Consider the following 55,312-nt stretch of genomic DNA (forward strand, 5'->3'; position numbering starts at 1 on the left):
TCGCCGGGCTGGACAGCGACGAGCTCGAGGGCCTCGCGGACTGGGCGACCGGGCGGCTGCGCCCGGACCTGACCGTGCTGCTGGACGCCGCCCCGAACGGCGCACCGCGCGACAAGTCGACCGCCATGAACGACCAGTGGCGCGTCCAGCACCTGCTCACCGAGATGGCCGCGGCCGACCCGGAGCGGTACGTCGTGATCGACGCCGACGGCACCGACGCCGAGGTCGCCGAGCGGATCCGCACCGCGCTGCGCGCCGTGTTCGTCGGCCGGCTGTCCGCGCTCGCGCCGACGACCGAGAAGCCGGTGACCATGCCGCTGGACATGGACGAAACCCTGCCCGCCGAAATCCCGGAAGAGCCTCGCGTGGAGGCGAAGTGACGACGACTGAACGCATCGGCGTCTGGAATCAGGTGGTCGGCCAGGAAGCCGCGGTCGAAACGCTGACCGCGGCCGCGTCTGCCGCCGCGAAGATCGTGGCCGGCGAGCCCGCCCCGCCCGGGGCGATGACGCACGCGTGGCTGCTCACCGGCCCGCCCGGATCCGGCCGTTCGGTGGCCGCGCGGACGTTCGCCGCGGCCCTGCAGTGCAGCACCGGCACCGGCTGCGACGCCTGCCCCGGCTGCCACACGACGATGGCGGGCACACACGCCGACGTCCGGCTCGTGGTGCCCGAAGGCCTGTCGATCTCGGTCGCCGAGATGCGGGCGCTGGTGCAGGCCGCCGCGCGCCGCCCGACCACCGGCAACTGGCAGGTCGTCATCATCGAGGACGCCGACCGGCTCACCGAAGGCGCGTCGAACGCTTTGCTGAAGGCCGTCGAAGAGCCGCCGGACCGCACGGTCTTCCTGCTCTGCGCGCCGTCCGACCACCCCGAGGACGTCTCGGTGACGATCCGCTCGCGCTGCCGCCTGGTGACGCTGCGGACGCCGCCGCCGGAGGCGATCGCCGACGTGCTGGTGCGCCGGGACCACGTCGACCCGGAGCGGGCGCACTGGGCCGCTTCGGTGTGCGGCGGCCACGTCGGCCGCGCGCGCCGGCTCGCCACCGACGAGGCCGCGCGGCAGCGCCGGGCCACCGTGCTGCGGATCCCGCTGGGCCTGCGCCGCCCCAGTGACGTTTTCACCTGTGCCGACCAGCTGATCAGCGCGGCCGAGGCGGACGCGGGCGAGGCGAGCAAGGGCCGCGACGAGGACGAACGCAACGAGCTGCGGACGGCGATGGGCGGCGACGGCGTCGGCAAGGGCGTCGCCGGGGCCAAGCGGGCCGCCGAAGCCGCGGTCAAGCAGCTCGAGAAGAAGCAGAAGTCCCGCGCCACCCGGACCCAGCGCGACACGCTCGACCTGGCGCTGGTCGACCTCGCCGGGTTCTACCGCGACGTCCTGGTCACCGTCACCCGTTCCGGCGCGACGCTCAACCACCCGGACCACGCGGACCAGATCCGCGAAGCGGCTTCGGCGTGGACGCCGGAATCGACGCTCCGCCGGCTCGAAGCGGTGCTGGAGTGCCGCGAGGCGATCGACCTGAACGTCAAGCCGCGCATCGCCGTCGAGGCGATGGTCACGACGCTTCGCCAGGGCTGAAACGCGAAGAACCCCGCCGGGAAAGCTCCCGGCAGGGTTCCTTCACTGCCTTCGCGTCACTCGCGCGGCCGCGGCGACGGCTTGAACGGCTTCTCCTCGACGGCGACGGCCAGCGGGCGACGGCGGCCACCCGGCATCGCGGCCACCATCACGACGCCCAGCAGCAGCATCGCGGTGCCCCACCAGAACAGCGGCACGGTGTCGTACGCGCCCCCGGTGTAGGCGAGGTTCTTCACCGGCCCCTTCGGCGCCTGGCCGCCCGCGGGCGGCGTCGACGTCGTCCCGCAGACGACACCGCCGGTCGGCGCGTAGGCCCGCGCGATCTGCTCGCCGAGCGACAGCTGGGCCAGCGACGACGGCAGGTTCTTGGCCTGCTCGTCCGGCAGCAGGCTCTTGAGCTTGGTCGTCGGCAGCAGCTGCAGGTCGAACATCCGCGCCGACGCGCCCAGCTGGAAGCCCTTGAACGGCGTGGTCATGTTCGCGGACTTCTGGTCCAGCCCGGCGATGCTCAGCCGCAGCACGCCGAGGTCGAGGACGGTGCCCGCGGTGCTGCCGACCTGCTGGACGCCCTTGGTGAGCGTGGAGACCAGCCCGCCGACGACCGGGATGTCGTTCAGCTGCCCGAACTGGTCGCTCAGGCCCTTCAGCGGCAGCCCGATCGGGATGTCCTTGGTCGGGTGCGCGGCGTCCAGGGTGTACAGCGTCTTGCCGCCCGCCGCGATGGTCAGCACCGGCGCGGTGTAGTCCACTTTGGACGTCTTGGCGTCGCCGGTGGAGGTCACCTTGAGCGTCGGCTGGCTGGCCACCTTGATGCTCAGCGCCAGTGGCGTTCCCTTGAGGATCTCGATGTCCGCGCCCTGCAGCGTCGACGTCGACTGCACGGCCTTGTTCTTCGAGCCCGGGATGTCGACCAGCTTGACCTGCGAGCGCGACGACAGCGTGTTCGGCAGGCTCAGCAGCGAGCCGGTGCCGTTGGCCGAGGTCTGCCCGCCGCCCTGCAACAGGCCGCCGAGGCTCTGCAGGCCCTTGGTCAGGTCGAACCCGCTCGCCAGCGAACCCGGGTCGAGCTTCGGCTTCAGCGCGTCCAGCCCCAGGTTCGGCATCGACGGGATGACGTTCAGCAGCGACAGGCTCGCCACCGACGTGCTGGCGTCGGCGATGGTGTCGACGCACGGCCCCAGCGTCGGGCTCCACCGCGCGTGCGCGCTCCCGTTGAGCAACCCGATGTTGAGCAGCGGGTTCGCCGGCCCGTTGAGCCCGCCGCTGATCGGCTGCGGGTTGTCCGGCAACGCGGTCTGCACGACGCTGCCCGGCGTCTGCGGCGCGTTCCCGCCCACCGACAACCCGAACGGCGACGCCTGCGCGATCGCCTTCTCGTAGCTCAGGTAGGCGTCCGAGTTCGCCGACGCGCTCGAGAGGCCCATGCCCGCCTCGAGCGCCGACTGCTTCGGCAACGTGTCGCCGAACCCGGGCAGGATCGTCTTCGTCGGCACGGCGTTGGGCAGCAACCGGATGATCCCGAGCGCGGTCCCGGCATCCCCGACGGCCTGCCCCAGCGGCTGCGGCCCGATCGGCGCCGAGATCGGCGCCTGCCCAGAACTCGCCGGCTGCGGGATCGGCGTCGTCGGATAGGTGGGATCGGCATTCGCCGGCGCCGCGCTGAACAGCAACAACGCCGCGGCCGCCGGCAGGGCCACCGAACGGGGCAGTCTTCGCCGCATGTGCCAGAGCCTCCAGATAGGTCGACCGGTGAGTGAGACCGGCGTCATAGGGCCCTAACGACGGTCCCCCCGGAAAGTGACGGCACGAGCTTCCGCTACACTTGCTGTCGTCGCCAGCGCGAGCCGGAGACATGCCGCCTTAGCTCAGTCGGCCAGAGCGATTCACTCGTAATGAATAGGTCGGGGGTTCGATTCCCCCAGGCGGCTCGACAAGGTTGATGGCCCCTGCCCCTCGAGGGCAGGGGCCATTTCTTGTCTCGCGTATCTTGCGGGGCTCCGCCCCGCGCCCCGCCCGGCGGGCTCCGCCCCCGGCCCCCCGTCGTGGTTGCGTGAGAAGGCCGGCGGCGGAAATTGTTTGCGGGAACCACCCTTCCGGGTCAAGTTGGAGATGGCGAAGGCCCCCGGCTTGTGGCTGGGGGCCTTCGGAAGGACGGGGCTCTACTTAGGCGGGGCCAGCTTCACGACCGTTGCCTTGGCGTCGCCGCGGGGGGTTCGGTAGGTGATCTCGTCGCCTGCTTTGGCGCCGACCAGGGCCAGGCCCAGCGGGCTGTCCGAGGTGATCGCGTCGGCGTCCTCGCCGGGGACCGTGACGACCTGGAAGGTCTCTTCGTCGCCGTCCGAGAAGCGGAGGGTCACCGTTGTGCCGTCGGGCAGCTGGGCGTTGCCGTAGCCGCCGTGTTCCATCTTCGCGGCCAGGTCGGCGATCTGGCGGTCGAGCCGGGCGGCCGCTTCGGCGCGGTCGATCACGTCCGCCTGGTCCGCCGCGTCGCCGGTGCGCTCCTGCTCGCCGGGTTGCGGCGCGAGGGCCTGCCGTTGCGCGCGCAAGTTCGCGATTTCCTTCTCCAGCTGGCTGCGCGCAGCCGGGCTGAGCCCCTTGTCCCCTGAGATCACCATGCGCGCATTGTCCGCTGCGCGGACCGGGGTGGCCAATCCGGTTTTTCACCCGAAGGTCATCCGCGGGACGTCTGCCCTAGGATTCGGGCCTGTCGTCCGGAAAGAAGGTAACGAGAATCACCGTGAGCGCAGTCCCCGGTCGCAGCGACCGGCTCTCTCCCAACCAGCTGGCCAAGCAGGAACAGATCGTCGAAGCCGCGCGCGTGGTGCTCGCCCGCGACGGCCTCGCCGGGTGCACCGTCCGGGCGATCGCCGACGCCGGACCGCTCACCAAGAGCGCGATCCACTACTACTTCGCCGACATCGACGTCCTCATCGACCGCGCGATGGCCGCGCACATCACCGCCTTCGCGGCGGGGCTGCGCGAGGTGGCCGCGAAGCACGACGAACCCCGCGAGCGGCTCTTCGCCGTGCTCGAGGAGTACCTGCGCGTCTTCGCCGCCAACCCGAACGCGGCTTTCCTCTGGTTCGAGTACTGGATCGCCGCCGGACGGGCGCAGCACCCGCAGGCCATCGACGTCATGCTCACTTCGCTCGCGGAGCTGTTCGCCGAGCTCCTCGCCCCGCTCGACGTCGACGACCCGCGGGCGCGGGCCCGGGCGCTGCTGTCGTACCTGCTGGGCACGGTCGTCCAGCAGCGGGTCCGGCCGCGGCCGTTCGCCACCCTGCGTGCCGACATCGAGGCGCTCTGCTTCGCGAACTACGGCCAGTAACACCCAATAGATCCGTACTGGTACGGATTGTGCGTTACGTCCGGCTCCGGCCAAGGTCGAGAGATCCCCGAGAGCAGGAGACGTGATGCGCACACGAACGTGCATGGCAGCGGCCGCGGCCGTTCTCTTGGTGCTCACCGCCGGCGGCCAGGCCGGTGCCGCCCAGCCGGACGGACCGCAGGTCTACGAAGTGACCGGCACCGGCACCGCCCAGCAGCGCACCGAGGTCGCGCGGACCGGCGCGGACATCCTCGACGTCGAAGGCGCGACGACGACGATCATCGCCAACCCCGGCGAGGCGGCTCAGCTGCGCGCGCTCGGCTTCGGCGTCAAGGCGCTCGGGAAGGTGAACCGGCCGCCGGGCACCGAGACCGTCGAAGACTTCCCGGCCGGCTACACGGGCTACCACACGTACGCCGAGACGCAGACGGAGCTGCAGAAGGCCGTCGCGAACTACCCCACGCTCGCGAAGCTCGGCAGCGTCGGCAACTCCTACGAGGGCCGCGCGCTGTCGGTGCTCAAGATCAGCGACAACGCCGGGACCGACGAGAACGAGCCCGAGGTCCTCTTCACCTGCAACCAGCACGCGCGCGAGCACCTCACCACCGAGATGTGCCTCCGCATCGTGCAGCGGCTGACCAGCGGGTACGCCACCGACCCGGCGATCAAGCGGCTCGTCGACAGCGCCGAGATCTGGGTGGTCCCGAGCGTCAACCCGGACGGCTCCGAGTACGACATCTCCGGCGGCACGTTCCACAGCTGGCGCAAGAACCGCCAGGGCCCCGGCACCGACGCCAACCGCAACTGGGGTTACATGTGGGGCTGCTGCGGCGGCTCGTCGGGCTCGACGTCCAGCGAGACCTACCGCGGCACGGCGGCGTTCTCCGCGCCCGAGACCCGCGCCCTCTCGAACTGGGTGAACTCTCGCGTGGTCGGCGGCGTCCAGCAGATCAAGACGCACATCGACTTCCACACCTACTCCGAGCTGGTGCTCTGGCCGTTCGGCTACACCTACGCCGACACCGCGCCGGGCCTGACCGCGGCCGACGCGCAGAAGTTCCAGTCGCTCGGCAGGCAGATGGCCGCGACCAACGGCTACACGCCGCAGCAGTCCAGCGACCTCTACATCACCGACGGCAGCGTCAACGACTGGATGTGGGCGCAGCACAAGATCTGGAGCTTCACCTTCGAGATGTACCCGAAGGGCAGCAGCCCGGGCTTCTACCCGCGCGACACCCAGATCGGGCCGCAGACGACCCGCAACGACCAGGCCGTGGACATCATCATCAACGCCGCGATCACCGGCTGACCCCCAGCAGCCGGCGCGGCTCGCGAATGGCCTCCTTCCCCGTCAGCCGGGGAAGGAGGCCCTCGCGGTTTAGGGTGCGGGGCATGCCTCTGTTCTCGTTCGAAGGGCTCAGCCCGCAGGTCCACCCGGACGCCTGGATCGCCCCCACCGCCACCCTCATCGGCGACGTCGTCGTCGAGAAGGACGCCTCGGTCTGGTACGGCGCGGTGATCCGGGCCGACTTCGGCCGGATCGTCATCCGCGAGGGCGCCAACATCCAGGACAACTCGGTGATCCACGTCAACGACGGCGTCTGCGAGGTCGGCAAGAACGTCACCGTCGGCCACCAGTGCCTGGTGCACGACTGCACGATCGGGGAGCAGGCGCTGATCGGCAACGGCTCGACGGTGCTCGACAAGGCGAAGATCGGCGCGCGGGCGCTGGTCGCGGCCGGGGCCACGGTCACGCCGTCGACCGAGGTGCCGGAAGAGGTGATCGCGATGGGCAGCCCGGCGAAGAAGTTCGTGCCGCTGACCGACTCCGCGCGCATGTGGGTCGAGCACAACGCGGCGATCTACCAGGAGTTGGCCCGCCGGCACCGCGCGGGGACAAAACCGGTTTGACCCTCCAGTAACTGGAGACTCTAGCTTCGGGGCATGGCTCCGAAGAAACTCACCCACCAGGTCACCCTCGAGCTCACCGCGGGCAACGCCCCGGTCGTCGACCTCGGCAAGATGCTGGGGCAGACCGGGGTCAACCTCGTCGAGATCAAGAAGGTGTACGACTCTTCGACGGCGGCGCAGCGCGGTGACATCGTGCCGGTCGTCGTCTCGGTGTTCGAGGACCGCTCGTTCGCGCTGCGGCTCAAGACGCCGCCGACGTCGTTCCTCATCAAGAAGGCGCTGGGGGACAAGGGTTCCGCCCGGCCGGGGCACGAGGTCGCCGGCAAGCTCACGACGGAGCAGCTGCGGGAGATCGCCACGCGCAAGCTGCCGGACCTCAACACCTCCGACGTCGAAGCGGCGATGCGCACGATCGCGGGCACGGCGCGCTCCATGGGCGTCGTGGTCGTGGACTGACGTGCGCAAGCACGCGGTGGTGCCGCCGTTCCAGCGCTCGACCCCGAGCTCGGGGTCGCGGAACGGCTGCTGCGCCAGGGAAATCCGCAGCTGAGCGGGATCGTCGCCCGGCTGCCCGACGAATCCGCGGCCGCGCGCCGCCTCAACTCCGTGCTGGCGGAGGCGGGCGCGCGGCCGCGGCTCGTCGCGACCGGGACGGCGTGGCGGATCGTCTACGTGACGCCGTACGCCGGCACCGGCGAGCTGGCCGCGGGGGCGGCCGGGCTCGCCGAACTCGTCACGGTCGGCGGCTGGCGGCGGGTGAAGCGCTGCGCCACGTGCGCGAAGCCGTTCTGCGACCGGACTTCGGGGTGCACCCGCAAGTGGTGCGCCGAGCACCGCCGGAGCACTGGCGGGGTGGACTAGGCTCTTCTCCGCAGCAGCGACTGGCGCCATCGAGGTGGAGCACCACCGGGAAGCGACGACGAGGCCGGCACCGCGCGCCTGGGTGAAGGCCACTCCAGAGCCGGAGTACGCCATGACACACCAGCCAGCACTGAACGCGCTGACCGCCGCCGACCCGCAGATCGCCGGGCTGGTCGAGGACGAAGCGAAGCGCCAGCACGACAAGATCCGCCTGATCGCTTCGGAGAACTACGTCTCGCAGGCCGTCCTCGAAGCGACGGGCAGCGTGCTCACCAACAAGTACTCCGAGGGCTACGCGGGCAAGCGGTACTACGAGGGCCAGCAGTTCATCGACCAGATCGAGCAGCTCGCCATCGACCGGGCGAAGGCCGTGTTCGGCGCGGACCACGCGAACGTCCAGCCGTACTCCGGCTCGCCGGCGAACCTCGCGGTCTACCTCGCGTTCGCCGAGCCCGGCGACACCGTGCTGGGCATGAGCCTGCCGGACGGCGGCCACCTCACCCACGGCTGGGGCGTTTCCGCGACCGGCAAGTGGTTCACGCCGGTGCGCTACGGCGTCGCCAAGGAGACCGGCCGCGTCGACCTCGACCAGGTCCGCGACCTGGCCCGCGAGCACCGGCCGAAGCTGATCTTCTGCGGTGGCACGGCGATCCCGCGCACGATCGACTTCCCGGCGTTCGCCGAGATCGCCGCGGAGGTCGGCGCGGTGCTCGTCGCCGACATCGCGCACATCGCCGGTCTCGTCGCGGGCGGCGCGCACCCGTCGCCGGTCGGGCACGCGCAGGTCATCACGACGACCACGCACAAGACGCTGCGCGGCCCGCGCGGCGCGATGATCCTGTCCGACGCCGAGCACGCCAAAGCCGTCGACAAGGCGGTGTTCCCCGGCCTGCAGGGCGGCCCGCACGACCACACGACGGCGGCCATCGCGGTCGCGCTCGGGGAGGCGCAGCAACCGTCGTTCCGCGAGTACGCGCACACGATCGTCGCCAACGCCCGCGCGCTGGCGGACGCGTTGCTGGCGAAGGGGTACGACCTGGTTTCCGGCGGCACGGACAACCACCTGCTGCTGATCGACCTGACGAACAAGGCGGTCGCGGGCAAGCCGGCGGCGAAGGCCCTCGATCGCGCGGGCATCGAGCTGAACTACAACACCGTCCCGTTCGACCCGCGCAAGCCGTTCGACCCGTCCGGCATCCGGCTCGGCACGTCCGCGATCACCACCCGCGGCCTGAAGCCGGAGCACCAGCCCCAGGTAGCCGACTGGATCGACCGCACGATCACCGCCGCGGCCGCTTCCGACGACTCCTCCCTGGACGCGATCGCCGCGGAGATCCGCGAGTTCCTGACCCCGTTCCCCATCCCGGGCTACTCCGCCTGACTCCCACCCCGAAGGCGGCACTTTCCCTATGAAAGTGCCGCCTTCGGCATGTCCGGAGGCGGGAGACCGGGGTCACACGAATATTTGGTTGCACGATACAAGCTCTCTGGGAATACTTGGTCGAGACAAGTAGTTGAGGGGTACAAGCAACTACGTGACCGAGGGAGACCACCATGAGCGACACCACCACGGCGGAAGGAGCGTCCGTCACGACCGGCAAACTGACCCACCGCCAGATCCTCACCGTCCTGTCCGGCCTGATGCTCGGCATGTTCCTGGCCGCGCTCGACCAGACCATCGTTTCCTCGTCGATGCGGACCATCGCCGACGAGCTGCACGGCCTGTCCCTGCAGGCCTGGGCCACCACCGCCTACCTGATCACCGCGACGCTCTCCACGCCGCTGTACGGCAAGCTGTCCGACCTCTACGGCCGCAAGCCCATGTACCTGACGGCGATTTCGCTGTTCCTGGTCGGCTCGCTCGCCAGCGGCATGGCGACGTCGATGTACGAGCTCGCCGCGTTCCGCGCGTTCCAGGGCCTCGGTGCCGGTGGCCTGATGTCACTGGCGCTGGCGATCATCACCGACATCACCGCGCCGCGTGAGCGCAGCAAGTACCAGGGCTACTTCATGGCGGTGTTCGGCATCTCGAGCGTCGCCGGGCCGGTCGTCGGCGGCTTCTTCGCCGGCATCGACACCTTCGCGGGCATCACCGGCTGGCGCTGGGTCTTCCTCGTCAACGTCCCGATCGCGCTGGCCGCGCTGGTCGTCGTCACCAAGGTGCTGAACCTCCCGCACACCCGCGTGGACCAGAAGGTCGACTACTGGGGTGCCGTCGCGCTGGCCACCGGCCTGGTGCCGCTGCTGATCGTCGCCGAGCAGGGCCGTGAGTGGGGCTGGGGCTCCGCCGCCTCGATCGCGATGTACGTCGTCGGCGGGCTGGGCGTGGCCGCGTTCGTCTGGATCGAACGCCGGATGGGCGACGCCGCCCTGCTGCCGCTGCGCCTGTTCAAGCGGCCGGTGTTCCGGATGTCGACGCTGGTCACCGTCGTGCAGGGCGCCGGGATGTTCGGCGCGATGATGTCGCTGCCGCTGTACCTGCAGATCGTCAAGGGCGCGACGCCGACCCAGGCCGGCCTGCAGATGCTGCCGCTGACGCTGGGCATCATGTCCGCGAGCATGACCAGCGGCCGGATCATCTCGAAGACCGGGCGCTACAAGATGTTCGCGGTGGCCGGGATCGGCCTGATGGCGGCGGCGCTGTTCGCGCTCTCGACCATCACCGTCGACAGCTCGCTGGCCCTGGTCATGGTGATCGCCTTCGTGATCGGCCTCGGCCTCGGCGCCTCGATGCAGACGCTGGTGCTGGCCGCGACCAACGACGTCCGCCCGCAGGACATCGGCGTCGCCACCTCGGCGGCGACGTTCTTCCGGCAGATCGGCGGCACGGCGGGCACCGCGGTGTTCCTGTCGATCCTGTTCGGCACGGTCGGCGACCGGATCGCGAACGCCGTCCGCTCGGCGCTGACCAGCCCGGCCTACGTGTCGGCGCTGGCCCAGAACCCCGCGTTCGCGCAGCAGCTCAAGAGCGGCGCGCTGGACGTCAACGACACGTCGTTCCTGTCCTCGCTCGACCCGACGCTGGCCCGGCCGATCCTGCAGGGCTTCGCCGAGTCGATGAGCACGGTGTTCCTGGTCGGCGGGATCGTGCTGACCGTCGGCTTCGCCCTGGTGTGGTTCCTCAAGGAGAAGCCGCTCTCGGACAAGTCGGCGATGGAGCAGCGCGCCGAAGCCGAGGCGGACGCCCCCGCCCTCGCCCTGGCGCACTGACCCCCTGAAACGCCGTGAAGGCCTCCTTACCGGGCAAAAATGCCGGTAAGGAGGCCTTCACGGCTTTGGGCAGCTAGTGGGACGCGCCGCCGTTGGCCTCTTCCTTGGCCAGGCGGTCGGTCTCGCGCTCGTACGAGCGCGCGATCTCGCTTTCGGCCTCGGAGCGGCCGACCCAGGACGAGCCTTCGACGCTCTTGCCGGGCTCGAGGTCCTTGTAGACCTCGAAGAAGTGCTGGATCTCCAGCTTGTGGAACTCGTTCAGGTGGTGGATGTCGCGCAGGTGCTCGAGGCGCGGGTCGTTCGTCGGGACGGCGAGGACCTTGTCGTCCGGGCCCTTCTCGTCGGTCATCCGGAACATGCCGATCGCGCGGCAGCGGATCAGGCAGCCCGGGAACGTCGGCTCCTGGACGAGGACGAGCACGTCCAGCGGGTCGCCGTCCTGGCCGAGGGTGTCGTCGATGAAGCCGTAGTCGGCCGGGTACTGCGTGGCCGTGAACAGGGTCCGGTCCAGCTTGATGCGGCCGGTCTTGTGGTCGACCTCGTACTTGTTGCGCTCCCCTTTGGGGATTTCGATCGTGACGTCGAACTCCACGGCGTCCTCGCTGCTTCTTTATAGATCCGGGCGTGCCCGCCCGACGCGGGCGGCAACCTTCATGACTGTCTTGACGTCTCCTAGTGTGGACTACGGCCTGCCGCGGGTCCGCATCGATGTCGGCCACGCGGCATGTGACCTTGGCCCCTTCCGGGGCAGGTGAGAAGGAGTGGTGGGTGCCGGAAAACGACCAGCCGATGTGGCCTTCGTCGGACGAAGACCGCTCGTCGTCGGGCGCGCGGAAGACCACTCCGATGTCCCTGCCCGACCCGCCGGAGCGCGCTCCGGGCGAGGCCGGCGTGCCCAAGGTCACAGGCAGCGAAGCCCCGAAGGGGTCCTGGTTCGCGCCGAACGTCGCGCCGGAGCCGGTCCCCGGGCTCAACGCGCCGGCCGAGGAGCCGCCGCCCCCGCCGCCGCCGGCCAAGCAGGACCTCGCCGACCGGCTCGGCAGCCGGGAGCCGAAGCGGCCGGCGGAAGCGGGCACCGAGTACATCCGGGCCGAGCCGCCGGTCGCGGAGAGCACGCAGTTCATCGAGGTCAAGCAGCCCGAGCAGGCGCCCGTGGTGCCGGTCGAGCGCAACGTCTGGCCCGCTGAGCAGCAGGAACGCCGTGAGGAGCCGCAGCAGCAGTGGCGTGAGGAACTGCAGCTGTGGCGGGAGGAGCAGCAGCGCCGCGAAGAGCAGCTGAAGCGCCTCGACACCCAGCGCCGGGACGAGCCGCAGCGCGCGGAAGAACCCCAGCAACCCTCGGCCCAGCGTCGTGAGGAGCCGCAGCGGCCGGACGAGCCCCAGCAGCCTTGGGCTCAGCGCCGTGACGAGCCGCAGCGCCCGGAAGAACCCCAGCAGCCTTGGGCCCAGCGCATCGAACTGCGGGAGAACCGCGGCGGCGACCGCCCGGCCGAACCGGGTGAGCGGCGGCCCGGCCTGCCGCCGGAGCCACCCCGCGGCGTCGTGCCGTCGGCGTCGGCCGGCTCGCTCGCCCGGCCGCAGCGGATCGAGCCGGACGGGCAGCGGTTCGACGCCGAGGCGACCGTCGGGATCGAGCGGCCCACCCAGTTCCCCGCCGCCTTCCAGCAGCAGCCGCAGCCGCGCAACGAGCCGCCGCGGCCGGAGTCGCAGCCGCCGTCCGCGCCGCCGCCGTCCGCCGAAGCGCCGTCGGCCGAGGAGCCGCCGAAGAAGCGGCGCAAGGGCAAGCTGATCGCGCTCGTCGTGGTCGTCCTGCTGGTGCTGGCCGGGGGCGGGGTCGCGGCGGCGATGCCGAAGGTGTCGAACCGGCTGGGCCTGCCGTGGGCGCCGAACGCGCCGAAGGGCGACAGCCCCGAGCCGGCCGCCGCCACGCGCCAGCTGCAGGGCCCCGACAGCGCCGGGAAGGCGCCGACCGCGAACGGCGTCAAGTCCGTGCTGGCCTCGGCGGCCGGCAACAGCGCGCTCGGCCAGCTCACCGGCAGCGTGATCGACCCGGTGACCGGCACCGTGCTGTGGGACCGCGGCTCGTCGACGCCGGTGACCCCCGCGTCGACGACGAAGGTGCTCACGTCGGCGGCCGCCCTGCTCTCGCTGGACCACAACCTCAGGCTGTCGACCAAGATCGTCCAGGGCGCCGACCCGGGCACGGTCGTCCTGGTCGGCGGCGGCGACACGACGATCACCAACCTGCCGCTCGGCACGGATTCGCCGCTGTACCCGGGTGGCGCGCACGTCGACGACCTCGTCGCGCAGGTCAAGAAGGCGGCGCCCGGCGTCAAGAAGGTGCAGGTCGACCTGACCCTGTTCAAGGGCGCCACGACCGCGCCGGGCTGGGAAGCGGGCGACGCGCCGTCGACGTACGCGACGCAGATGTCCCCGGTGATGGCCGACGGCGGCCGGATCAGCCCCAAGGACAACAACTCGCAGCGCACGGCGAACGCGGGCAGCGCGCTGGCCTCGTCCATCGCGTCGAAGCTGGGCGCGTCGGCCGGCGGCCAGGCGACCGCGGCCAAGGACGCGAAGGTGCTCGGCGAGGTCAAGTCGGCCCCGCTGACCGAGCTGGTGTCCGACCTGATGGTGCTGTCCGACGACGTCCTCGCCGAGGCGATCGCCCGGCAGGTGGCGCTGGCCAACGGCGAGGAAGCGAGCTACGCCGGCGGCGCGCGGGCGACGATCAAGGTGCTGAAGGACCACGGGTTCGACGTCTCGGGCGTCGAGCTGTCCGACGGCAGCGGGATCTCCTCGCTCAACCGCATCCCGGCCCGCCTGCTGACCCAGCTCCTGGCGGCCGCGGCGGCGCCCGAGGGCAAGAACCCGGGCACCGGCAAGCTGCGCCCGGTGCTGGCCGGCCTCCCGGTCGCGGGCGGCTCCGGCACCCTCGCCGACAAGCGGTTCGACACCCCGGCGTCCCAGGCGGGCCGCGGCTGGGTGCGGGCGAAGACGGGCACGCTGACCGGGGTCAACACCCTGGCAGGCCTGGTCCTCGACCAGGACGGCCGGGTGCTGGTGTTCGCGTTCATGTCCAACGGCTCGGACACCGACCCCGGCCGGGACGCCATCGACGTGCTGGCCACCAGCCTCCGCAAGTGCGGGTGCGCGTAGCGGGGGTACCTCTCCGTGTGCGAACCGTACGAAGATCGTGGCCGGAAACCCCCACCGGCCAGGTAGCGTCGGAAGGGTGAGTCAGGAAACCGAGACCCGGCCCATGGTCGACTGGGCGATCGCCGCGCAGACCGGCGCGCTGCTCGTGCGCGGCGGCCCGCAGGTCCCGCGCGAAGAGGCCGAAGCGGCCGTCACCGACCTGCGTGAGCTGACGATGGAGGCCGAGGGGCACGTCCGCGAGCTGACGAACCTGGGCCTCGACCTGCCGCTGCTGCCCGGCGAGGTCGTCGACCGGCCCGGCTGGGTGCGGTCCGCCGCCGCCGGGCTCGACGCGCTGACCGGGCGCGCGCTGCCGCAGCAGGGCGGGGCGCTCGGGCCGATCCTCGCCGGGGGCGCCGGCGTCCAGACCGGGCTCGTCCTCGCGTTCCTCGCCAGCCGCGTGCTGGGCCAGTACGACCCCTTCGGCGGGCCGGAGCGGGAAGGGCAGCTGCTGCTCGTCGCGCCGAACGTCGTCGCCGCCGAACAGGCGATGAACGTGCCGGGCCACGACTTCCGGCTCTGGGTCTGCCTGCACGAATGCACCCACCGGCTGCAGTTCACCGCGGTCCGGTGGCTGCGCGACTACTTCGCCGACGAAGTCGAGCGGCTCGTCTCCGGCCTCGCCGGCGGCGGCAGCGACAGCCTGTCCGACCTGTTCGGCAGGCTGCCCGAGGCGATCAAGCAGGGGCCGAAGCTGAACCTCGCGGAGCTGCTCCAGTCGCCGAAGGAACGCGCGGTGTTCGACCGGCTCCTGGCGCTCTCGACGCTGCTCGAAGGCCACGCCGACTACGTGATGGACGCGGTCGGGCCGCGGGTCGTCCCGAGCGTCGACACGATCCGCGCGCGGTTCACCGCCCGGCGCAAGGGCGGTGGCGTCTTCGACCGGCTGCTCCGCGCGCTGCTCGGCGTCGACGCGAAGATCCGCCAGTACGAAGAAGGCGCGAAGTTCACGAAGCACGTCGTCGACGCCGTCGGCATGGACGGCTTCAACGCCGTCTGGCGCTCGCCGAACACCCTGCCGTCGCGCGCCGAGATCGCCGATCCGGCTGCGTGGGTCCGGCGCCTGCACGGATGACCGGGCCGGCGGTCGCGGCCGTCCGCCGGGCCGTCCGCGCCTTCCTGGACAGCGTCGAAGCGCCGCCCGAACTGTGCGTCGCGGTCTCCGGCGGCGCCGATTCCCTCGCGCTGGCCGAGGCCACGGCGTACGTCGGGCACCACCGCGGGCACGTCGTCCGCGCGCTGGTCGTCGACCACGGCCTGCAGGAGGGCTCGGCGAAGATCGCGCTCGACGCCGCCGCGGCCGCGAAGGCACTCGGCGTCGACGAGGCCGAGGTGCGCCGGACCGACGTCACCGGCCCCGGCGGCCCGGAAGCCGCCGCGCGCAAGGCCCGCTACCGGACGCTGGCCGGGCACGACCTCGTCCTGCTCGGCCACACCCTCGACGACCAGGCCGAAACCGTCCTGCTCGGCCTGGGCCGCGGCTCGGGCGCGCGCAGCGTCGCCGGGATGCGGCCGCACGACCCGCCTTGGGGACGGCCGCTGCTCGCCGTCTCGCGCGCCACCACCCGGGCCGCCTGCGCCGAACTGGGCGTCGAGCCGTGGGAAGACCCGCACAACGCCGAGCCGCGCTTCACTCGCGTCCGGTTGCGCACCGAAGTTCTGCCGCTCCTGGAAGACGTCCTCAACGGCGGGGTGGCGGGCGCGCTCGCCCGCACGGCCGCGCAGCTGCGCGAGGACAACGAGGCGTTGGACACAGTGGCGGACACGATCTTCACCCGCGCGGGCGGCCCCGAAGGGCTGGATGTCGGAGTGCTCGCGGGCGAGCCGCCGGCACTGCGGCGGCGGGTTCTCCGCAGGTGGCTGCTGGCCTCGGGCGTGCGCGAACTCACCGACGCGCACCTCCGCGCGGTCGACGGACTGGTCGCCCGGTGGCGTGGTCAGGGCGGTGTCTGGTTGCCCGGCAACTTGGAGGCGAGCCGGGCGCATGGCAGGCTCTGCCTCACCTCCCAACCCACCACACGAGGGGAATGACCCGTGTACGAGGGCGAAATCGCCTCCGTGCTCGTCACCGAGCAGCAGATCAAGGACAAGATCGCGGAGTTGTCGGAGCAGATCGCCGCCGACTACCCGGCCAACGGGCAGGGCGAACTCCTGCTGGTGGGCGTCCTGAAGGGCGCGGTCATGTTCATGACCGACTTCGCCCGTGCGCTGCCGCTGCCGACGCAGCTGGAATTCATGGCCGTCTCCTCGTACGGCTCGGCGACGTCGTCGTCCGGCGTCGTGCGGATCCTCAAGGACCTCGACCGCGACATCGCGGGCCGGGACGTCCTGATCGTCGAAGACATCGTCGACTCCGGCCTCACGCTGTCGTGGCTGCTGAAGAACCTCGCCAGCCGCAACCCGGCGTCGCTCGAGGTCGTTTCGCTGCTGCGCAAGCCCGAAGCCGTGAAGGTGGACGTGCCGGTGAAGTACATCGGCTTCGACATCCCGAACGAGTTCGTCGTCGGCTACGGCCTCGACTACGCCGAGCGCTACCGGGACCTGCCGTACATCGGGACGCTGGACCCGAAGGTGTACACCGCGTAGTTCACCGACCGTTCACCGCAACTACCGGATTTGCGGAACCCGGGCGCGCCCATTCGCGTCATACGCTCTGATCACGTGCGTTAACCTATGCGAAGACCATTCGTGCCCGCGGTGACCGGGTCGGGGGAACGGGAGAGAGCTCAGATGGGGAACAGCAGCGCTGCCGACGCGAACGCCTTCAAGGCCGCGGCCGCGGCGGGTCAGGTCGGGATCGACCCGGACGCCGCGCAGACCGTGCTGAACAAGATCCGCACCGGCAAGGACGCCGTCGAAGCGCTGCTCGCCGGCGCGGGCACGCTCGCCCAGCCGCCGAAGCTCGGCGACAACCCGGTCGGCAACGCGATGGCCGCGAAGTTCGTGCAGCGCGCCGACGGCGGCGGGGACTCCTACGCCGCCGCGCTGCAGAACCTGCTCGACCAGTACTCGGCCGCGGAGGAGGGCATCGTCACGGCGATGTCCCGCTACCACGAGATCGACAACGCCGCCGCCGACCCGTTCCGCAACGCCTGAGTCCTGAGGGGATTTCGCAGTCATGGCTCCGAACCACAGCGACCAGCCTTCGTCCACCGACCCGGGTTCGCTCGTCCCGCTCGGTGACAACTCGGCGGCGCAGAACATCGTCGACAACGCCCGCGGTAGCGCCGGCGGCTTCGACATGGGCAGCGACCGCGCGATCGCGAACCCGCCGAACTGGAACGCGCAGGAAAGCCAGCAGCTCTACGCCGGCGCGGTCAACAACAACGACCCCGGCACGGCCGAGGCGACCGGGCACGCCTGGGCGCACCACGGCACCGAGCTGAAGCAGGCGTCCGACCACCTGTACAACGCGATCGCCGAGCTCGGCAACGCGTGGGTCGGCCAGGGTGCCGGCGGTGCGCAGGGCGCGCTGGTGGCCATCGCCAACTCCGGTTCGCAGGCCTCCGATGCCGCGCACACGATGTCCGACCGGCTCGCCCGGCAGGCCGCGGCGGCCGCCGAGGTCAAGAAGATGCCGGCCCCCAAGGACTACGACCCCAAGCAGTCCATGGCGGCGGCGCTGGCCGGCGGCCCGGCGGCGCTGATCGCGGACCAGAAGGCGCAGGCGGACGCGGCCAACGACGTCAAGGCGCAGCAGGTCGCGTTCTTCAACGCCTACACCAAGGCGATGAGCGAGGTCGACAGCTCGACCCCGAGCTTCGGCCCGGAGTCGCTCGGCATGAAGCCGACGGGCTCGCACAACTCCATCTCGTTCAACTCGGTCCACTCCGTCGGCAGCACCGGTCCGGTCCAAGGGCTCCCCGGTGGCGCGGGCGACGCGATCTTCGCCTCCAGCGGATCCGGTTTCGGCAGCGGCGGAGCGTTCGGCGCGCAGCACGCGGCCGGCGTGGCCGGTGCGGGTCACGCGGTGCCCGCCGGCTTCGGGGCCGACGCGGCCTCGCTCGGCAGCGACGCGCCCGGCGGCTCGGTCCCGGGCACCGGTGCCGGTTCCGTGACCGGGTCCGGCCAGGTCGCCCCGGGCGGCACGGCGGCCGGTGGCAGCAGCCCGCTGGGCAAGATCGGCATGGGGCTCGGCATCGGCGGCGTCGCCGGCGGCCTCGGCGCGCTGGCGTCGCGGGCGCTCGGCGCGGGCAGCAAGTCCGGCTCGAAGGCCGAGAACGACACGACCCTGGCTTCGGCCGAGGGCCAGAGCGCCGCTTCGCAGCAGGCGCCGCAGCAGGGCGTCGTCTCGCCCACCGGCACGATCGGCGGGCAGCAGGCCCCGCCGCCGATGAACCCGGGCGGCATGGGCGGCATGGCCCCGCACGGTGCCCAGGGCGAGCAGGACGAGGAGCACACGCACGCGTCCTTCCTCATCGAGGCGGACCCGGACGAGGCCTTCGGCGCCAACCAGGCGACCCCGCCGCCGGTCATCGGCGCGTGGTCCGGGGACGACGAAGACCGCTGATCCTTTTCGGGCCGGGCACACCGAGGGTGTGCCCGGCCCGGTTTCTCTTGGGGGTGGCTCGATGCCGAACGCTGAGCTGCTCACCCCGGTCGAGGTGGACTTCCTGTGGGAGTCCGCCGGGCTGGGCGAGCTGCCGTACCCGCTGCGCATCCGCTCGCACGGCGAGACCGTCGACGAGCGGGCGGTGCTGCGCCGCCGCACGTTGGAGGGCCTCGTCGCGCGCGGCCTCGCCGACGGCCGGGGGCGGCCCGAACCGCACGTCGAGGACTACTTCGGCGTGCTCGCGGGCGCCGAGCTGAGCCTGGACGCCGTCCAGCTGATCGCGCCGGACGCCGAGCCGCTGCTCGCGATCGCCGGCGTCCTGGGCGGCCAGGGGCTCTTGGCCGTGCAGGACCGCCGCGGCCTGCACCTGAACCCGTGTCCGACCGACGGCCTGGCCAGCGCGATCGTCTCGCTGCTGCCGGGTGCGCCGCGTGGCACCGAGAAGTCGATCACGGTCCCGCTGGAGCAGCTGGTCGGCGCGCACGGCGTCGACTTCCTGCAGCGGCGGGGCAACGGCGACGACCGTTCGTCGGCGGACGAGGACCGCAAGGCGCTGGCCCGGCTGCACGCCCAGCCCCGCCTGCGCGGCGGCCAGATCGCGGCCAACGCCCGCTCCCGCGTCGGCGGCCGCACCCGGACGCCGGTGCTGAGCTGGTTCGACACCGAGACGGGCCGCTACTTCACCCAGGCGACCCGTGGCCACGACGGCCGCGACTGGATCACCATCGCCCCGGCGGACGCGGCGACGCTGCGCCACCGCCTCGGCGAGATGCTGGCGACGGCGGCGAGTTCGACCGCGCCGGTCTGATCCTGGGGGCCGACGTCATGAACGAGTCGTTCACGACATCACGGCCGGGGTCCCGGCAAAGTCGCGCGGCCAGGCCGCTCCGCCGCCGGTAACCCGCTCGCCCAGTGTCTTGAATGAGTCATTCAGGTCTTCGGACGTCCTGAATGACTCATTCAAGACGCCGGCGCACCGCTGCGGACCGCACCGACCCGACTTTGCCGGGGTCCTGTCGTCAGATGCGGTGAAAGGGTCGTTCATGACGTCCGGTTCCGGGAGCAGGGCGACGTGCCTCGACCTCGGCTCGGGGCCCGCTCGCGCCAAGAAGGTGGCCCCTCATGGCCTAACCCGTCAGCTCTGCCAAGATCGGGCTCCGGCTTCTCCTAGTGTGCTCGGCCGGCGCTCACTTTTTGTCGGTGGTGCGGGCTACGCTGAGCAAGAGTCCGATCCGGGAGAGTAATGATGCAAGAGTTCTTCTCGCCACTGGCGTTCGACTTCCTCTGGGAGTCGGCGCAGGTCGGGGAGCTGCCGTACCCGCTGCGCGTCCGGTCGCACGGCGCGACCGAGGACGAGCGCGTTTCGCTGCGCCACCGCGTCGACGTCGAGCTGAAGGCGCGCGGCATCCGCGAGCAGCGCGGCACGCTGGCGCCCCCGATCGAAGACGCGCTGCACCTGCTGGCCTTCGCCCCGCTGACCATCGACGCGCTGCACATCCCGCAGTTCGAGGCGCAGACCGTCGGCGTGCTCGCGGCGGCCGACGACAGCAAGGGCGTGCTCGCGGTCCAGGACGCCGACGGCATCTGGCTGCGGGACCTCCCGCCGGACGCGCTGGTGTCCGCGGTCGTCGACGTGCTGCCCGCCGGCCCGCGCGGCAGCGAGGCGTCGGTCACGCTCCCGCTGGACGACGCCCTGCGCACGGCCCCGATCCGGGTGCCCGTGTCGCTGCCGTCGTCGCCGGGTGAGGAAGAAGACAAACGCCGGGGCAAGGCCCGCCGGACCCCGCTGAGCGAGCGCGTCACGGCCGATCCGCGGGAGGCGTACGGCCGCCTCGCGGGGCAGCCGCGGCAGCGGGGCGGTCAGCTGGCAGCGAACAGCCGTTCGCAGGTCGGGGCCAAGCAGCGGTCCCGCGTCCTGGCCTGGTTCGACACCGCGACCGGCCGCTACCTGAGCCTCTCCCGCGCAGGTACGGACGGTCGGGAGTGGGTCACGGTGGCCCCGGCCGACCCGGCGACGCTGCGGACCCGGCTGGGCGAGATGGTGAGCAGTGTGTCCGACGGCACGCGATAGCGTGACCACTGCGGACGCCGGGCGGGAACCCGGGCGCGGTATCGCCCGTTGACCTGCGAGAGGCTCACAGGGGATGAACGCGGCAGCGGACGGTACCCTGATGGGACGGCAGCCCGGGCACCACGGGTTGTCAAGATCGTGATGGCGGGTATCACAGGAGCCGCCCAACCAGGGAGGGTCGAGGCCACCAGGGCCGAGTCGTATGAACCGGAAGAGCGTGCTCAGGAACCCACTGCTGTGGATCGTCGCGGGGTTGCTGGCGTTGTTCGCGTACAACACGATCTTCGACAGTGATCGTGGGTACACCCAGGCACCCATCTCGGTGGCGAACTCCCAGATCTCCTCGAACAACGTCAAGGAAGCCAGCCTCGAGGACAAGGAACAGCAGCTCAAGCTGCTGCTTTCCAAGCCCATCGACGTGGACGGGCAGCAGGTCACCCAGATCATTTCGCAGTACCCCTCGGACGCCACCCGCCCGATCTACGACTCGTTGATCGCGGCGAAGAACGGCGGCCAGCCGATCAAGTTCACCACCAAGGTGACCCAGCAGGGCGTGCTGACGCAGATCCTCATCTTCGCCATCCCGCTGGCCCTCGTCCTGGGCCTGCTGATGTGGATGATGAACAACGCACAGGGTGGCGGCAACCGCGTCCTCAACTTCGGCAAGTCCAAGGCCAAGCAGCTGAACAAGGACATGCCCAAGACGACCTTCGGGGACGTCGCGGGTGCCGACGAGGCCGTCGAAGAGCTGTACGAGATCAAGGACTTCCTGCAGAACCCGGCGCGCTACCAAGCGCTCGGCGCGAAGATCCCGAAGGGCGTGCTGCTCTACGGGCCGCCGGGTACCGGCAAGACGCTGCTCGCGCGAGCCGTCGCCGGTGAAGCGGGCGTGCCGTTCTACACGATCTCCGGCTCGGACTTCGTCGAGATGTTCGTCGGTGTCGGCGCGTCGCGAGTGCGTGACCTGTTCGAACAGGCCAAGCAGAACGCGCCGTGCATCATCTTCGTCGACGAGATCGACGCGGTCGGCCGCCAGCGCGGCGCCGGCCTCGGCGGCGGGCACGACGAGCGCGAGCAGACCCTGAACCAGCTGCTCGTCGAGATGGACGGCTTCGACGCCCGCGGCGGCATCATCCTGATCGCGGCCACCAACCGGCCCGACATCCTCGACCCGGCGCTGCTGCGCCCCGGCCGGTTCGACCGGCAGATCCCGGTGTCCGCGCCCGACCTGCGCGGCCGCAAGGCGATCCTCGAGGTCCACGCCAAGGGCAAGCCGATCGCGCAGGGCACCGACCTGGGCAGCCTGGCCAAGCGGACCGTCGGCATGTCCGGCGCGGACCTGGCCAACGTGCTGAACGAGGCCGCGCTGCTCACCGCCCGCCAGAACGGGCACGTGATCACCGACGTCGCGCTGGAGGAGTCGGTCGACCGCGTCGTCGGCGGCCCCGCCCGCAAGAGCCGGATCATCTCCGAGAAGGAGAAGAAGATCACGGCCTACCACGAGGGCGGGCACGCGCTCGCCGCGTGGGCGATGCCGGACATCGAACCGGTCTACAAGCTGACCATCCTCCCGCGCGGCCGCACCGGCGGGCACGCCTTGATCGTCCCGGAGGACGACAAGGAGTTGATGACCCGCTCGGAGATGATCGGCCGGCTGGTCTTCGCGATGGGTGGCCGCACGGCGGAGGAGCTCGTCTTCCACGAGCCCACCACCGGCGCGTCCGCGGACATCGAGCAGGCGACGAAGATCGCCCGCGCGATGGTGATGGAGTACGGCATGAGCGCCCGCCTCGGCGCGGTCAAGTACGGCCAGGAGCAGGGCGACCCGTTCCTCGGCCGGTCGGCCGGGCGGCAGGCGGACTACTCGCTCGAGGTGGCGCACGAGATCGACGAGGAGGTGCGCAAGCTCATCGAGACGGCGCACACCGAGGCGTGGCACGTGCTGAACACCTACCGCGACGTCCTCGACGAGCTGGTCATCGAGCTCCTGGAGAAGGAGACGCTGCAGCGCAAGGACCTCGAGCGGATCTTCGCGACCGTCGAGAAGCGCCCGCACATCACCGTCTTCAACGAGTTCGGCGAGCGGACCCCGTCGGACAAGCCGCCGATCAAGACCCCGGGCGAGCTGGCGATGGAGCGCGGCGAGCCGTGGCCGCCGCCGGAGAAGGAGCCGAAGCCGGCCCTCAAGCCGGAGCCGACCCCGGTCGGCACGGCCCAGGGCGCGGGCGACCTGCCCGGCGGCCCGCCGTACCCGGCCCCGACGCCGGCGGACCCGAACGCCAACCCGTACGCCCCGCCGCAGCCGGGCGCCTACCCGAACGGCGGCCGTCCCTACGGCGGTCCGAACGGCGGCCCCAACGGCACGGCGCACTGGCCGCAGTCCTACGGCGGCGGCCAGCAGCCCGGCGGCTACCCGGGCGGCCCGGCCGGCGGCCAGAGCGGCCCGCCGAACTACGGTGCCCCTCCGGGCTGGACCCCCGCGACCTCCCCCGGCGGTCAGCCGGGCCAGTCGTGGCGGCCCGGTGGTGAAGAACGCCCTCGTGAGCACGGCTGGTTCGCCGATCAGGCGGGCAACCAGCAGAACGAGGGAGAACGACGTGACGTGGATGGACCAGACAAGCCCCAGTGACGCCGGCCGCCCGGTCTTCGACCAGGACCGGGCGGAGAAGGCGATTCGCGAGCTTCTCCTGGCGTGCGGTGAAGACCCGGAGCGGGACGGTCTCAAGGAGACCCCCGCCCGGGTGGCCCGCGCGTACCACGAGATGTTCGCCGGCTTGTACACCGAGCCCGACTCGGTGCTGGACCGCACGTTCGACGAGTCCCACGAAGAGCTGGTGCTGGTCACGGACATCCCGATGTTCAGCCAGTGTGAACACCACCTGGTCCCCTTCCACGGCGTCGCGCACGTCGGGTACATCCCGAACGCCGCCGGGAAGGTGACCGGGCTGTCGAAGCTGGCCCGGCTCGTCGACCTCTACGCGAAGCGCCCGCAGGTGCAGGAGCGCCTCACGTCGCAGGTCGCCGACGCCATCGTGCGGAAGCTGGAGCCGCGCGGGGTGATCGTCGTGATCGAGGCCGAGCACCTCTGCATGGCCATGCGCGGCATCCGCAAGCCGGGCGCGCGCACCACCACCTCGGCGGTGCGCGGGCAGCTGAAGAATTCGCCGTCGTCGCGGGCGGAGGCGCTCGACCTGATCAAGGCGCGCCGGTGAGCGTGGGGCTTCCCGCTCCCGGCCGGTGCGTCGTGATGGGCGTACTGAACGTGACGCCCGATTCCTTTTCGGACGGTGGCCGCTACCTCGGGCTCGACCAGGCCTTGGAGCACGCGCGCGAGATGTGGGCGCGCGGCGCCGACCTGATCGACGTCGGCGGCGAGTCGACGCGGCCGGGCGCGGCCCGGGTGGACGCCGAGACCGAGCTGGCGCGCATCCTGCCGGTGATCCGGACGCTCGCCGGCGAAGGCGTGGCGCTGTCGGTCGACACCACGCGCGCGGCTGTCGCCGCCGCGGCGCTCGAAGCCGGCGCGCACGTGATCAACGACGTCTCGGGTGGCCTGGCCGATCCGGACATGGCGCGGGTCGCGGCCGAAACCGGCGTGCCGTGGGTGCTGATGCACTGGCGCGGGCACAGCAAGGACATGCAGGCGCTCGCGTCCTACACCGACGTTGTCGCCGATGTCCGGTCCGAGCTGCTGTCCCGGGTGGACGAAGCACTGGCGGCGGGCGTAGCCGAGAGCGCGATCGTGCTGGACCCCGGGCTCGGGTTCGCGAAGAACGCCGAGCACGACTGGGCGTTGCTGCGCGGGCTGGACTCGTTGCTGTCATTGGGTTTCCCGGTGCTCGTCGGCGCCTCGCGCAAGCGGTTCCTCGGCCGCCTGCTGTCCGAAAAGGACGGCACACCCCGCCCACCGGACGGCCGCGAGGACGCGACGGCGGCGATTTCCGCCCTCGCCGCCGCGGCCGGCGCGTGGGGCGTGCGGGTGCACGAGGTCGGAGCGTCGCTGGACGCGGTCGCGGTGGCCGCGGCGTGGTGGAAGGGTTCCCCGGATGTCTGACCGGATCACGCTGACCGGCCTGCGCGTGTTCGGCCGCCACGGTGTGTTCGAGCACGAGAAGCGCGACGGCCAGGAGTTCGTCGTCGACATCACGGCGTGGCTCGACCTCGGGCCCGCCGCCGCGTCGGACGACCTGACCAAGACCCTGCACTACGGCGAGCTGGCCGAGCTGGCGGCGGGCATCGTCGCGGGCGAACCGTACGACCTGATCGAGAGCGTCGCGGGCAAGATCGCCGACGAGGTCATGCGCGACGAGCGCCTGAGCGCGATCGAGGTGACGGTCCACAAGCCGTCGGCCCCGATCCCGCTGACGTTCGACGACGTCGCGGTGACGGTCCGGCGCGACCGATGACCCGCGCGGTCCTCTCCCTGGGCTCGAACCTGGGCGATCGCCTCGGCTACCTGAAGCTGGCCCTGGACGCGGTCCGCCCGGCGCTGGTCGCGGTGTCGAGCGTGTACGAGACCAAGGCCTGGGGCGTCGAAGACCAGCCGGACTTCTTGAACGCGGTCTGCGTGGTCGACGACCCGGCCCGCGACCACTGGGCGTGGCTGCGCACGGGCCAGTCGGCCGAACAGGCGGCCGGCCGCGTCCGCGAGCTCCGCTGGGGCCCGCGCACCCTGGACGTCGACGTGGTCGCGGTGGACGGCGTGACGTCCGACGACCCCGAGCTGCTCCTCCCGCACCCGGGAACCCCGGACCGAGCCAGCGTGCTGGTGCCGTGGGCGGAGATCGAGCCGGAAGCGGTGCTGCCGGGCCACGGCTCGATCGCGGCCCTGCTGGCGGCCCGCCCGGCGGACGAAGTGGCGACCGTCCGCCGGACGAACCTCGATCTCAGCTGAGCCGGTCAGCGAATCCGCCCGGCCAAGTCAACCCCCGCCGGGCCACCGATCGCCGAGCAGCGCTCCGCGGTCGGTGACAGACATCCGCCGTCACCCGCGCAGGGCGTCGACCATGAACCGGACCGCGGGCTGGGCCGTCGGGACCGGGGGCCAGCCGTTGATCGTCGCCAGCAGCTGCCAGTAGCGCTCCGCACGGGGGTCGCCGCTCGTCTCGAAGCGGTCCGCCATCTCCGCGCGGAACTCCGGTGATGCCGGGTCCTGGTCGGGGCGGGCCGTCGCCGCCGCGATGTCGGCCGCAAGCGTTTGCCCCGCTTCCGACGTGGGCGAATCGCCCGCCGCCACCGCCGCTTCCGCGCGGGACACCCAGCCCGGCCAGTTCTGCTGCCACGCGTCCGACGGCTGCTGGAACTCGCCCGCCTTGATCTGCTGGGACTGCTGCTCGCTCATGCCGCGGATCAGCGCGCGGAACGACGGCTCCTGCACCAGCTCCGCGAACTCGATCCACGCTTCCAGCTGCTCCGGCGTCGGGTCGTCCGGCAGCTCCGGCTTACCCGCGCGCATCCGCTGGTAGAACTCCTGGTCCACGTCGAGCCCGGCGACCATCTCGTCCCAGAACTCGTCCACCAGCCGCTTGCGCTCCTCGTCCGACATCGACGCGAGACGGTTCATCAGGTTCACTTCCTCCAACTCGGAATTGCGTTTGGCCACCGCGCGCAGCACCGCCCGGCGCAGCCGCAGCCGCCGGATCTGCTCGTCCAGGGCCTCGACGTGCCGGGCCGCCAGCTCGCCGACCGTCGCCGGCTGCGCCAACGCCGCCGAGACGTCGGCCAGGCCCAGGCCCAGCTCCCGCAGTGTGCGGACCAGCTCCAGGCGGGCCATCGCCGCCGCGTCGTAGAGGCGGTAGCCGGCGTCCGTCCGCTCGGTCGGGGGCAGCAGGCCCTCGTCCGAGTAGAAGCGGATGGTCTTGACCGGCAGGCCGGTCCGCCGGGCCAGCTCGCCGATGGTGAATGTCGCGGTGGTGCCCACTAGACGCATGGTGAACTCTCCAGTCGGGGGAGAGTCAAGGTTCTCACGGTACGGTTGTCGTATGCACTTCACGCGGCCCCGTGACCTGGTCGTCGCCGGGCTGCTCGGCCTGGCGATCGGCTACCTGCTGTTCCAGCTCGCCTACGGCTCGCTGCCCCAGCTGCCGCTGCTCGCCGGCATCACCTTGGCCGTCCTGGCGGTGATCGAGGCCGTGCTCGCGTTCTCCATCCGCTCGCGGATCAAGAACGGCCGCGTCGTCGCCGCGATCGGGATCGCCCGATCGGTGGCCTTGGCGAAAGCGTCGTCACTCGCCGGAGCGTTCATGGCGGGCGCCTGGCTGGCCGCGCTGGCCTACCTTTTCCCGAGACGTGACGAACTCGTCGCCGCGGTGCTCGACACCCGCGCGGCGGTCGTCGGCGTCGCGTCCGCCGCGGCCCTGGTAGCAGCGGGTTTGTGGCTCGAACACTGCTGCCGGACCCCGCACGACCAAGATCGTGAGCACACCCGCGGGACGACCGGTTAGCGCTGGAATCCCACCGCTCGCTGGACCGAGTAGGTCTCGTTCGGATTACGAGCAGGTACGGTGTCAGTCATGACCGGCGTGGGTGACGACTCGCGCGGCCGCCTCTTGGGCAGGCCGTGGCTCGTCGTCGGATTCGTCCTCGCCATCGGAGCCACCCTCGCACTGGTGCTCAGCGACGATCTCCGCTATCTCCGGCTGGGGATCGTCGCGGCCCTCTGGGCTGCCCTGATCGGCGCTTTCCTCGCCGTGAAGTACCGCAAGCACGCGGCACAGAGCGAGGACGCGGTCGCCGAGGCGCAGGCTGTGTACGAGTTGGAGCTGGAACGCGAGATCGCGGCCCGGCGTGAGTACGAGCTGGAGATGGAGGCGGACAACCGCAGTGCCGCCGACTCCCGCGGGCGCGAGGAGCTGGAGGCGCTGCGCGCCGAGGTGTCCGCGCTGCGGGACAGCCTCCAGTCGCTGTTCGGCGGCGAGGTGCTGCTCGAACGCGTCGCGCTGACCGCGCAGGCGACCCGGATGCGCAAGCTGTCCGACGAGAACCGGATGATCCCCGACGCCGCGCCGAAGAAGAAGCCGGCGCAGCTGATGGCCGGGAAGAAGCCCGCCGAGCAGGGCGACCGGCCGACCGAGCTGATCGACCGCGTCCTCGACGAGCGCCGCCGCAAGGCGTCGAACGGCAAGCCCGCGAACGGCAAGGGGCTCGGCAAGGGCTTCGGCGGCAAGGCCGTCCCGAAGGCCCCGGCGAACGTCTCGGTGCAGAGCACCCAGCAGATGGCCCGGCCGAAGCCGCTGAGCGAACGCCGTCCGCCGGTGCCGGCGGTCGACCCGGCGCTGAACGCCGCGCAGCGCGAGCTGAAGGCCGCCGAGCTGCGGGCCGAGGCGGCGCGCCGCCAGGCCGAGTCGCAGCCGATGCGGCTGCCGAAGCCGGACGAGGTCGCGAAGCAGCCCGAGCGCCGTCCGGAAGCCGCCGCCGAGCCGACGCGGCAGGTGCCGCGGCCCGAGCCCAAGACCGAGATCCGGCGTGCGCCGGAGCCGAAGACGGAGATCCGCCGTCCCGAGCCGCCGCCCGCGCGCCGCGCGGAGCTGTCGCGCCCGGCGATGCGGCCCGCCGAGGTGTCCCGGTCGGACATTCCGCGGGTGGAGATGTCGCGTCCGGACATTCCGCGGGTGGAGATGTCGCGTCCGGACATTCCGCGGGTGGAGATGTCGCGTCCGGACATCCCGCGGGTCGAGATGTCCCGTCCGGACATTCCCCGGGTGGAGATGTCGCGTCCGGACATCCCGCGGGTGGAAATGTCGCGGCCGGACCTGCCGCGCGTCGGCCCGAAGCCGAACGGCGCGCGCCCCGAGCCGCGCAAGGCGCCCGAGCCGCCGCGTGCCGCGCCGGGACGTCCGGCGGCCAGCGTGCCGCCGCCGAAGCCGTCGGAGATGTCGCGGTCGGACATCCGGCCGGTCAAGGACCTCAGCGCGGCCTTCCAGAACCGCGACGACTTCGCCGAGCGGCAGCGTCCGCACCGGCCGAAGCCGCCGGAGCCGAAGCCGGCCCCGCCGATGCCGCGGGACGCCACGGCGTCGCGCAACGACATCCCGCCGGTCGTCCCGCCGACGACGCCGGTGCCGAGCAAGAGCCCGTCGCCGCGGCAGCCGTCGCGGACGGACCTGCCGCCGGTGGTCCCGCCGACCACGCCGGTCCCGGCCGCCGACGGCCGCCGTCCGTCGCGGCTGGAGCAGTTCTCGCGGGCCGACATGTCGCCGATCCTCGACGAGCCGTCGTCCCGGCACAGCGGTTCGCACCGCGCGCCGGCGGAGGGCGCCCACGAGGCGCCGATGGCGAACCCGACGCTTCCGGAGTCGGTCCGCAACTTCCAGGGCCGTTCCGGCGGCCGCCGCCGCAAGCCGGACGAGTCGCAGCAGATGCCGCCGGTCCCCGCGCCGGAGCCGACGGGAGGCGGCCGCCGCCGTCGCCCGGACGGCGAGCCCCCGGCGTGGGAGGGCATGATCGCCGAGCGCGCCTCGATGTCCCGGCGCAACATGGCCCCGGTCGACCCGGCGGACGTCGAGCAGAACGGCAACGGCCACAACGGCCACCGTTCGGCCGAGCCGCCCCCGGGCAGCGGGTCGCACGCGGCGGGCCGCTCGGTGAGCGAGCTCCTGGCGGCGAACGGCGGAACCGGCGCGACCCCGCGCCGCCGCCGACGCGCGGAGGACTGAGACGCAGGCCCCAAGCACCCCAATGTGGCGTTCGGTGCGTCCAGCGCACCGAACGCCACATTGGGGTGCTTGCCGACACCCCTGGGGCTGGCACGGGCGGCACGCCGAGGGGCGAGGTGGCGTTCCGTCTCCTGTCCGGTCTGCGTAGGGTGACCGCCTGTGAGCGGAACCCTCTCGCCCGCGACGGGACTCGACCGTGGCCGGCGGCCTCGCCGGATCACCGTGCTGCTGCCGGTGTTCGGGCTGATCGTGGTGGCCCTGTGCGGCCTGTTCCTGTTCGGGCTGGCCACCGCGCGGGTCGGGCCGCTCGCCGTCACCATCGGGGTGCTGGCCGCGCTCGTGCCGGTCGCCGGCGTGGTCGCCGGGTTCCTCTGGGTCGACCGGTGGGAGCCCGAGCCCGCCAAGTTCCTGCTCCTCGCCTTCGCCTGGGGCGCCTGCATCGCCACCATCACCGCGCTGCTCATCAACACCACCGCCGAGGCCGTTGGCGAAGAGCTGCTCGGGACCGGCAACGGCAACACGCTCGCCGCGCTCGTCTCGGCTCCCGTGGTCGAGGAGGCGGCGAAGGCGCTGTTCGTCGTGCTCATCGCGTGGCGCCGCTCCAGCGAGTTCGACGGCGTCGTGGACGGGGTCGTCTACGCCGGGTTCAGCGCCGCCGGGTTCGCCTTCACCGAGAACATCTACTACTTCGGGCGCGCGTTCGCCGACTACGGCTTCGGCGACGGCCACAGCCAGGGCGTCATCACGGCGTTCTTCCTGCGTGGCGTGCTCGCGCCGTTCACGCACCCGCTGTTCGCGGTGCTGACCGGCATCGGGATCGGCATCGCCGCGCGGACGACCACCAAGGCGCTCAAGTTCGTCGCGCCGATCGCCGGCTACCTGGCCGCCGTCTGCCTGCACGCGCTGTGGAACAGCGCCGCGCTGCTCGGCGGGTCGAAGTTCCTGACCGTCTACTTCCTGATCATGGTTCCGTTGTTCCTCGGCGTCGTCTACCTGGTCATCCTGCAGCGGCGGCGGGAGCAGCGGATCATCGCCGCCGCGCTGCCGCACATGGCGTCGGCGCGCTGGATCGCGCCGTCGGAGGTCGAGCTGCTGGCCAGCCTGCCCGGGCGGCGGGCGTGGCGTAGGCAGGCGAAGCGGCAGTCCGGCAAGCAGGCCGCGAAGGCCGTCGCCCTCTACCAGGCGAGCGTGACGGAGCTCGCGTTCCTCGACCGGCACCAGCTCACCAGCGACACCGACCGGCAGCGCCAGCAGGAGCTGCTGCGCACGTTGAAGGCCGCTCGCGCGGAGGCGACGCGCCTCGCCGACGAGGCCGCCCGAGGGTGACCCGGTCCGGGTGAAGCTGGTCACCCGGGTTCAACACCTCGCGCTTAATCGAGTTAGTCTCGCGCCGTTCGTCCGGTACCCGGAGCGGGACTGGAACGAGAGCAGAGGGAGTCTGCCACCATGAGCGTCCACAGGCGCACGCCATGATGAGGCCCGCCCGCCTCGCGGTCGGCGTCGTGTCCGCCGGCCGGGTGGGCAGTGTGCTCGGCGCCGCGCTGGCCCGGGCGGGACACACCGTCGTCGCCGCGTCCGGCCTCTCCGCGGCGTCGCTGGCCCGAGCCGAACGCCTCCTCCCCGACGTGCCCCTCCTGCCGCCCGACGAAACCGTCGGCCGGGCGGACCTGGTGCTGCTCGCCCTCCCCGACGACGCGCTGGCCGGGATGGTCCGCGGGCTCGTCGCCACGGGGTCGCTGCGGCCGGGGCAGATCGTCGTGCACACCTCCGGCGCGCAGGGCATCGACGTGCTGGCCCCCGCGGCCGAAGCGGGGGCGCTGCCGCTCGCGCTGCACCCGGTGATGACGTTCACCGGCCGCGAGGAGGACCTCGAGCGGCTGGCGGCGTGCAGCATCGGCGTCACCGCGGCCGAGGACGACGAAGCGGCTTGGAACGTCGGCGAGGCGCTCGCGGTCGAGATGGGTGCCGAGCCGGTGCGCATCCCCGACTCCGCGCGAGCGCTCTACCACGCTGCGTTGACCCACGGCGCGAACCACCTGATGACACTGGTCGCCGACTGCACGGAAGTCTTGCGGGAAGCGGGAATCGGGCATTCCGAACGCCTGGTCGCACCGCTGCTTTCGGCGGCGTTGGATAATGTGCTGCGACATGGCGACCGCGCGCTCACCGGCCCGGTCGCCCGTGGCGATCTCGGCACCGTCCGCAAGCACCTCGCGGTGCTCACGGACCGGGCGCCGGACGTGGCGCCGGCCTACCGGGCGCTGGCCAAGCGCACGGTGGCGCGTTCCCTGGCAGCAGGAGTGCTGCAGGACACCGCGGCCGCGAAAGACCTCACCGAACTCCTCGACGATCCCGCCGAAGGGCAGCAAGACCAGTGACCACACCGAAATTCACCCGCGGCACGCTGAACGCGTTCGCGCCGCCCGAGCACGTCAGCCAGGTCAGCCGCGCGCTGCACGGCGTCGGGCGCAAGGTCGCCCTCGTGCCCACCATGGGCGCGCTGCACGCCGGGCACCGCGAGCTGATCCGCCGCGCGAAGCGGCTGCCGAACACCGTCGTGGCCACCTCGATCTTCGTCAACCCGCTGCAGTTCGGCGAGGGCGAGGACTTCGAGGCGTACCCGCGGCCCCTGGAAGCCGACCTGGCCGTGCTGCGCGAGGACGGCGTCGAAATCGCGTTCACCCCGACCGCCGACGCCCTGTACGCCGACGGCGCCGCGGTGACCGTGCACCCGGGCCCGCTCGGCGACGAGCTCGAGGGCGTCGTCCGGCCCGGCCACTTCGCCGGCGTGCTGACCGTCGTGGCGAAGCTGTTCAACCTGGTGCGCCCGGACTACGCGTTCTTCGGCGAAAAGGACTACCAGCAGCTGGTGCTGATCAAGCGGATGGTGCGGGACCTGAACATCGACACGCGCGTCATCGGCGTGCCGACCGTGCGGGAACGCGACGGGCTGGCGCTGTCGTCGCGCAACGTCTACCTGACGCCCGAGCAGCGCGAAGACGCTGTCGTCCTGTCGGCCGCCCTCACCGCGGGGGCGTTCGTCGGCCGGGACGGGGCCGACGCGGTCCTCGAGGCCGCGTGGAAGACCCTCGCCGCCCGGCCGGCGGTCGAGGTGGATTACCTCGAGTTGCGGGGAACCGACCTCGGGCCCGCGCCCGTCGACGGTGAGGCACGACTGTTGATCGCGGCCCGGGTGGGGAGTACCCGGCTGATCGACAACGCCCCGGTGCTGCTCGGCAAGGCCGTCGAGCACCCGGAGCGGCTGGACGCAGGGGAATAGGAGTCCACGATGTACCGCACGATGCTCAAGTCGAAGATCCACCGGGTCACGGTGACCCAGGCCGACCTGCACTACGTCGGATCGGTGACGGTCGACGAAGACCTGATGGAGGCCGCGGACCTCCTGCCCGGGGAACAGGTGTCCATTGTGGACGTCACCAACGGCGCCCGGCTGGAGACCTACGTCATCAAGGGCGAACGCGGCAGCGGCGTCCTCGGCATCAACGGCGCGGCGGCGCACCTGGTGCACCCGGGTGACCTGGTCATCCTCATTTCGTACGGCCAGATGGAGGACGCCGAGGCCGCGACGTACGAACCGCGCGTGGTGTTCGTCGACGCGGACAACCGGATCGTCCACCGGCACAGCGACCCCGGCCACGCGCCGGAGGGTTCGGGCCTGCTGAGCGGCACCGTGACGCTGCCGGACGACGAGACGGCGGTCTTCCCGGTCGCGGAGACGGCGGACGCCCGCCGCCTCGACGCGTTGCTGCACGCGGAAAGCTGACCCGCTTGCTGCTCACCGTCGACGTCGGCAACACGAACATCGTCCTGGGACTCTGGTCCGGTCAGTCACTCGTGGGTGACTGGCGCATGCGCACGGACGCGCGCATGACGGCCGACGAGCTGGCGTTGACGGTGCGCGGCCTGCTGGGCCCGCACGCGGATTCGGTGACGGGCATCAGCGCGCTGTCGACCGTGCCCGCGGTGCTGCGCGAACTGCGCGTGATGCTTTCGCGGTACTACGCGGACGTGCCGAAGATCGTGGTGGAACCGGGTGTCCGCACGGGTGTGCCGCTGTTGGTGGACAACCCGAAGGAGGTGGGCGCGGACCGGCTGGCGAACACGCTGGCCGCGCACCACCTCCACAGCGGCACGGCGTGCGTGGTGGTCGACTTCGGGACGTCCACGAACGTGGACGCGATTTCCGCTCGCGGGGAGTTCCTGGGTGGCGCGTTCGCACCGGGCATCGAGATTTCGGTGGACGCACTGGCGTTGCGCGCGGCGGCGCTGCGGAAGGTCGAGCTGGTGCCGCCGCGGTCGGTGATCGGGAAGAACACCGTGGAGTGCCTGCAGTCGGGGATCCTGTACGGGTTCGCCGGGCAGGTCGACGGGCTCGTGAAGCGGATCGTGCGGGAGCTTTCGCCGAGTGGTACGGAACCGGTCGCGGTGCTGGCGACCGGTGGGCTGGCGCCGTTGGTGCTCGAGGAGTCGGAGACGATCACCGAGCATGTGCCGGATTTGACGTTGCTCGGGTTGCGGTTGGTGTACGAGCGGAACATTCGTTCCTGACGGTCGTCTTCCGGCTCGTCGTTGGTCAGCCGCGGGCCAGCCTGCGCCGCTCCAGCACGTACCCGAGCGCCGTCACCGCCAGCGCCGGGAAGGCCACCTTCGCCTGCGGAAACCGCGCCTCCCCCGGGGGATCGACCGCGCGCGACCCCGGATAAGCCAGCGCCGAAATCTGCGTCACCCAGTACAACGACGCCAGCACGGCACCCGCGTCAAGACCCGTTCGCCCCGAAAACGGCCGCCACAGCTGCCACAAGCTGGTGGCGCCCAGTGCCAGTCCCAGGCTCATCGTCTGGCCGTTGTGGAACTTCGCGTGCGGTGGCCACGCGGGGTTGTACACGTGGGTCTCGTTCCAGTCGGCGCGGTACGGGCCCGCCGCCGTCAAGAGGGAAGTCAGCGAGATCAGCGCTCGCCCCAAGGGTTTCCGGCTCATCCCGTCAGTATCGAACCTCGACCTTGATCGAGGTCAATGCAGCAGTTTGAGCCCCACGACACCCGCCACGATCAGCGCCAGGCAGGTGATTCGCGCGGCCGTCGCGGGGTCGCCGAGGACCAGCATCCCGTACGCAGCCGTGCCGATCGTGCCGATGCCGACCCAGATCGCGTAACCGGTGCCGAGCGGGATTTCGCGGAGTGCGTACGCCAGCCCGGCCATGCTCAGCGCGAGCGCGAGCACGAACGTCACCGTGGGAACCGGGCGGGAGAACCCCTTGGACGCGCCGAGCGCGGCCGCCCAGATCGTTTCGAACACTCCGGACAGGACGAGGACGAGCCAGGACATGACGAGCCTTTCGCAGTGTGTGGAACCACTGCGCCGTCTTGTCCTGACCGGGTACGACGCGCTCGTCCGGGGCAGCCGCGGACGCGGAGCCACTTCCGAAGCTAGCACGCGAAAGCTACCGGCGGCGGGCGCGCAGCCCCCAGGTGATCAACGGGAGGTCGAACTCACCATTCGCCGTGGCCGGATTGGCCGCGAGAAACTCGCGAAGGCGCGTCAAGAGCGCGGACGACTCCTCCGGGGACGAGACGATCACGAGGGAATAGGTCGCGATCGTTTCCAGCAGGGTCTCCGCGGTGCGCCGTTGCGCATGGTGAAACCGTTCCTCGTCGAACGGCTCGAACGCCGGGTGCGCCACCTCGCGCAAATCGTCGGTCGACGCCGGCTTGCGGGCGCCGTCGCGGCCCAGTTCGGTGAACTCGGCCACCCAGGGCACCGATTCGTCTTCGTAGTTCCACATCGGCACCAGCACGCCGCCGGGACGCAGCACGCGGGCGATCTCCGTCATCGCCGCCGGCACGTCGAACCAATGGAACGCCTGGCCGACGAATACCGCGTCGACCGCGGCGTCGGGCACCGGGATCCGTTCCGCCCGGCCGGGCAGCGCCGTCGCCGCCGGCACGCGGCGCGCCAGTTCCGCGCGCATTTCCGGGTCGGGTTCGACGGCGGTGACGTCGAGGCCGAGGCCGGTGAGGCCGAGGGTCAGCTTGCCCGTTCCGGCGCCGAGGTCGAGCACCCGCCGCGGGGTTCCGGTGGCCCCGGAAAGCCCCCACTCGATCGCTGTCCGCGGGTAATCGGGCCGGTGCTCGGCGTACGCGGCCGCGCGGCTGCCGAAGGAAGAAGCGCGGCGGGCGTGTGTGGGATCACTCACCGGGCCAGGTTAATGGAAGGAAAGTAAAGGTAATCCGGTTGGCGTAGCGCGCGGCGGGGTTCGTACCCTATGGGCCATGACCGAAAACCCCGCTTCCACCAGCGAGCCCGCCGAAGACGAACTGCCCGAGCAGATGCGGGTGCGCCGGGAGAAGCGCGACCGGATCCTCGCCGAGGGCATCGATCCCTACCCGGTCGAGGTGCCGCGCACGCACTCGCTCGCCGAAGTGCGGGCGGCGCACGAAGGGCTGCCCACCGACACCGCCACCGGCGAGACGGTCGGCGTCACGGGCCGGGTCATGTTCCTGCGCAACACCGGCAAACTGTGCTTCGCCAGCCTGCGCGAGGGCGACGGCACCGAGCTGCAGGCGATGATCAGCCTGGCGAAGGTCGGCGAAGACGCGCTGGCGGCGTGGAAGGCCGACGTCGACCTCGGCGACCACGTGTTCGTGCAGGGCGAGGTCATCACGTCCAAGCGCGGCGAGCTGTCGGTGATGGCCGACGCCTGGCGCCTCACGTCGAAGGCGCTGCGCCCGCTGCCCAACGCGCACAAGGAACTCGCCGAGGAAACGCGGATCCGCCAGCGCTACGTCGACCTCATCATGCGCCCGCGCGCGCGGGACGTCGTGCGCACCCGCGCCGGCGTGGCCCGGTCGCTGCGGGAGTCGTTCCACCGCCGGGGGTTCACCGAGGTCGAGACGCCGATGCTGCAGACGCTGCACGGCGGCGCCGCGGCCCGCCCGTTCGTCACGCACTCGAACGCGTTCGACATGGAGCTGTTCCTGCGGATCGCACCGGAGCTGTACCTCAAGCGCTGCGTCGTCGGCGGCATCGAGAAGGTCTTCGAGATCAACCGCAATTTCCGGAACGAGGGCAGCGACTCGTCGCACTCGCCGGAGTTCGCGATGGTCGAGTACTACGAAGCGTATGCGACGTACGAGACCAATGCGGTGATGACGCGGGAGCTGATCCAGGAGGCCGCGCAGTCGGTGCTGGACACCCAGGTGGTCACCCTGCCCGACGGTTCGGAGTACGACCTGTCCGGCGAATGGACCACGCTCGGAATGTACGAGTCGTTGTCCGATTCACTCGGTGAAGAGGTGACGCCGGAGACGCCCGCCCCCAAACTGCACGGATTCGCGCAGGCCAGGGGCCTCGAAGTGGATCCGAAGCTCGGGCACGGCAAGCTGGTCGAGGAACTGTGGGAACACCTCGTCGGAGATCACCTGCACGCCCCCACCTTTGTGCGTGATTTTCCGCTGGAGACGTCACCATTGACGAGGCAGCACCGCTCGCGGCCGGGCGTGGCCGAGAAGTGGGACCTCTACGTGCGCGGATTCGAACTCGCCACCGGTTACTCCGAGCTGGTCGATCCGGCCGTCCAACGGGAACGGCTCACCGAACAGTCGCTGCTGGCCGCGCAGGGTGATAGCGAAGCCATGCGGCTGGACGAGGATTTCCTCCGGGCCCTGGAGTACGGAATGCCGCCGAGCGGCGGCGTCGGAATGGGGATCGACCGGCTGCTCATGGCGCTGACCGGTCTCGGTATCCGGGAGACGATCCTCTTCCCGCTGGTACGTCCGGAATAACCCGCCCGTGTGAGGATAGCGGGCGGTTATCGCATAGAGATTTGCGCTGCACTCCCGGAGCGGGTACTAATGTTCTAGACAAAGTCTTCTGTCCCCGGGGCTCGCCCCGTCACCAGATCATTGAGTAAGCCCCGCAGGAGGAAACAGATGGCGCAGAAGGTGCTCGTCTCGCTGGTGGACGACCTGGACGGCAGCGAGGCCGAAGAGACCGTCGAGTTCGGTTTGGACGGCGTCAGCTACCAGATCGATCTCTCCTCGGAAAACGCCGAGGAGCTGCGGGACGCCCTCGCCCAGTATGTCGAGCACGCGCGGCGCGCGGGTGGCCGCAAGCGCGCTTCCGTGCGTCCGGTCTCGGGCAAGGGATCGGCCCGCCCGGCCGCGGTGGACCGTGAGCAGAACCAGGCCATTCGCGCTTGGGCGCGCAAGAACGGTTACGCGGTTTCGGACCGGGGCCGCATCCCCTCCGAGGTCGTCGAGGCCTACCACAAGAAGAACTGAGGACCGTTCACGAGGTGCTGGTGGCCGCCGGGCGAATTCGCCCGGCGGCTTTCTTCATGTCCGATCTCTGTCCGGTTCGGCCGCGAGAGCCGTTCGGGCGTACTCGGCAGGCGACTGGCCGGTCACCGTCCGGAAATCGCGGATGAAGTGCGACTGGTCGCTATAGCCCAGTCGAACCGCCAGTCCGGCGTAATCCGGCTGGCCTTCCGTGACCAACCGCTGCGCAGCGTCGTTGAGGCGGTATATCCGGATCGCCCACTTGGGCGGGCAGCCGACGTGTTCGGCGAACAACCGCTGGATGGACCGGGTGGTTAGTCCAGTATCCGCGCACAGTTGCGCCACCCGGGTAATTCCCGGATCACGCGCGATTGATTCCACCGCCGCGGCGGCGTGGCGCGCGGCCGGGGTGAGCCGTACCGGATTTGCGATCAGCAAGTTGTCGATCGCACCGACCATTTGCGCGTCGCCGGCCGCGGTCCGCACCGATTCCGCGGCCCGGATCGCCGCCGGCCCGAAAACATCCGTGAGCGGGACGGATCGGTCGGCGATGTCACGCACCGGGCGGCCGAGGAACGCGCGGAAGCAGCCGGGCCGGAAACGCACGCCCAAGCCGTGCACGCGGCCGGTCAGGCGGTGCGAAAAGACGTCGTGCGACGGGCCGTACACGCCGGACGCGCCGGGGAAGAACGTCGCGTGCACCGAGAGGTTCGGCAACACCCGCTGCTCGTGGGCCGGTTCGCCGCGCCGGTCCCAGCGCAGGACCCAGTGGTATTCGACGAAATCCGCCAGCTCGGGGGCGGGCGGGTGCCTCGTCAGCGTGAACATCGTGCGCGCGGTGGCCTCGGCCACGATGCCGCGCGGGATCCGGTGCGCCACGCCGCACACGGTAGCTGTCGCGTTTGTCCAAGACGGGCCGCCGGACACCGGCTTGGCTCTCCGGCATGACTGCCGAGCTGCTGCGGCCCGCCGCAAGCGAATTCCTCCGGGTCGCCACCGCCGTGACCGAGCTGACCGCGCCGACGCCGTGCGCCGGCTACGACGTCCGCGGGCTGCTGAACCACCTCTTGTACTGGGGACCGTGGCTGCTGGCCGCGGGACGGCGCGAGGAACCGCCGCCCGCGGGGGCCGAGGCGGAGGCGGCGCTGGTCGGCGACGACTGGCGTGCGGCCCTGGAGAAGCAGACGGAGACGCTCGTGGACGTCTTCGGGACGCCGTCGGCGTGGACGGGCGCGACGGCGCTGGGCACGGCGCGGCTGCCCGCCTCGGTGGTCGGCGCCATGGTGCTGGGCGAGTTCGTGCTGCACGGCTGGGACCTGGCCCGGGCGAGCGGCCAGGAGCTCACCTGCGCCCCCGGAGCGGCGACGGCGGTGTACGAGTCCGCGGTGCTCATGGGCGAGCAGGCGCGCTCGATGGGCGTCTACGGGCCCGAGGTGGCCGTACCCGCCGATGCGCCGGCGCTGGACCGGGCGCTCGGCGCGTCCGGGCGCGACCCGTCCTGGCCGTCCTGAGCCCGCGGCGAGCAGGTGCGCGGGCAGCCGTCGCACTCCGACTCGGCCGGGAGCAGGTAGGAGAAGCAGCAGCTCTCGCGGCGCCGCGTCCACTCGCGGTGGCCGTCGGGACCCTCCACCAGGCGCAACGTCGACGCCGACGTCAGCGGCGGGTAGCGCGCGTCGAGGACCAGCGCCGCGTCGGCGACGCCCGCGCCCTCCGCCTCCGGCGTGCCGCCCTGGCGGCCGGCCCACCACAGCGAGTTCTCCAGCGCGTCGGTCGCCGCCGCCCAGAGCATCCGGCGGCCGAGCCCGCCGACCGGCGCGTACGCGCGGACGAACTGGGCCGCGTGGGCCAGGTAGCGGGCCCGCAGGACCGCCGCCAGGGCGCGCTCGTCGCGCACCACGGTGGCCTCCGGGCGGGCCGAGCCCGGATCCGTCGGCAGGCAGTGGAACGCGTCACCCAGCACGGCCATGCCGTCGGGGTGCGGGCGGTCGTCGGCCAGCCGGAACGCCAGCTCCGCCGGCTTCAGCGACGGCACCCGGCGCTCGTGGTGCAGCAGCAGCGCGCCGACGTACGCCGGGACGTGCAGGTACCAGGTCATCACCCAGCTGGCCGTGGTCCGGGACGGCGTCGCGTCGTGCTCGCGCAGCAGCCAGTCGCCGAGGAGGCCGCGCCACTCGTCGAAGTACGCGGGCGTCTCCAGCAGCTCCGAGCAGCGGATCCAGCCCGCCGGGACGTCGCGCCGCAGCTCGGTGCGCTCCTGGCGGCCGGAGACCCGCCGCAACGACGACGCGAGGCCGTCTCCGACCTCGCGCGCGTCTCGGAAGGACCGCTGCTGGTTCAACCGCGGCCCTCCTTCGCAGCCGTAGTGGATTAGGCGTGCCTAACCTTACAGGCAGACGGCTACTGCGCCAATCGGGTGGCACCGTGATCCGGCACTCCCAGGTTGCGGACTGTTCGCGGTGAGCGGACACCGCGCGGATGGCGGAATCCGGGCGGCTCTCCGCACGTTGGGCTTGACGTAAAGGTGCAGGGCAACATGAAGATGGGAGCACCCGGGAGATGGCACGTCCGGGTGCGGAAAAGGCCACTGTCGGCCGTAGTGGTACGCCAGCGCGACCACTTGGCTACTAGAGTGGTCTCACGGTGCTGAATCCATCGCGGTGAAAGCACGATGGAAACGGGCCGCCGGCGCAGCAGTCGAGGGAGTGCACATGTTTGAGAGGTTCACCGACCGCGCGAGGCGGGTGGTCGTCCTGGCTCAAGAAGAGGCCAGGATGCTCAACCACAACTACATCGGCACCGAGCACATCCTCCTGGGTCTGATCCACGAGGGTGAGGGTGTCGCCGCCAAGGCGCTGGAGTCGCTGGGCATCGCCCTGGAGGGCGTGCGCCAGCAGGTCGAAGAGATCATCGGCCAGGGCCAGCAGGCGCCGAGCGGGCACATCCCGTTCACGCCGCGCGCCAAGAAGGTGCTGGAGCTGTCACTGCGCGAAGCGCTGCAGCTCGGCCACAACTACATCGGCACCGAGCACATCCTGCTGGGCCTGATCCGCGAGGGCGAGGGCGTCGCCGCGCAGGTGCTGGTCAAGCTGGGTGCGGACCTCAACCGGGTCCGCCAGCAGGTGCTGCAGCTGCTCTCGGGCTACCAGGGCGGCAAGGAGTCCACCGAAACCGGTTCCGGCCGCGGTGAGGGCACCCCGTCGTCGTCGCTGGTCCTGGACCAGTTCGGCCGCAACATGACCGTGCTCGCCCGCGAGGGCAAGCTCGACCCGGTCATCGGGCGCGGCAAGGAGATCGAGCGGGTCATGCAGGTGCTGTCCCGCCGGACCAAGAACAACCCGGTGCTCATCGGCGAGCCCGGCGTCGGCAAGACCGCCGTCGTCGAGGGCCTCGCGCAGAGCATCGTCAAGGGCGAGGTGCCCGAGACGCTCAAGGACAAGCAGCTCTACACGCTGGACCTGGGCTCCCTGGTCGCCGGCTCCCGCTACCGCGGTGACTTCGAAGAGCGCCTGAAGAAGGTGCTCAAGGAGATCAAGACCCGCGGCGACATCATCCTGTTCATCGACGAGCTGCACACGCTGGTCGGGGCGGGTGCCGCCGAGGGCGCGATCGACGCGGCTTCGATCCTGAAGCCGATGCTCGCCCGCGGTGAGCTGCAGACGATCGGCGCGACCACGCTCGAGGAGTACCGCAAGTACATCGAGAAGGACGCCGCCCTCGAGCGCCGGTTCCAGCCGATCCAGGTCGGCGAGCCGTCGCTGGAGCACACGATCGAGATCCTCAAGGGCCTGCGCGACCGGTACGAGGCGCACCACCGCGTCTCGATCACCGACTCGGCGCTGGTCGCCGCCGCGACCCTGGCGGACCGGTACATCAACGACCGGTTCCTCCCGGACAAGGCGATCGACCTGATCGACGAGGCCGGCGCCCGGATGCGCATCCGCCGGATGACCGCGCCGCCGGACCTGCGCGAGTTCGACGAGAAGATCGCGAACGTCCGCCGCGACAAGGAGTCCGCGATCGACGCGCAGGACTTCGAGCGGGCCGCCCGCCTGCGTGACGAGGAGAAGACCCTCCTCGGCCAGAAGGGCGAGCGGGAGAAGCAGTGGAAGGACGGCGACCTCGACGTCGTCGCCGAGGTCGACGACGAGCAGATCGCGGAGGTGCTGGCCAACTGGACCGGCATCCCGGTGTTCAAGCTGACCGAGGAGGAGACCACCCGGCTGCTGCGCATGGAGGACGAGCTCCACAAGCGCATCATCGGCCAGGAGGACGCGGTCAAGGCCGTCTCGCAGGCGATCCGCCGTACGCGTGCGGGCCTGAAGGACCCGAAGCGCCCGTCGGGCTCGTTCATCTTCGCCGGCCCGTCCGGTGTCGGTAAGACCGAGCTGTCCAAGGCGCTGGCCTCGTTCCTGTTCGGCGAGGACGACGCGCTCATCCAGATCGACATGGGCGAGTTCCACGACCGCTACACCGCTTCGCGGCTCTTCGGTGCCCCTCCGGGCTACGTGGGCTACGAAGAGGGCGGCCAGCTGACGGAGAAGGTGCGTCGCAAGCCGTTCTCGGTGGTCCTGTTCGACGAGATCGAGAAGGCGCACCAGGAGATCTACAACACGCTCCTGCAGGTGCTGGAGGACGGCCGCCTGACCGACGGTCAGGGCCGCACGGTCGACTTCAAGAACACGGTCCTCATCTTCACGTCCAACCTGGGCACGTCGGACATCTCGAAGTCCGTCTCCCTCGGGTTCGCCGGTGCCAACGACACCACGAACCGGTACGAGAAGATGAAGCAGAAGGTCAACGAGGAAATGAAGAAGCATTTCCGCCCGGAGTTCCTGAACCGGATCGATGACATCATCGTGTTCCACCAGCTGACGCAGGAACAGATCATCATGATGGTCGACCTGATGATCGGCCGCGTGGAGACCCAGCTGCGCGCCAAGGACATGGAGCTGGAGCTGACCGAGAAGGCCAAGTCCCTCCTGGCCAAGCGCGGCTTCGACCCGGTGCTGGGCGCCCGCCCGCTGCGCCGGACGATCCAGCGCGAGATCGAAGACCAGCTGTCGGAGAAGATCCTGTTCGGCGAGGTCGAGCCGGGTCAGATCATCCTGGTCGACGTCGAAGGCTGGAGCGGCAACCCGGAGGACAAGGACGACCAGGCGAAGTTCACCTTCCGCGGTGAGCGCAAGCCGTCGTCGGTCCCGGACGCCCCGCCGGTGAGCATCGGCGCGGGCCACGAGGAGCAGGGCGGCGAAGCCGAAGGCGAGTGATCGGCTGAGCAGTGCGTGAGAAGGGCGGTTTCCCCGGTTTCGGGGGAGCCGCCCTTTCTCGTGTCTGGCGCAATCTCGCCATAACGTCTACATTATAGTTGCTGGATGGAGTGGGAGATCGAACTGCACGACGAGGTCGACCAGTGGTTCGTGGACCTGTGCCGGGCGGACCCGGTCTCCGCGGATCGGGTCGAAGAGGCGATCGACATGCTCGCTCGAGAAGGTCCCGGCCTCGGGCGGCCGCTCGTCGATCGGGTGCACGGTTCGAGGCTGCACAACCTGAAAGAACTGCGACCTGCTTCCGCGGGCAGCAGCGAGATCAGGATCCTTTTCGCCTTCGACCCCGTCCGGCGAGCGTTGCTCCTTGTCGCCGGCGACAAGGCCGGGAACTGGAAGGGCTGGTACGACCGGAACGTCCCGGTCGCCGAGCAGCGGTTCCGAGAACACCTGAGGCACGGAGAGGAGCGCGGGGCGCGATGAGCCGGTCCTGGAAGGACGTGAAGGCGGACAAGGCTGCCCTCGATCGGGGCGCCGGCCGGGACGTAGAGGGTGCCCGTGCCGCTGCTCGCGAAGCCACCGAGGCCTACGTGCTCGGGTTCCGCCTCGCTCAGCTCCGCGAGGACGCCGGCCTCAGCCAGACCGAACTCGCCCGGCGCATGGGGGTGAGCCAGCCGAGGATCAGTCAGCTCGAGCAAGGGGATCCCGGGCAGATGGAACTGGACACGCTCCGGCGCTACATCACGGCTCTCGGCGGCCGGCTGCGGGTGGTCGCGGACTTCGACGACCACGACGTCACGGTCTCAACCGCCGAGCGCGGGGGCGCCTGCGCCTGAGCACGGCCGCTCCCGTCACGCGTGAGACGATGCCCGCGGGCCTTGGGAGGGGAATCCGCGTGGATGTGCTGGCGATCGACTTCGGGACTTCCAGCACCGTGGGTGTGCTCTCCGCCGCCGGGCACGCGCCACGTGCCGTCGAGGTCGATGGGTCGGTCACCATGGCCTCCGCCGTCTTCCTCAACGACGATGGCCTGCTCGTCGTCGGCCAGGAGGCGGAGCGGCGGGCCCGGATCGATCCCAGCCGGTTCGAACCCAATCCCAAGCGCCGGATCGGCGAAGGCACCCTGCGGCTCGGGGACACCGATGTCCCGGTCACCGACGCCTTCGCCGCCGTGTTGCGGCGGATGCGGGAGGAAGCCGAACGGCAGTCGCAGCGGCCCGCTGGGCAGACGCGGATCTCGCACCCCGCCGGGTGGGGTGCCGCGCGGCAGGAGGCGATCCGGACCGCCGCCGCCAAGGCCGGGCTGCCCGATGTGCGGCTGATCCCCGAGCCAGTGGCCGCCGCCGCGCACTACGCGAGTCTCGGGAACTCCGGGGGCGGGCCGATCGGGGTTTACGACCTCGGGGCCGGGACCTTCGACTGCGCCGTCGTCGGGGTGAGCCGGCAGGGGTTCGCCGTGCTCGCCGAGAGCGGGCTGCCGGATCTCGGGAGCCTCGACATCGACCAGGCGCTGCTCGTGCACATCGGGCGCGCGGTGTCGCACGCCGATCCCGCGCAGTGGCAACGGCTGCTGCGCCCGCAGACCACCGCCGACCGGCGGACGCGGCGAGCGCTCCTCCAAGATGTCCGTGACGCCAAGGAAAGCCTCTCCCGGCACGCGCAGACCCACGTCCCCATGCCCGAGCCGTTCGGGGACGTCCTCGTCAGCCGGGACGAGCTCGAAGCGCTTGTGCGGCCGAGCCTGCTGCGCAGCGCCGAACTGCTCGGGACGACGATCCGCCGCGCCGGGCTGGTGCCCGCGCAGCTCGCCGGGATCCACCTCGTCGGCGGGCCGAGCCGGATGCCGTTGCTGGCGGCGCTGCTCGGGCGGCAGCTCGGGGTCGCGCCGACAACGCAGGACCAGCCCGAGACGGCGGTCGCGTTCGGGCTGCACCACGTGCCGCTCGACACCTCGGACCTCACCGTGCCCGCGTTCGCGCCGGTCCGGCCGCCGGTGCCGCCGCCGCGGCCGCAGCCGTGGCAGCAGCAAGCCGTGCGGCCGCCGTACGCGCCGCCGGAACCGCCGCGCAAGCGGTGGTGGTCGCGGTGACCGCTCACCAAGCCTGCTCGAACCGCATGCCCTTGCCGTAGTAGTCGTCGTCCGGCACGGGCCCGGCCGGCGGCGGCGCGGCCGGCGCGTCCGAAGACCGGTCCTTGAGCACCTTTCCGTCGTCCGCGCGGGGAACGACGGCCGGCGGCGCGACCGGAACCGGCTCCGGCTCGAACTGGACCCGCCAGCGCAGCCGGTCCATCAGGTACCCGCCACTTCCCAACGGCGCCAGCAGCTGCCCCGTCCGCTTCGCCGACTCGCGTTGCGCGGCAACGTACGTCCGCAGCACGGCGTCCGCGATCTCGGTGGGCGACATCCCCGAGACGGCGTCGGTGAGCCGCAGCCGGGTCAGCACGCCGTCGGTGTTGACCGACAGCGAAACCGCGCCGTCGTCGGACGTCGCCGTCGCCGACAGCGCGGAAAGCTCGGCCAGCAGGGCCTCGCGGTCCGGCTGGTCAGCCATCCAGCCTCCCGGCGTGCGTCGCGCCGCTGGACAGCCGGCCGTCGGGCGCGATGTCGACGTTCGCGTCGCGGACGTTCTTCTCGGTCCGCCGCGAAGTGTGGTCGGTCTCGAAGTTCGACGGGTCGAAGCTCGACCCCGGGCTGACGTCCGGCGCGTCCGGGATCTTCGGCAGGTCGACGGACTCGTCGCCGATGCGGTCCGCCAGCGTCTGTGCCGCGTCCTCGGCGCCACTGCGGATCTTGCCCGCGCTCTCGGCGAAGCTCTGGTACAGGTCGAAAGCGTTGTCGCCCTTGATCTCCGCCTGGTTGGCCACGACGGCGGTGATCGCACCGCCGGCCGCGTTCCCGGCGATCAGCGCGCCGTTGGCGGCCGTGAAGACCGACGCGCCCGCGACCGCACCCGCGCCCGCGGTCGCCACCGTGAGCAGCCCGGTGACCGCGCCCGCGAACGTCGCCGCCAGCACCTTCGACATGGCCGCTTCGCGCTGGCGCTCCTGCGCCTTCTGGTAGTCCTCGGCCGTCTGCTTGAACGTCGAACCGAGGTTGTTCAGGTCTTGCCGGGCGGACGCGATCGCTTCGCGCGCCGCGACGATGTCGCTCTCCAGCACCGTGATCTTGGTTTCGACCTCGGTGAAGGCGTCGGCGAGCTCGTTCAGGTAGGCCTTGACGGCGTTCGCCGCGGAGCCGCGCCAGACGTCGAGGAACTGCCGCGCGTCGTCGAGCTTCGGCTTCGAGTCGCGCTGCAGCGCCTTCCAGACGGCGTCGTGCTTCATGATCAGGTGCTGCAGGCCGTCGGCCGACTCGTGGTCGATGTCGGCGTCGGAGAACTCGCGGTAGACGCCGGCGGTGTCGTCCTGCATCTTCTTGAACCCGGCTTCGTCGCTGCCCATGCCGAAGATCCAGTCGGTCACCCGCAGGATTTCGAGGGCGTCGAGCGCGTCGTTCGCCCCTTCCTGCAGGTCCTCGGAGATGCCTTCGAGCAGTTCCGCGCGGCGGTCGTCACCGCTGGACATCGGCTGGGCGTCGAGCCCGGAGTCGAAGTAGCCGTCCACGTCAGTTCCCCTCCAGGCCGGCGGCCGCGCGGTTGACGCGCTGCTTCGAGTCCTCGTCGGCCTTCTCGTACAGCTCCGCGATCCGCATCAGCGCGTGGCTGGTGTCGGCGGTCGTCTGGTGCAGCTGCGCGACCAGCTTCTGGATCTTCGCCAGGTGGTCGTTGTAGGCCTTCGCGACGGCGGGCATGCCGAGGGTGCGGCCGAAGGCGTTGGCCACGGGGATCATCCCCGCGATGCCGCCGAAGATGCCGTCACCGCCGGAGGAGACGGGGACGTCGGTGCCACGCAGGCCGTTCGACGCGGCTTCCGCGGCGTCGGCCGCGCCCTGCAGCGCACCGGCCGAATCCCGCAGGTCCTGCAGGTCGGTCTCGAATCCGATCATCCGCACATGAAAACACCGTTCGATCGCCCGACAGGGGGATTCCACAATGGTGTGCCTCAGATCACGAACGGGGTCGCCGTACCGCCGAACGGGGGAATCTCGTCCGTGCGCGGGGTGCTCGGCGCTCTTACCTGCATGAGTACCGCGACCAAGCCCCGGCCGCCGACCGTGCGGAGGCAGCTGCGCGAGGCGAAACGCTTTTCCTGGACCGGGTTCGCCGTCACCGTCGCGGCGTCGCTGCTCGGCACGCTCGTCCCGGCCGCGATCGGCGCCGGCCCCAGCGCGACGCTGATTTCGACGCTGGTGGTCACCGTGCTGGCGGCCGGCGGGTTCACCGCCAAGGACGGCGCCGCCCGCGGCATCAAGGCCATCGCGATCGTGCTGCTGGCCGCCGGCGCGCTGGTGCTGACGGTGACCGGGGTGACCGTGCTGGACCTCGTGCGCGGGAAGCCGGCGACGTTCCCGGGGGTGCCGGAGACGGCCGCGGAGGCCAAAGTCGTCGTCCCGGAGTCGGTCGCCTGCGGCACGACCCCGGTGCACACGACGACGACCTGCACGGTGGCGGTCCGCAGCGTCGGCGCGAGCGTGCTGCGCGTGAGCGGGATCGAGCTGGACAGCACGGACTTCGCGGTGGACGCGCGCGGCTGCGTGAACCAGGACATCGCCCCGGGCCGCCGGTGCACGCTGGTGGTCAGCTTCACGCCGGGGTGGAGCGGCGACCGGGTCGCGGACCTGACGGTGCACCACAACGTCCCGGGCCCGGCGGCGTTCGTGGAGCTCACCGGCCGCGGCGGTTAGTGCTCCGCGCCCGCGCTGATCACCAGGTCGTCGGTCGTCTTCAATGCCGTGTCCGCCAGGACTTCCAGCGCGTCGGCGATCCGGTCCACCCCGAGCGAGGGTGCCTGCTTGCCCGAGGCCGCGACCTGCTCCGGGCTGAACGGCACGTGCACGAACCCGCCGCGCACGCCCGGGAATTCCGTGGCCAGCAAGTGCATCAGGCCGTAGAAGACCTGGTTGCACACGTAGGTCCCGGCGGTGTGGGACACCGACGCGGGCACGCCCGCCGCGCGGATCGCCGCCACGCAGGCCTTCACCGGCAGCGTCGAGAAGTAGGCCGCCGGGCCGTCCGGGACCACGGGGACGTCGATCGGCCGCGCGCCCGCGTTGTCCGCGATGCGGGCGTCGACGAGGTTGATCGCGACGCGCTCCGGCGTGACGTCGGACCGCCCGCCGGCCTGGCCGACGCACACGACGAGCGACGGCCGGTGCTCCTCGACCGCGGCGCGCAGCGCGGGCAGCGACGCCCCGAACTCGCAGGGCAGCTCGACCGCGGCGACGTCGTCCCGGCGCGCGCCGAGCCGCGAAACCGCCTGCCACGACGGGTTCACCGGCTCACCGCCGAACGGCGCGAACCCCGTCATCAGCACCTTGGCCATGCCACCTCCGAAAGCCGTGAATGCCACATTTAGAGACCTTAAGTCCCTCGATGTGGCATTCACGGACTACGGGTCAGGCGGCGGGCTTGAGGCCGCCCGGGTACAGGTACTGGTCGGCGGGCTTGCCGGTGCCGTACACCCACGCGTCGAAGAACCCCTGGAGGTTCTTGTGCGAGACGGCTTCGGTGTACCGCTGGAACTGCTGCATGCTCGCGTTCCCGTCGCGGTGCAGCGACGGCCAGGTCTTCAGGACCCGGGAGAACGCCTGCTCGCCGACGTAGTTGCGCAGCGCGTGCAGCATCATCGGGCCCTTCGAGTACACGTACGTGAACTCGTTGCCCTGCCCCATGTCGTAGAGCTTGCCGTTCCAGAACGTCGTCGTGGCCTTCTTGACGTCGTCCGCGTACTGCTTGTCCAGGTCGACGCCTTCCTTGCCCTCGTCCCACAACCACGTGGCGTAGGAGGCGAAGCACTCGTTGAGGCAGACGTCCTTCCAGTGCTCGACCGCCACCGAGTCGCCGTACCACTGGTGGGCGTTCTCGTGGACGATCGTCGGCACCGTGCCGGCCCAGCCCGCGGAGTAGATCGGCCGGCTCATCGTCTCCAGCGAGAAGCCGATCTGCTCGTTGAGGAAGATGCCGCCGGCGGCGTCGATCGGGTACTTGCCGAACTTCGACTCGAGGAAGTCGAGGATCTCCGGCAGCCGCGCTTCGGCCTGCTTCGTCGAGTCGGGCACACCGGGGGCGAACGCGCTGACGATCGGCGTTCCGTCCTTGCGGGTCTGCCGGTCGAACGTCCACTTGTCGATCGCGACCGTCGTCAGGTACGGCACGATCGGCGTTTCCTCGGCCCAGACGTGCGTGGTGCCGCCCGGTGCCTTGAAGGACGGCTTCTCGCGGCCGTTGGCGATCACGCCCCACTCGTCGGGCACGGTGATCGCCAGGTGGAACGTGGCCTTGTCGAGCGGGGTGTCGTTGACCGGGTACCAGGTGGTCGCCGACCGCGGCTCGCCGGCGGCGAACGCGCCGCCCGCCTGGGCGAACTGCCAGCCGTTGTTGCCGAGCGCCGGATCGTTGATCGGTGCGGGCACCCCGTGGTAGGCGATCTCGACCTTGAAGTTCCGGCCGCGCCACAGCGCCCGCGAGGGCGTGACGACCAGCTCGTGGTCGCCGGTCCGGGCGAACTTCGCGGCCCGGCCGTCGACCTTCACCGAGTCGACGGTCAGGCCCTTGAAGTCCAGGTCGAACGAGCTGAGCGACTGGGTCGCCCGCGCGGAGATGTCCTGTTTCCCGGTGAGCTGGTGCGACGCCGGGTCGTAGGTGACCTTGAGGTTGTAGTCGGCGACGTCGTAGCCGCCGTTGCCGTCCTGCGGGTAGTAGCTGTCCCCGGCGCCGTCGCTGCCGGGCTGCGCGCCCCAGCCGTCGCCCGCCGCGGCGACGCCGGTGCCCAGGCAGAGGCTGGCGACCACGGCGGCCGCGACGACGACCGGTTTCTGTCCCCTCATGAACGCTCCTGTCCTATCGGGTGACCTCGGTCGCAAGGTAGTGCCAAGATCACGTACGCCTGGGAGTTGCGTCGCATTTGTCCGGATAATCCGCACTTACGTCGGCCCGTCCGGGCCGCCCGGCTCGGCGCCGTCCCGCCGTCTGGAAAGCTGGACGCATGCGCGTCGCGCTGCTGGGCCCGCTGCGTGCGGCGGAAGACGACGGCACCCCGATCGACATCGGCGGTGCGCGCCTCCGCATGCTCTTGGCCCGGCTCGCGCTGGACGCCGGGCGCGCGGTGCCCGCCGACGCGCTCGTCGACGGCCTGTGGGGCGGCGAACCGCCGTCCGATGCGGCCAACGCCCTCCAGTCGCTGGTTTCGCGGCTGCGGAAAGCGCTGCCGGTGGCGGTCGAATCCGGGCCGGGCGGCTACCGGCTGGCGGTCGCGCGGGAAGACGTCGACGCGGAGCGGTTCGAACGGCTCGCCGCCGAGGGCCGCCGCGAGCTGGCCGCGGGCCGGGACGGCTACGCGGCCGAGCTGCTCGCCGAGGCGCTCGGGCTGTGGCACGGCGACGCGCTCGCCGACGTCCTCGACGCGCCCTTCGCGCAGGCGCCCGCTCGGCGGCTCGCCGGGCTGCGGGCCGAAGCGGCCGAGGACCGGTTCGAAGCCCTGATCCGGCTGGGCGAGCACAACGGCGTCCTGGCCGACCTCACCGCCGCGGCCGAGGCCGACCCGCTGCGCGAACGGCTCGCCGGGCTGCGGATGCGCGCGCTCTGCGCGGCCGGGCGGCAGTCGGAAGCGCTGTCGGTGTACGCCGGGATCCGCCGCACGCTGGCCGACCAGCTCGGCGTCGACCCGTCGGCCGAGCTGCAGGAGATCCACGTCGCCGCGCTGCGGGGCGAGCTGGCGCCGCCGTCGCCGGTGGCCGACCGGCTGCCGACCCGGCTGACGACGTTCATCGGCCGCGACGACGAGCTCAAGCTGCTGGCCGAACTGCTCGGCGGCGCCCGGCTGGTCACCCTGACCGGGCCGGGCGGGGCGGGCAAGACCCGGCTGGCCACCGAAGCGGCGTCCCGGCACCCGGCGCAGCAGCGCGGCCGCGTCTGGTTCGCCGCGCTGGCCGGCGTCCGCGACCCGGACGACCTCGGCGGCGCGCTGCTGAGCGCGCTGGAGGTCCGCGACATCCGCAGCACCGACACCGAGATCCGCCGCCCGCTGGACCCGCTCGACCAGGTCGTCGAGGTGCTCGGCGGCGCGGAAGCCCTGCTGGTGCTGGACAACTGCGAGCACGTCGTCGACGCCGCCGCGGCGCTGGCCGACGAGCTGCTGCAGCGCGCGCCGCGGCTGCGGATCCTGGCCACCAGCCGCGAGCCGCTCGCCATCACCGGGGAAGCGCTGTGCCCGCTCGGCCCGCTGCCGGTGCCCGCGGAACGCGCCGCGCCCGCGGAGGCCGCCGAGCTCGACTCGACGCGGTTGTTCCTCGACCGGGCCGCGGCCGTGCGCCCCGACTTCGTGCTCGACGAGTCCACTGTGGACCAGGTCGGCGAGATCTGCCGCCGGCTCGACGGGATGCCGCTGGCGCTGGAGCTGGCCGCCGCCCGGCTGCGGTCGATGACCGTGGCCCAGATCGCCGGGCGGCTCGGCGACCGGTTCCGGCTGCTCACCTCGGGCAGCCGGACGGCGCTGCCCCGGCAGCGGACGCTGCGCGCGGTCGTCGAGTGGAGCTGGGACCTGCTGACCGAGGCCGAGCTGGTGCTGGCCCGCCGGCTCGCGGTGTTCGCCGGCGGGGCCGAGCTGGCGCCGGTCGAAGCCGTTTGCGCGGACGAGCTGCTGCCCGCGGCCGACGTCCCGTACGTGCTCGGCAGCCTGGTCGAGAAGTCCATTGTGGACACCGTGGAAGGCGCGTCCGGCGAGCCGCGGTACCGGATGCTCGAGACGTTGCGCGCCTACGCCACCGAGCGGCTGGTGGAATCGGGTGAGCACGACCGGATGCGCCGGGCGATGGCCTCCTTCTACGCGGAGCTGGCGCAGCGGCTGGAGCCGACGCTGCGCACCGCCGAGCAGCTGCGCGCGATCGACCAGTACGAGGCCGAGAACGCGAACATGGTCGCCGCCCTGCGCGGCGCGATCGAGATGTCCGATGTGGACAACGCGGTCGAGCTGCTGGACGGGATGTTCTGGTACCTGACCATCCTCGGCCAGGGCAGCCGGGTCGGCGGGCTGATCCGCGAGACCCTCGACTTCGGCGACCGGCTGCCGCCCGCGGTCGGGGCGGCCTACCGGGCGCTCGTCTACCTGATGGACGCGATCCCGGTCCGGTCCGACCAGAGCGAGATCCTCCGGCTGGTCGACGAATGCGTGCGCACGAACGCGGTGGAGCGGTACCCGGGGCTCGCGGTCGCGCTGCCGATGCTGGCCTTCCTGGGTGGCGACCGCGAGATCGCCCTCCGTGAGGTGCACCGGGCCCAGACGAGCGCGGACGCGTGGACGCGCGCCGGCGGGCACTGGGTGGAGAGCTTCCTGCTCGACGACGCGGGCGACGTCGCGGGCGCGGACCGGGCGCGCGACCTGGCGCACGCCGGGTTCCAATCGGTCGGCGACCGCTGGGGCACCGCGATGACGCTGAGTTTCAAGGCGTACGCGCTGTCCCAGGACGGCGACAGCGCGAAGGCCATCGAGATCTACCAGGAGGGCCTGGCGCTGTCGATCGAGCTGCGGTCCTACGAGGACGCCGTGCAGCACTGGTGGCGGCTGGCCGTCGAGCGGGCGCGCGCCGGCGACTTCGAGGGTGCGTGGCGCGACCAAGAAGCCGCGGAGCGCTACGGCGAACACATCACGAACCTGCAGCACCGCGCGATCCTGATGTTCGGGCGGCTCGAACTGCTGTTGCGCACGGGCGAGCTGACCGAGGCGCGGGCGCTGCTCGACCGCGTCACCGCGATGGGCGGCGACGACTGGTTCCCCGGCGGGATCGGCGACGAGTTCGTGCACGCCTTCGAGGCGCGGATCCTGCTGGCCCAGGGACGCGCCGACGAGGCGGAATCGCACGCGGTCGTCGCGATCCGGGCGACGAGCCGGCGGGGCGACATGCCGGACATGGCGGGCGCGGTGGAACTGCTGGCGATGATCCGCGCGCGGCAGGGCAAACCCGAGACGGCGGCCCGGGTGCTCGCCGCGTCGGCGGTCATCCGCGGGCGGCTCGACCTCGGCAGCCCGGAGGTCCGGGAACTCGTCGACGACCTCCGCGCGGCGCTCCCGGACTACGACGCCGTCCACGACGAAACCCGCGCGCTGTCCAAACAGGACGCGATCGACTGGCTCATGGCCGGACTGGACTGAAAACGGTCGTGAGTGGCTGGTCGGGTTCTAACCCGACCAGCCACTCACGACCTTCCCCTTGGTGCGGAACACCCCCGTGTCTCCGCGCCCTCACACCCGCCGGCGGTAGGCCCACGTGGCCAGCGGGAAGAACACCACGACCGCACCGGCCATCCAGGCCAGCGCACCGGCCAGCGGCCCGGCGACCGCGCCGCCGTTCATCAGGCCGCGCAGCGCGTTCGCCATCAGGCTGACCGGGCTGATGTCGGCCCACGCCCGCAGCCAGCCCGGCATGGTCGACGTCTGCACGAACACGTTGCTGCCGAACGTCAGCGGCATGATGAAGACGAACATCAGCGCCTGCGCCGAACCCGGCGTCTTCATCAGCATGCCGACGAACACCGAGCCCCAGCAGAAGCTCAGCCCGAACGCCAGCGCGAGCAGGATGGCCACGGCGAACTCGCCGGGGCTGGTCGCGATCCGGTAGCCCATCAGCGTCGCGACGACCATCAGCACGGCCAGGCACACGACGTACCGCACGACGTCGGCGAGCACCGCGCCGATCAGCGGTGCCGAGCGGGCGATCGGCATGCTGCGGAAGCGGTCGAACACGCCCTTGGTGACGTCGGTGTTGAGCTGCACGCCGACGGTCAGGCAGGCCTGCAGGATGTTCATCACGATGATGCCGGGCACGACCATCTGCAGGTAGGCGTCGGTCGAGCCGGACAGCGCGCCGCCGAACAGGTAGACGAAGATGACCAGGAAGACGATCGGCATCAACGTGACGTCGGCGAGCTGTTCGGGGTTCTTGCGGATCTTCAGGATGCCGCGCCAGGCCAGCGAAAGCGCGTGCTGGAAGCCCTTGGCGGGGCTGATGTGCCGCGGCGGGGCCGGGCGGTCGAGTGCCAGGGTCGTCATGCCAGGCTCCCTTCGAGGTCGCGGGTGGTGTCCTCAGTGGACGCTTCGGCGGTGTGCCCGGTCAGGGCGAGGAACACCTCGTCGAGGCTGGGCAGCCGCAGCGCCAGCTCGTCCGCGGTGATCCCGGCTTCGTCCAGCTTGCGGACCAAAGTGGACAGCAGGACGGGGTCGTTGACCGGCGCGGTGAGCAGCCCGGTCCCGTTGTCGCGGGTCGGGCGCACCCCGGCCAGGTCGGCGAGGATCCGGTCGACGGCGTCCATGTCGGCCAGCTGCGTCGGGCGCACCTGCAGCGTCTGCCCGCCGACGCGGCGCTTCAGCTCGTCGGCACGGCCGTCGGCGACGACGCGGCCGTGGTCGAACACGGTGATCTTGTCGGCCAGCTGGTCGGCTTCTTCGAGGTACTGCGTGGTCAGCAGCACCGTCGCACCTTCGGCGACGAGGCCGCGGACGACGTCCCAGACCTCGTTGCGGGCGTGCGGGTCGAGCCCGGTGGTCGGCTCGTCGAGGTAGAGCACCTCCGGGCCGCCGACGAGGCTGGCGGCCAGGTCGAGCCGCCGCCGCATGCCGCCCGAGTACGTCCGGATCGGCCGTTTGGCCGCCTTGGTCAGCTCGAACCGCTCGATCAGCTCGGCGGCCCGCTTCTTGGCGTGCGCGCGGGGCATCCCGTAGAGCCGTCCGATGAGGACCAGGTTCTCGGTCCCGTTCAGGTCCTCGTCGACCGAGGCGTACTGCCCGGTCAGCCCGATCAGGCTGCGGACCCGGACGGGATCCTTGACGACGTCGTAGCCGCCGACGGTGGCTCTCCCTTCGTCGGGTTTCATCAGGGTCGCCAGGATCCGGACGGCGGTCGTCTTGCCGGCGCCGTTCGGCCCGAGCACCCCGACCACCTGGCCGAACGGGACCTCGAGGTCCACCCCGTCCAGCGCCTTGGTTTCCCCGAAGTGTTTGACCAGGCCCTCGGCCTGGATCGCGTGCGACATGGGCGTCCTCCTTCGCTGTCGCGTTGTGAGGACGACTGTGGACGCCGGCGCTGGTAGCCCGCGCACAGCGCGCTGGCAGCGGCTGGCAGCCGCTGGTGGAGATCTTGTGGAGGTGTGGCCGGTACCCGAGCCCCCGGCGGCGGTCGTCGGCATACTCGGCGGCATGGTCCTTGCGGAAGAGACGCGGTCACGGCGGAAGAACCCGCTGGTCACGGCCCTGCTGGTGGTACCCGTCGTGCCGCTGGCCGGCCTGGCGGCGCT

At 71.3% G+C, this 55,312-nt stretch carries 53 protein-coding genes, 1 tRNA gene, 2 pseudogenes and 1 riboswitch (2 of these 57 running past the window's edge); of the genes and pseudogenes, 40 read left to right on the forward strand and 16 right to left on the reverse strand.

Annotation, left to right across the window (positions count from 1 at the left end; all coding sequences use genetic code 11):
* Together H4696_RS36885 and H4696_RS36890 are read left to right on the forward strand one after the other, a co-directional pair.
* Window positions 1-380, forward strand: partial view of a bifunctional MFS transporter/dTMP kinase gene (locus H4696_RS36885; RefSeq protein WP_086861516.1) — the end only. Its footprint begins 1,741 nt before the window's first position; the window shows 380 of its 2,121 coding nt (coding positions 1,742-2,121); the start codon falls outside the window, past its left edge; its stop codon occupies window positions 378-380.
* Entirely contained in the window at window positions 377-1,582 is a 1,206-nt protein-coding gene (locus H4696_RS36890) for a DNA polymerase III subunit delta' (protein ID WP_086861515.1), read from the forward strand. Before H4696_RS36885 ends, H4696_RS36890 begins: the two co-directional genes overlap by 4 nt.
* A 56-nt stretch (window positions 1,583-1,638) precedes the next feature.
* On the opposite strand, the gene H4696_RS36895 is transcribed toward H4696_RS36890, so the two are convergent.
* The gene (locus H4696_RS36895) at window positions 1,639-3,303 is read right to left on the reverse strand and encodes a hypothetical protein (RefSeq protein ID WP_192782740.1); all 1,665 of its coding nucleotides are present in this window, start codon (window positions 3,301-3,303) and stop codon (window positions 1,639-1,641) included.
* A gap of 133 nt (window positions 3,304-3,436) precedes the next feature.
* Here H4696_RS36895 and H4696_RS36900 point away from each other — a divergent pair.
* Window positions 3,437-3,510 (forward strand) — tRNA-Thr (locus H4696_RS36900).
* A gap of 231 nt (window positions 3,511-3,741) precedes the next feature.
* Here H4696_RS36900 and H4696_RS36905 read toward each other — a convergent pair.
* Complete coding sequence (locus tag H4696_RS36905; protein ID WP_086864364.1) at window positions 3,742-4,197, reverse strand: GreA/GreB family elongation factor; 456 nt, start codon at window positions 4,195-4,197, stop codon at window positions 3,742-3,744.
* A 122-nt stretch (window positions 4,198-4,319) separates the two neighbouring features.
* Here H4696_RS36905 and H4696_RS36910 point away from each other — a divergent pair, with 122 nt between their 5' ends.
* The 7 genes from H4696_RS36910 (at window position 4,320) to H4696_RS36940 (ending at window position 10,892) form a co-directional block, all read left to right on the forward strand.
* Window positions 4,320-4,910 carry a TetR/AcrR family transcriptional regulator gene (locus H4696_RS36910; RefSeq protein ID WP_086864365.1) on the forward strand — a complete coding sequence of 197 codons (591 nt, stop codon included), beginning with the start codon at window positions 4,320-4,322 and terminating at the stop codon, window positions 4,908-4,910.
* Between the two features lie 103 nt (window positions 4,911-5,013).
* Entirely contained in the window at window positions 5,014-6,219 is a 1,206-nt protein-coding gene (locus H4696_RS36915) for a M14 family metallopeptidase (protein WP_192783113.1), read from the forward strand.
* Between the two features lie 83 nt (window positions 6,220-6,302).
* On the forward strand, window positions 6,303-6,821 hold the full coding sequence (locus H4696_RS36920; RefSeq protein ID WP_086856948.1) for a gamma carbonic anhydrase family protein: 519 nt from the start codon (window positions 6,303-6,305) through the stop codon (window positions 6,819-6,821).
* Between the two features lie 33 nt (window positions 6,822-6,854).
* Window positions 6,855-7,277 carry an uL11 family ribosomal protein gene (locus H4696_RS36925; RefSeq protein ID WP_086856949.1) on the forward strand — a complete coding sequence of 141 codons (423 nt, stop codon included), beginning with the start codon at window positions 6,855-6,857 and terminating at the stop codon, window positions 7,275-7,277.
* A 150-nt stretch (window positions 7,278-7,427) separates the two neighbouring features.
* Window positions 7,428-7,682 carry a hypothetical protein gene (locus H4696_RS36930; protein ID WP_192782741.1) on the forward strand — a complete coding sequence of 85 codons (255 nt, stop codon included), beginning with the start codon at window positions 7,428-7,430 and terminating at the stop codon, window positions 7,680-7,682.
* Window positions 7,683-7,794: 112 nt separating this feature from the next.
* Window positions 7,795-9,063, forward strand: a complete 1,269-nt coding sequence (locus tag H4696_RS36935) for a serine hydroxymethyltransferase (protein ID WP_086856951.1) — start codon at window positions 7,795-7,797, stop codon at window positions 9,061-9,063.
* 173 nt (window positions 9,064-9,236) lie between these two features.
* Entirely contained in the window at window positions 9,237-10,892 is a 1,656-nt protein-coding gene (locus H4696_RS36940; RefSeq protein WP_086856952.1) for an MDR family MFS transporter, read from the forward strand.
* A 73-nt stretch (window positions 10,893-10,965) separates the two neighbouring features.
* Here H4696_RS36940 and H4696_RS36945 read toward each other — a convergent pair whose 3' ends face one another.
* Complete coding sequence (locus tag H4696_RS36945; RefSeq protein WP_086856953.1) at window positions 10,966-11,484, reverse strand: inorganic diphosphatase; 519 nt, start codon at window positions 11,482-11,484, stop codon at window positions 10,966-10,968.
* Between the two features lie 176 nt (window positions 11,485-11,660).
* Here H4696_RS36945 and dacB point away from each other — a divergent pair, with 176 nt between their 5' ends.
* The 13 genes from dacB (at window position 11,661) to folK (ending at window position 25,607) form a co-directional block, all read left to right on the forward strand.
* Window positions 11,661-14,051 carry a D-alanyl-D-alanine carboxypeptidase/D-alanyl-D-alanine endopeptidase gene (gene dacB / locus H4696_RS36950; protein WP_086856954.1) on the forward strand — a complete coding sequence of 797 codons (2,391 nt, stop codon included), beginning with the start codon at window positions 11,661-11,663 and terminating at the stop codon, window positions 14,049-14,051.
* A gap of 103 nt (window positions 14,052-14,154) precedes the next feature.
* Entirely contained in the window at window positions 14,155-15,165 is a 1,011-nt protein-coding gene (locus tag H4696_RS36955) for a zinc-dependent metalloprotease (protein ID WP_086856955.1), read from the forward strand.
* On the forward strand, window positions 15,162-16,121 hold the full coding sequence (gene tilS, locus H4696_RS36960) for a tRNA lysidine(34) synthetase TilS (protein ID WP_086856956.1): 960 nt from the start codon (window positions 15,162-15,164) through the stop codon (window positions 16,119-16,121). The genes H4696_RS36955 and tilS overlap by 4 nt, the downstream gene beginning before the upstream one ends.
* A gap of 3 nt (window positions 16,122-16,124) precedes the next feature.
* Window positions 16,125-16,676: a hypoxanthine phosphoribosyltransferase gene (gene hpt, locus H4696_RS36965; RefSeq protein WP_033261644.1), complete on the forward strand. Its 552-nt coding sequence runs from the start codon at window positions 16,125-16,127 to the stop codon at window positions 16,674-16,676.
* 144 nt (window positions 16,677-16,820) lie between these two features.
* Complete coding sequence (locus tag H4696_RS36970) at window positions 16,821-17,186, forward strand: hypothetical protein (protein ID WP_086856957.1); 366 nt, start codon at window positions 16,821-16,823, stop codon at window positions 17,184-17,186.
* A gap of 22 nt (window positions 17,187-17,208) precedes the next feature.
* A complete protein-coding gene (locus H4696_RS36975; RefSeq protein WP_086856958.1) occupies window positions 17,209-18,600 on the forward strand; it encodes a hypothetical protein in 1,392 nt (463 codons plus the stop codon).
* A gap of 61 nt (window positions 18,601-18,661) precedes the next feature.
* On the forward strand, window positions 18,662-19,450 hold the full coding sequence (locus H4696_RS36980) for an ESX secretion-associated protein EspG (protein ID WP_086856959.1): 789 nt from the start codon (window positions 18,662-18,664) through the stop codon (window positions 19,448-19,450).
* Window positions 19,451-19,885: 435 nt separating this feature from the next.
* The gene (locus H4696_RS36985) at window positions 19,886-20,713 is read left to right on the forward strand and encodes an ESX secretion-associated protein EspG (RefSeq protein WP_086858507.1); all 828 of its coding nucleotides are present in this window, start codon (window positions 19,886-19,888) and stop codon (window positions 20,711-20,713) included.
* A 202-nt stretch (window positions 20,714-20,915) separates the two neighbouring features.
* Window positions 20,916-23,342, forward strand: coding sequence for an ATP-dependent zinc metalloprotease FtsH (gene ftsH, locus H4696_RS36990; protein WP_086858508.1), 2,427 nt, complete (start codon window positions 20,916-20,918; stop codon window positions 23,340-23,342).
* A complete protein-coding gene (gene folE, locus H4696_RS36995; protein ID WP_169734925.1) occupies window positions 23,320-23,925 on the forward strand; it encodes a GTP cyclohydrolase I FolE in 606 nt (201 codons plus the stop codon). Before ftsH ends, folE begins: the two co-directional genes overlap by 23 nt.
* A 35-nt stretch (window positions 23,926-23,960) precedes the next feature.
* On the forward strand, window positions 23,961-24,767 hold the full coding sequence (gene folP / locus H4696_RS37000) for a dihydropteroate synthase (protein ID WP_125309759.1): 807 nt from the start codon (window positions 23,961-23,963) through the stop codon (window positions 24,765-24,767).
* Window positions 24,760-25,119, forward strand: coding sequence for a dihydroneopterin aldolase (folB, locus tag H4696_RS37005; protein ID WP_086858510.1), 360 nt, complete (start codon window positions 24,760-24,762; stop codon window positions 25,117-25,119). Before folP ends, folB begins: the two co-directional genes overlap by 8 nt.
* Window positions 25,116-25,607 carry a 2-amino-4-hydroxy-6-hydroxymethyldihydropteridine diphosphokinase gene (folK, locus tag H4696_RS37010; RefSeq protein ID WP_086858511.1) on the forward strand — a complete coding sequence of 164 codons (492 nt, stop codon included), beginning with the start codon at window positions 25,116-25,118 and terminating at the stop codon, window positions 25,605-25,607. The genes folB and folK overlap by 4 nt, the downstream gene beginning before the upstream one ends.
* Before the next feature lie 90 nt (window positions 25,608-25,697).
* On the opposite strand, the gene H4696_RS37015 is transcribed toward folK, so the two are convergent.
* The gene (locus tag H4696_RS37015; RefSeq protein WP_086858512.1) at window positions 25,698-26,633 is read right to left on the reverse strand and encodes a helix-turn-helix domain-containing protein; all 936 of its coding nucleotides are present in this window, start codon (window positions 26,631-26,633) and stop codon (window positions 25,698-25,700) included.
* A gap of 61 nt (window positions 26,634-26,694) precedes the next feature.
* Between H4696_RS37015 and H4696_RS37020 the strand changes: the two genes are divergently transcribed.
* The 7 genes and pseudogenes from H4696_RS37020 (at window position 26,695) to H4696_RS37050 (ending at window position 33,936) form a co-directional block, all read left to right on the forward strand.
* Window positions 26,695-27,156, forward strand: coding sequence for a DUF3180 domain-containing protein (locus H4696_RS37020; protein ID WP_086858513.1), 462 nt, complete (start codon window positions 26,695-26,697; stop codon window positions 27,154-27,156).
* A 69-nt stretch (window positions 27,157-27,225) separates the two neighbouring features.
* Window positions 27,226-29,367, forward strand: coding sequence for a DUF6779 domain-containing protein (locus H4696_RS37025; RefSeq protein WP_192782742.1), 2,142 nt, complete (start codon window positions 27,226-27,228; stop codon window positions 29,365-29,367).
* Between the two features lie 222 nt (window positions 29,368-29,589).
* Window positions 29,590-30,693, forward strand: coding sequence for a PrsW family intramembrane metalloprotease (locus H4696_RS37030; RefSeq protein WP_086858515.1), 1,104 nt, complete (start codon window positions 29,590-29,592; stop codon window positions 30,691-30,693).
* A 131-nt stretch (window positions 30,694-30,824) separates the two neighbouring features.
* Window positions 30,825-31,745, forward strand: a pseudogene (locus H4696_RS37035) (Rossmann-like and DUF2520 domain-containing protein); the annotation flags it as partial.
* A complete protein-coding gene (gene panC, locus H4696_RS37040; protein WP_086858517.1) occupies window positions 31,742-32,647 on the forward strand; it encodes a pantoate--beta-alanine ligase in 906 nt (301 codons plus the stop codon). The pseudogene H4696_RS37035 and the gene panC, both read left to right, overlap by 4 nt.
* Before the next feature lie 9 nt (window positions 32,648-32,656).
* Window positions 32,657-33,151, forward strand: coding sequence for an aspartate 1-decarboxylase (gene panD / locus H4696_RS37045; protein WP_086858518.1), 495 nt, complete (start codon window positions 32,657-32,659; stop codon window positions 33,149-33,151).
* Window positions 33,152-33,156: 5 nt separating this feature from the next.
* Window positions 33,157-33,936: a type III pantothenate kinase gene (locus H4696_RS37050; RefSeq protein ID WP_086858519.1), complete on the forward strand. Its 780-nt coding sequence runs from the start codon at window positions 33,157-33,159 to the stop codon at window positions 33,934-33,936.
* A 25-nt stretch (window positions 33,937-33,961) separates the two neighbouring features.
* Here the strand turns inward: H4696_RS37050 and H4696_RS37055 are convergent, their stop codons facing one another.
* The 3 genes from H4696_RS37055 to H4696_RS37065 all read right to left on the reverse strand — a co-directional run bounded on the left by H4696_RS37055 (window position 33,962) and on the right by H4696_RS37065 (window position 35,582).
* Window positions 33,962-34,366: a DUF6640 family protein gene (locus tag H4696_RS37055; RefSeq protein WP_169734926.1), complete on the reverse strand. Its 405-nt coding sequence runs from the start codon at window positions 34,364-34,366 to the stop codon at window positions 33,962-33,964.
* Between the two features lie 33 nt (window positions 34,367-34,399).
* Complete coding sequence (locus H4696_RS37060) at window positions 34,400-34,714, reverse strand: DMT family transporter (RefSeq protein WP_086858520.1); 315 nt, start codon at window positions 34,712-34,714, stop codon at window positions 34,400-34,402.
* A gap of 27 nt (window positions 34,715-34,741) precedes the next feature.
* A riboswitch (guanidine-III (ykkC-III) riboswitch) is annotated at window positions 34,742-34,807 on the reverse strand.
* 22 nt (window positions 34,808-34,829) lie between these two features.
* The gene (locus tag H4696_RS37065; protein ID WP_086858521.1) at window positions 34,830-35,582 is read right to left on the reverse strand and encodes a class I SAM-dependent methyltransferase; all 753 of its coding nucleotides are present in this window, start codon (window positions 35,580-35,582) and stop codon (window positions 34,830-34,832) included.
* Window positions 35,583-35,658: 76 nt separating this feature from the next.
* Between H4696_RS37065 and lysS the strand changes: the two genes are divergently transcribed.
* The gene (gene lysS / locus H4696_RS37070) at window positions 35,659-37,170 is read left to right on the forward strand and encodes a lysine--tRNA ligase (protein ID WP_086858522.1); all 1,512 of its coding nucleotides are present in this window, start codon (window positions 35,659-35,661) and stop codon (window positions 37,168-37,170) included.
* A gap of 147 nt (window positions 37,171-37,317) precedes the next feature.
* Entirely contained in the window at window positions 37,318-37,668 is a 351-nt protein-coding gene (locus tag H4696_RS37075) for a histone-like nucleoid-structuring protein Lsr2 (protein WP_086858523.1), read from the forward strand.
* A 54-nt stretch (window positions 37,669-37,722) separates the two neighbouring features.
* Here the strand turns inward: H4696_RS37075 and H4696_RS37080 are convergent, their stop codons facing one another.
* Window positions 37,723-38,544: an AraC family transcriptional regulator gene (locus H4696_RS37080; protein ID WP_249027073.1), complete on the reverse strand. Its 822-nt coding sequence runs from the start codon at window positions 38,542-38,544 to the stop codon at window positions 37,723-37,725.
* A 65-nt stretch (window positions 38,545-38,609) separates the two neighbouring features.
* On the opposite strand from H4696_RS37080, the gene H4696_RS37085 reads away from it, so the two are divergent.
* Entirely contained in the window at window positions 38,610-39,176 is a 567-nt protein-coding gene (locus H4696_RS37085) for a TIGR03086 family metal-binding protein (protein WP_086862166.1), read from the forward strand.
* Here H4696_RS37085 and H4696_RS37090 read toward each other — a convergent pair.
* A complete protein-coding gene (locus H4696_RS37090; protein ID WP_225955906.1) occupies window positions 39,086-40,003 on the reverse strand; it encodes a (2Fe-2S)-binding protein in 918 nt (305 codons plus the stop codon). The two genes, H4696_RS37085 and H4696_RS37090, sit on opposite strands and share 91 nt — an antisense overlap.
* 370 nt (window positions 40,004-40,373) lie before the next feature.
* Between H4696_RS37090 and H4696_RS37095 the strand changes: the two genes are divergently transcribed.
* From H4696_RS37095 to H4696_RS37110, 4 genes and pseudogenes are all read left to right on the forward strand, one after another.
* Window positions 40,374-42,932, forward strand: coding sequence for an ATP-dependent Clp protease ATP-binding subunit (locus H4696_RS37095; RefSeq protein ID WP_086862165.1), 2,559 nt, complete (start codon window positions 40,374-40,376; stop codon window positions 42,930-42,932).
* A gap of 105 nt (window positions 42,933-43,037) precedes the next feature.
* Window positions 43,038-43,412, forward strand: a complete 375-nt coding sequence (locus H4696_RS37100; RefSeq protein ID WP_086862164.1) for a type II toxin-antitoxin system RelE/ParE family toxin — start codon at window positions 43,038-43,040, stop codon at window positions 43,410-43,412.
* A complete protein-coding gene (locus H4696_RS37105) occupies window positions 43,409-43,765 on the forward strand; it encodes a helix-turn-helix domain-containing protein (RefSeq protein ID WP_086862163.1) in 357 nt (118 codons plus the stop codon). Before H4696_RS37100 ends, H4696_RS37105 begins: the two co-directional genes overlap by 4 nt.
* A gap of 59 nt (window positions 43,766-43,824) precedes the next feature.
* Window positions 43,825-45,009: pseudogene (locus H4696_RS37110) on the forward strand (Hsp70 family protein); the annotation flags it as partial.
* 13 nt (window positions 45,010-45,022) lie between these two features.
* Here the strand turns inward: H4696_RS37110 and H4696_RS37115 are convergent.
* From H4696_RS37115 to H4696_RS37125, 3 genes are read right to left on the reverse strand one after another with little or no spacing between them, the layout of a single operon-like run.
* On the reverse strand, window positions 45,023-45,481 hold the full coding sequence (locus tag H4696_RS37115; protein ID WP_086862162.1) for a YbaB/EbfC family nucleoid-associated protein: 459 nt from the start codon (window positions 45,479-45,481) through the stop codon (window positions 45,023-45,025).
* A complete protein-coding gene (locus H4696_RS37120; RefSeq protein ID WP_249027072.1) occupies window positions 45,474-46,532 on the reverse strand; it encodes a hypothetical protein in 1,059 nt (352 codons plus the stop codon). The genes H4696_RS37115 and H4696_RS37120 overlap by 8 nt, the downstream gene beginning before the upstream one ends.
* 1 nt (window position 46,533) lies before the next feature.
* Window positions 46,534-46,914, reverse strand: coding sequence for a hypothetical protein (locus H4696_RS37125; RefSeq protein WP_086862168.1), 381 nt, complete (start codon window positions 46,912-46,914; stop codon window positions 46,534-46,536).
* A gap of 135 nt (window positions 46,915-47,049) precedes the next feature.
* Between H4696_RS37125 and H4696_RS37130 the strand changes: the two genes are divergently transcribed.
* On the forward strand, window positions 47,050-47,712 hold the full coding sequence (locus H4696_RS37130; protein WP_086862161.1) for an Ig-like domain-containing protein: 663 nt from the start codon (window positions 47,050-47,052) through the stop codon (window positions 47,710-47,712).
* On the opposite strand, the gene pcp is transcribed toward H4696_RS37130, so the two are convergent.
* Window positions 47,709-48,350 carry a pyroglutamyl-peptidase I gene (gene pcp / locus H4696_RS37135; protein ID WP_086862160.1) on the reverse strand — a complete coding sequence of 214 codons (642 nt, stop codon included), beginning with the start codon at window positions 48,348-48,350 and terminating at the stop codon, window positions 47,709-47,711. The two genes, H4696_RS37130 and pcp, sit on opposite strands and share 4 nt — an antisense overlap.
* 73 nt (window positions 48,351-48,423) lie before the next feature.
* Window positions 48,424-49,854 (reverse strand): M1 family metallopeptidase, encoded by a 1,431-nt coding sequence (locus H4696_RS37140; protein ID WP_086862159.1) that lies wholly within the window; start codon window positions 49,852-49,854, stop codon window positions 48,424-48,426.
* Window positions 49,855-50,012: 158 nt separating this feature from the next.
* On the opposite strand from H4696_RS37140, the gene H4696_RS37145 reads away from it, so the two are divergent.
* Window positions 50,013-53,174, forward strand: coding sequence for an AfsR/SARP family transcriptional regulator (locus tag H4696_RS37145; RefSeq protein WP_086862158.1), 3,162 nt, complete (start codon window positions 50,013-50,015; stop codon window positions 53,172-53,174).
* 90 nt (window positions 53,175-53,264) lie between these two features.
* Here H4696_RS37145 and H4696_RS37150 read toward each other — a convergent pair whose 3' ends face one another.
* Window positions 53,265-54,071 (reverse strand): ABC transporter permease, encoded by an 807-nt coding sequence (locus tag H4696_RS37150; protein WP_086862157.1) that lies wholly within the window; start codon window positions 54,069-54,071, stop codon window positions 53,265-53,267.
* Window positions 54,068-55,051 (reverse strand): ATP-binding cassette domain-containing protein, encoded by a 984-nt coding sequence (locus tag H4696_RS37155; RefSeq protein ID WP_086862156.1) that lies wholly within the window; start codon window positions 55,049-55,051, stop codon window positions 54,068-54,070. The genes H4696_RS37150 and H4696_RS37155 overlap by 4 nt, the downstream gene beginning before the upstream one ends.
* Before the next feature lie 163 nt (window positions 55,052-55,214).
* On the opposite strand from H4696_RS37155, the gene H4696_RS37160 reads away from it, so the two are divergent.
* A protein-coding gene (locus H4696_RS37160; protein ID WP_086862167.1) for an endonuclease/exonuclease/phosphatase family protein crosses the window boundary here: on the forward strand, window positions 55,215-55,312 show its 5' portion. The gene runs 862 nt beyond the window's last position; only the first 98 of its 960 coding nucleotides appear in the window; it begins with the start codon at window positions 55,215-55,217; the stop codon falls past the right edge of the window.

The organism is Amycolatopsis lexingtonensis (assembly GCF_014873755.1).
Lineage (GTDB): Bacteria > Actinomycetota > Actinomycetes > Mycobacteriales > Pseudonocardiaceae > Amycolatopsis > Amycolatopsis lexingtonensis.

Bases quoted from the DNA above. Each gene is read 5' to 3' on its own strand.
- H4696_RS36895 (WP_192782740.1), bottom strand. From the start codon at position 3,303: ATGCGGCGAAGACTGCCCCGTTCGGTGGCCCTGCCGGCGGCCGCGGCG.
- H4696_RS36905 (WP_086864364.1), bottom strand. From the start codon at position 4,197: ATGGTGATCTCAGGGGACAAGGGGCTCAGCCCGGCTGCGCGCAGCCAG.
- H4696_RS36915 (WP_192783113.1), top strand. From the start codon at position 5,014: ATGGCAGCGGCCGCGGCCGTTCTCTTGGTGCTCACCGCCGGCGGCCAG.
- H4696_RS36920 (WP_086856948.1), top strand. From the start codon at position 6,303: ATGCCTCTGTTCTCGTTCGAAGGGCTCAGCCCGCAGGTCCACCCGGAC.
- H4696_RS36925 (WP_086856949.1), top strand. From the start codon at position 6,855: ATGGCTCCGAAGAAACTCACCCACCAGGTCACCCTCGAGCTCACCGCG.
- H4696_RS36935 (WP_086856951.1), top strand. From the start codon at position 7,795: ATGACACACCAGCCAGCACTGAACGCGCTGACCGCCGCCGACCCGCAG.
- H4696_RS36940 (WP_086856952.1), top strand. From the start codon at position 9,237: ATGAGCGACACCACCACGGCGGAAGGAGCGTCCGTCACGACCGGCAAA.
- H4696_RS36955 (WP_086856955.1), top strand. From the start codon at position 14,155: ATGGTCGACTGGGCGATCGCCGCGCAGACCGGCGCGCTGCTCGTGCGC.
- tilS (WP_086856956.1), top strand. From the start codon at position 15,162: ATGACCGGGCCGGCGGTCGCGGCCGTCCGCCGGGCCGTCCGCGCCTTC.
- H4696_RS36970 (WP_086856957.1), top strand. From the start codon at position 16,821: ATGGGGAACAGCAGCGCTGCCGACGCGAACGCCTTCAAGGCCGCGGCC.
- H4696_RS36975 (WP_086856958.1), top strand. From the start codon at position 17,209: ATGGCTCCGAACCACAGCGACCAGCCTTCGTCCACCGACCCGGGTTCG.
- H4696_RS36980 (WP_086856959.1), top strand. From the start codon at position 18,662: ATGCCGAACGCTGAGCTGCTCACCCCGGTCGAGGTGGACTTCCTGTGG.
- H4696_RS36985 (WP_086858507.1), top strand. From the start codon at position 19,886: ATGATGCAAGAGTTCTTCTCGCCACTGGCGTTCGACTTCCTCTGGGAG.
- ftsH (WP_086858508.1), top strand. From the start codon at position 20,916: ATGAACCGGAAGAGCGTGCTCAGGAACCCACTGCTGTGGATCGTCGCG.
- folE (WP_169734925.1), top strand. From the start codon at position 23,320: ATGGACCAGACAAGCCCCAGTGACGCCGGCCGCCCGGTCTTCGACCAG.
- folP (WP_125309759.1), top strand. From the start codon at position 23,961: ATGGGCGTACTGAACGTGACGCCCGATTCCTTTTCGGACGGTGGCCGC.
- folB (WP_086858510.1), top strand. From the start codon at position 24,760: ATGTCTGACCGGATCACGCTGACCGGCCTGCGCGTGTTCGGCCGCCAC.
- folK (WP_086858511.1), top strand. From the start codon at position 25,116: ATGACCCGCGCGGTCCTCTCCCTGGGCTCGAACCTGGGCGATCGCCTC.
- H4696_RS37020 (WP_086858513.1), top strand. From the start codon at position 26,695: ATGCACTTCACGCGGCCCCGTGACCTGGTCGTCGCCGGGCTGCTCGGC.
- H4696_RS37025 (WP_192782742.1), top strand. From the start codon at position 27,226: ATGACCGGCGTGGGTGACGACTCGCGCGGCCGCCTCTTGGGCAGGCCG.
- panD (WP_086858518.1), top strand. From the start codon at position 32,657: ATGTACCGCACGATGCTCAAGTCGAAGATCCACCGGGTCACGGTGACC.
- H4696_RS37055 (WP_169734926.1), bottom strand. From the start codon at position 34,366: ATGAGCCGGAAACCCTTGGGGCGAGCGCTGATCTCGCTGACTTCCCTC.
- H4696_RS37060 (WP_086858520.1), bottom strand. From the start codon at position 34,714: ATGTCCTGGCTCGTCCTCGTCCTGTCCGGAGTGTTCGAAACGATCTGG.
- lysS (WP_086858522.1), top strand. From the start codon at position 35,659: ATGACCGAAAACCCCGCTTCCACCAGCGAGCCCGCCGAAGACGAACTG.
- H4696_RS37075 (WP_086858523.1), top strand. From the start codon at position 37,318: ATGGCGCAGAAGGTGCTCGTCTCGCTGGTGGACGACCTGGACGGCAGC.
- H4696_RS37085 (WP_086862166.1), top strand. From the start codon at position 38,610: ATGACTGCCGAGCTGCTGCGGCCCGCCGCAAGCGAATTCCTCCGGGTC.
- H4696_RS37095 (WP_086862165.1), top strand. From the start codon at position 40,374: ATGTTTGAGAGGTTCACCGACCGCGCGAGGCGGGTGGTCGTCCTGGCT.
- H4696_RS37100 (WP_086862164.1), top strand. From the start codon at position 43,038: ATGGAGTGGGAGATCGAACTGCACGACGAGGTCGACCAGTGGTTCGTG.
- H4696_RS37105 (WP_086862163.1), top strand. From the start codon at position 43,409: ATGAGCCGGTCCTGGAAGGACGTGAAGGCGGACAAGGCTGCCCTCGAT.
- H4696_RS37115 (WP_086862162.1), bottom strand. From the start codon at position 45,481: ATGGCTGACCAGCCGGACCGCGAGGCCCTGCTGGCCGAGCTTTCCGCG.
- H4696_RS37125 (WP_086862168.1), bottom strand. From the start codon at position 46,914: ATGATCGGATTCGAGACCGACCTGCAGGACCTGCGGGATTCGGCCGGT.
- H4696_RS37130 (WP_086862161.1), top strand. From the start codon at position 47,050: ATGAGTACCGCGACCAAGCCCCGGCCGCCGACCGTGCGGAGGCAGCTG.
- pcp (WP_086862160.1), bottom strand. From the start codon at position 48,350: ATGGCCAAGGTGCTGATGACGGGGTTCGCGCCGTTCGGCGGTGAGCCG.
- H4696_RS37140 (WP_086862159.1), bottom strand. From the start codon at position 49,854: ATGAGGGGACAGAAACCGGTCGTCGTCGCGGCCGCCGTGGTCGCCAGC.
- H4696_RS37145 (WP_086862158.1), top strand. From the start codon at position 50,013: ATGCGCGTCGCGCTGCTGGGCCCGCTGCGTGCGGCGGAAGACGACGGC.
- H4696_RS37150 (WP_086862157.1), bottom strand. From the start codon at position 54,071: ATGACGACCCTGGCACTCGACCGCCCGGCCCCGCCGCGGCACATCAGC.
- H4696_RS37155 (WP_086862156.1), bottom strand. From the start codon at position 55,051: ATGTCGCACGCGATCCAGGCCGAGGGCCTGGTCAAACACTTCGGGGAA.